The following is a 56169-nucleotide window of genomic DNA, read 5'->3' on the forward strand; positions in this document are numbered from 1 at the left end:
CGACGTCTCGGTACAGGCCCGCCTGCTCGACCTGCTGCGCGGCCTCGTCCAGGATCTCGGCTTGTCGGCGATCATCGTCACGCATGACCTTGCCGTGGCGCGTCTGCTCTCGCACCGCATGATGGTGATGAAGGATGGCCTCGTCATCGAACAGGGCCTGACCGATCGTGTGCTCGACGATCCGCGCGAAGCCTATACCCAGCTCCTCGTCTCCTCGATCCTGCAGGTCTGAAAGCATGGTCCCGAAAAGTGGAATCCGGTTTTCGCACGAGACCATGCGTCAAAAGGAAAAGTGACATGCCCACACCCCTCGTTGTTTCCGAAGTGGCGAAGAGCTTTACCATGCATCTTCGCGACGGCCTGCGCCTGCCGGTCATGTCGAATGTCACCTTCTCGGTGAAGGCAGGCGAATGCGTCGTGCTCGGCGGTCCGTCCGGCATCGGCAAGAGCTCGCTGCTCAAGATGGTCTATGGCAATTATGCGGTCGATAGCGGCCAGATCCTGATCGAACATGGCGGCCGGTTGCTCGACCTTGCGACCGCTGATCCGCGCACGATCTTGTCGGTGCGCCGGGCGACGCTCGGTTATGTCAGCCAGTTCCTGCGCACCGTGCCGCGCGTCGCAGCCGTCGATGTCGTCGCCGAACCGTTGCTCGGCCGTGGTGTCGATCCGGCGGAGGCGCGGGCGAGCGCGGAGGCCATGCTGGCCCGTCTCAACCTGCCGCGCGAACTGTGGCAACTGCCGCCTGCCACCTTCTCCGGCGGCGAACAGCAGCGCGTCAACATCGCCCGCGGCTTCATCACCGATCACCGCATCCTGCTACTCGATGAGCCGACCGCCTCGCTGGACGCAAAGAACCGCGCCGTCGTCGTCGGCATGATCGAGGAGAAGAAGGCGGCGGGCGTCGCCCTTCTCGGCATCTTCCACGACGAGGACGTGCGCGAGAAGGTCGCCGACCGTATTGTCGACGTCTCCGCCTTTTCGCCGCGAAAGGCTGCCGCATGACCAAATTGTCCGAAACGCCGCTGGTCCACCCGACGGCCATCGTCTCCGATACGGTGCTCGGCCGCTACACCGAGATCGCCGAGAACTGCCGCATCAGCGAAGCCGAGATCGGCGATTATTCCTACATCATGGACGGCGGCTCGGTCTGGTGCGCGACGATCGGCAAGTTCGCCAACATCGCCTCGTCGGTGCGTCTCAACGCCACCAACCACCCGATGTGGCGCGCGACGCTGCACCACTTCACCTATCGCGCCAACGACTACTGGCCCGACGCCGAGCCCGAGAGTGAATTCTTCTCCTGGCGGCGCGAGCATCGCGTCACCGTCGGCCACGATGTGTGGATCGGCCACGGTTCGACGATTTTGCCGGGTGTCACAATCGGCAACGGTGCTGTCATAGGCTCCGGCGCGGTGGTCACAAAAGACGTCGAACCGTACATGATCGTCGGCGGCGTGGCGGCGAAACCGATCCGCGAACGCTTTCCGCGAAACATCGCCGAACGCATGGAAAAACTCGCCTGGTGGGATTGGGATCACGCCCGGTTGCGCGCCGCTTTGGACGACTTTCGCAAACTTGACGCAGAAGCCTTCCTCAGCCGTCACGACGGCTGAGCGGGCATGTGCAATGCCGGAAAATCAGGCCTGTGGACTGTAATTTTTCCGACATGAAACTGACATTGCCCCTTCATCAACAGCGTTTACAGCCAGTCCCGAAAACGACATTGCCCGCACGGGCTCACGACTGGAAATTAGAGGGATCCGCCATGTTCCGACTGAAGAATGTCACCCGCCGTTTTGGCGAGCGTACTGCGGTCGACGATGTGACTTTCGACATCCCGCAGGGCCAGATGGTCGGCGTCATCGGCCGTTCGGGTGCCGGCAAGTCGACCATGCTGCGCATGATCAACCGCCTTGCCGATCCGAGCGAAGGTTCGATCCATTTCAACGATGTCGAAGTCTCGTCGCTGCGCGGTTCGGCACTGCGCAACTGGCAGCGCGACTGTGCGATGATCTTCCAGCAGTTCAACCTCGTGCCGCGCCTCGATGTCCTGACCAATGTGCTGCTCGGCCGCCTCAATCACCGTTCGACCACGCTCAGCATCCTCAACCTCTTTACCCGTGACGAGCGCATCATGGCGATTGCCGCGCTCGAACGCCTCGGCATCGAGCAGACGGCGCTTCAGCCAGCGGGTACGCTGTCCGGCGGCCAGCAACAGCGTGTAGCGATTGCCCGTGCCCTGATGCAGAACCCGAAGATGCTGCTCGCCGACGAGCCGATCGCCTCGCTCGACCCGCTCAACGCCAAGATCGTCATGGACGCGCTGCGCGACATCAACGAGCGCGAAGGCATCACGGTCATCACCAACCTGCACACGCTCGACACGGCCCGCGCCTATTGCGAACGCATCATCGGCATGGCGCATGGCCGCGTCGTGTTTGACGGCTCGGCGCGCGAACTCGATGCCGAGGCGGTGCGCACGATTTACGGCACGGGCGCCGATGGCGCGGAGATCGACGAGAGCCTCACCTCGACGGCGATCCGCAACCCAGCCCGTCAGGACAACATCAAGGAATCCGCCAGCCCGACACCGCTGGCATTGGCCGGGCTCTAGAGCATTTCCAGCAAAAGTGCGTAGCGGTTTTGCGTCCGGAAATGCGTACCAAACTCTAGAACCCCGCCAGGATCGAACGACCCGCGTAAAGGGTCAGAAAACTTCCAGTCCGGCAAAGCCGGTCAAACAGGAGAGAGACCATGCTGAAGAAACTTCTTCTCGGCGCCGTTGCGCTCGTCGCGCTCGCCGGCCACGTCCAGGCTGAAGACCTCAAGGAATTCCGCGTCGGCATCATCGGCGGCGAAAACGAAGCCGACCGCCTGCGCAACTACCAGTGCCTCGGCGACCACCTGAAGGCCGAACTCGGCTTCGAGAAGGTCTCGTTCTTCCCGGCTGCCGACTATGACGGCGTCATCCAGGGCCTGCTCGGCGGCACGCTCGACTACGCCGAACTCGGCGCATCTGGCTTTGCCAAGATCTACCTCGCCAAGGCTGACGCCGTCGAGCCGATCCTGACGACCGTCCAGACCGACGGCTCGACCGGCTACCACTCGATCATGGTCGCCCGCAAGGACAGCGGCATCACCAAGCTCGAAGACCTCAAGGGCAAGAAGCTCGGCTTCGCCGACCCGGACTCGACCTCGGGCTACCTCGTCCCGCTCGTCACCCTGCCGGAAGCCATCGGCGGCCCGGTCAAGGAATTCTTCGCTGAAACCGGCTTCGGCGGCGGTCACGAAAACCTCGTCCTCGAAGTGCTGAAGGGCACCTTCGACGCCGGCACGACCTTCGGTTCGGGCGTTGGCGAGTGGAAGGACGGCTACACGTCCGGCAACCTGCACAAGATGGTCGAGAAGGGCATTCTCGACATGAACGACATCGTCGAACTCTGGAAGTCGCCGCTGATCCCGAACGGCCCGATCGTCGTTCGCACCTCGATGGCTGACGAGACCAAGGCGAAGTTCAAGCAGTTCATGCTCGACCTGCCGAAGAAGGACGCAGCCTGCTTCTCCGCCGTCATGGGCGGCGATTTCACCGCGTTCACGGAAGTCAACGTCGACTTCTACAAGCCGATCATCGACGCCCGCAAGGCAACGATCGGCGGCTGATAGCCACGCAGACACTGGCGCCGGCCGCAACCCGGCCGGCGCTTCGTCATTTTTGAGCCCAGGCGGAACAGACGATGGCCATGAACACGCTTCACGACGGCTTCAGCGAGAAGGGCGCTCTGATCGAGCGACACTGGCAAGAGCTGAACGCACGGCGCCGCCTCTATACCTGGCTTGGTCTTGCCATCCTGGCGGTGGCGCTCTCCGGTTCGCTCTGGTTCGCCAATGAGACGAATGCCGGCAAATTCTTCGACCGGTTGCCCTATCTCTTCGACTTTGTCGGCGACATGGTGCCGCGCGACGGCCTCGAAGTTTTTCGCGCGCTGTTCGACCTGCCTTCGCCCTATGACGACGGCAGCTTCAAGTACAATTACCCCGAAGGCCGGCTCTATCTCACCGAGAGCTTCTACATCCCGGAATATTTCCACAAGATGCTGGAGACGCTGAACATCGCGTTGTTCTCCACTATCATCGGCATGTTCTTCGGCTTCCTGCTCTGTTTCCTCGCCGCCAAGAACCTCGTCGCTAACCGCCTGCTGCGCGGCTTTGTGCGCCGCTTCATGGAAATCCTGCGCGCCTTCCCGGAAGTGGTGCTTGCCGGTTTCTTCCTCGCCATCCTGTCGCTCGGGCCCCTGCCTGCCGTCATCGCTGTGTCGATCCACACGATCGGCGCGCTCGGAAAACTGTTCTTCGAGGTGGTCGAAAATGCGGACATGAAGGCGGAGGAGGGGCTTCGCGCCGTCGGCGCAAGCTGGATCGAGCGCGTCTGGTTCGGCATCGTGCCGCAGGTCCTGCCGAACTTCATGAGCTACTTCCTGCTGCGTCTCGAAATCAACGTGCGCGCCTCGACCATCATCGGCGCTGTCGGTGGCGGCGGTATCGGCGAGTTGCTGCGTTTGTCGATCGGCCAGAACCACCAGGCCAAGACGCTTGCCATCGTACTCCTGCTGCTCATCACCATCATCGCCGTCGACCAGTTTTCCGCCTGGCTGCGCCGCAAGCTCGTCGGCGACCACGCCTTCCGGCTGGCCCAATAGGAGTGTGCCATGACGACCCTCAATCCCGCACAAATGGATGAGATCGCGGCACGCCATCCGGCCGTCTTCCACCGCTCGTTCTGGCAGCGTTTTCGCGTGGCATTCATTGCCGGCGGCTTCGTGCTCTACGCGCTCTATTGCTGGTGGTTCTTCGCCATCGGCCATGTGCTCGGCACGGCCAACTGGAACATCGCCGGCACCTATCTCGCCGACTGGGTGTCCTACGAGGTGCGCCCGGAAGTGACGATCGCGTCCGATGGCGCGATGAAGCTCACCTATCCACGCTTTTCGCCGCTCGGGCCAAACGCCGAGCCCGATTGGGTGGAAATCGAGCGCGGCATGATGACCCGCACGACGCCGGCAGCAGATGCTGCAGGCACGACAGCCAAGAAACCGGCATCCATGGGCTTCATGGGCGCGGGGGCGACGCTCGGTGGTTCAGCCGCCGCGGCAGAAGGTCTTGCGACGGCGACGACGCGTGAGGAAGAGGTGGTCAAGCGCGCCAAGATCACGCTCAATGCCTCGACGAGCGTGGAGGTCGTACCGGAGCGCGTGACTGTCCAGCACGCCGGTGAGACGCTGGTCGTCAACATGGGCGGGACGGATATGACAGTCGAGGGCGCGCTTCCGGACTGGGCAACGCAGAAGACACCAGGCCAGAAGATCACCCTTGCGTTTGGTTTTGCCGGTTGGGGCCAGATCGAGCCGGACGATATCTCAATCCGCAGGCGCTTCCTCGGTTGGGCGAACTTCCTGTTCGACACGAACTCGCCGTTCCATGGCAAATCGACCTCAGAGGTTATCTCGCTGATCACCTCGGGCGAGCGGATCGACCCAAAACAATCGAACCTCTCGCTCGCCTGGGACAACATTCTCTACAATGCGGAATGGCAGCATCTCGATGTCTGGACGAAGCTGCTCCAGACGATCGTCATGGCCTTTGTCGGCACGCTGTTCGCCATGCTGCTGGCCTTCCCGCTCGCTTTCCTTGCGGCACGCAACATCACGCGCAACTGGATTTCCAATCAGCTCACCAAACGCCTGTTCGACTTCCTGCGTTCGGTCGACATGCTGATCTGGGCGCTGTTCTTCACGCGCGCCTTTGGCCCCGGACCGCTGGCGGGCATGTCGGCGATCTTCTTCACGGATACGGGTACGCTGGGAAAACTCTATTCCGAGGCGCTGGAGAACATTGACGACAAGCAGCGTGAGGGTGTGAAGTCGGTGGGTGCTGCCCCCGTCGCGGTGCAGCGCTATGGCGTGCTGCCGCAGGTCATGCCGCTCTTTGCTTCTCAGGCACTCTATTTCTGGGAATCGAACACTCGCTCCGCGACCATCATCGGCGCGGTCGGCGCCGGTGGTATCGGCCTCAAGCTCTGGGAAGCGATGCGCACGAATTCGGACTGGGAGAACGTCGCCTACATGGTGCTGCTGATCCTTATCGTGGTCTTCGTCTTCGACGGCATATCGAATGCGCTTCGCTCGCGGCTCATGGGCAAGCCTGCGCACTGAGCAGGTCCAGCAAAAGATCCGTGGGGCGGCATGATGCTGCCACACGAATCCCTACAAGGTCCGATGCCGCCGGTCCGGCGGCATTCTCTGAATTGCATAGGAATAAGCCATTGCGTTACGCCCTCTATTTCACCCCGTCCGCAAGCGACCCGCTGACCCTTTCCGCCCAGCGCTGGCTGGGGCGCAATGCGTTTACCGGGGCCGCTCTCGAGCAGCCGAGCGTGAACGGACTCGATGGGGCAGCGCTGGCAGGATTGACGGCGGATCCGCGCCGCTACGGATTCCATGCCACGATAAAGGCGCCGTTTTCGCTTGCCGAAGGCCGCTCGGAGGCGGAGCTTGTGGCTGAGATCGGCCGGTTCGTCAGCGAGACCGAGCCGTTCGAAATCCCGGAAATCATCGTCGGCCGCCTCGGGTCTTTCTTCGCTCTGGTGCCGGCAGACGAGTGCGCGCCACTGCAAGGCTTTGCCGGCGAAGTTGTGCGCCGTTTCGAGCGTTTCCGCGCGCCGCTGACGTCTGCTGATATCGCACGGCGCAAGCCCGATGAACTGACCGCCACTGAGCGGCAGAACCTCGTGCAATGGGGGTACCCTTACGTGTTCGATGAGTTTCGTTTCCACATGACTCTGACGGGACGCGTGCCGGCCGAACGCCGCGATGCCGTCGAAGGCGTGCTTCTCGATCAATTCGCCGACTTCCACGGCCGCCCGCTGGCCGTCCATGGCCTCGCGCTCTTCCGCGAACAGTCGCGCGGCGCCGATTTCACCGTCCATTCGCTCTTCCCGCTGGGTGGGGCAGCCAACAGAAAGACCGCCTGACATGACCCGCGAAACCGTTCTTTCCAATGCCCGCATCGTGCTTGAGGACCGTATCCTCGACGGCACGCTGGTGTTGCGCGATGGCCTGATCGCCGACATCTCCGAAGGCTCCTCCGCGACCGGCGAAGACATGGAGGGCGACTTCCTGATCCCCGGCCTCGTGGAACTGCACACCGATCACCTCGAAGCCCACTATTCGCCGCGCCCCGGCGTGCGCTGGGGCCTGACGGCGGCGATCCAGGCCCATGACGCCCAGGTCGTCACGTCCGGCATCACCACAGTATTCGACTGCCTGCGCATGGGATCGGACGAGGACGGTGGCTTCGAGAAGGGCGAGATGCGCGCCATGGCCAGTGCCATCGCCGAAGCGCAGGCCGAAGATCGCCTGCGTGCCGAGCACCTCATTCACTTGCGTTGCGAAGTCTCGACCGACAACGTGCTGGAGCATTACGAAGAATTCGAGAACGACCCGATGGTCCGCCTCGTCTCGCTGATGGATCACGCGCCCGGCCAGCGCCAGTTCCAGACGCTGGAGCAATATATCCTCTACTACAAGAAGAAGCGCGGCCTGACCGACGATGAGTTCGACGCCTTCTGCAAGCGCCAGCAGGATCTTTCCGCCCGCTACGCCAAGCCGCACCGTGATGCGATTGCCGCCTCCTGTGCGGCGCGCAACATCTCGGTCGCAAGCCACGACGATGCGACCTTGGAGCATGTCGAGGAAGCCATCGGCTACGGCATTCGCCTCGCCGAATTCCCGACCAGCTTCGAGGCTGCAAAGGCCTCGCATGGTGCCGGCATGAGCGTGCTGATGGGCGCGCCGAACATCGTGCGCGGCAAGTCGCATTCCGGCAACATCGCCGCCCGCGATCTCGCGAACATGGGCGTGCTCGACGTGTTGTCGTCGGATTACGTGCCGTTCAGCCTGATGCATGCGCCGTTCATCCTTGCCGATGAGGGCATGGACCTGACCAAGGCGATCGCCATGGTGTCGACGACGCCGGCTCGCACGGTCGGTCTCGATGATCGAGGCGCCATTGCCAAGGGCCTGCGCGCCGACCTCGTGCGCGTCCGCCGCCCCTCCGGCGTGCCGGTCGTGCGCTCCGTCTGGCGGCAGGGCAAGCGGGTGGCATGAGCATGGATGCCGAACAGGTGATCGCGCGGCCGTCGCCTGTGGCGGCGGGCACCATGGTCGTCGTCGTCGGCCCGAGCGGGGCCGGCAAGGACAGCGTGATGTCCTATGCTCAGCGCCACTTCGCAGACGAGGCGCGCGTGCAGTTCGTGCGCCGCGTCATCACCCGCCCGGCCGATGCCGGTGGAGAGGCGCATGAGGCAATCGATGCGGATGGCTTTCGCCAACGCGCGGCCGATGGCGCGTTTGCCGTTTCCTGGGATGCACACGGCTTGTCCTACGGCATTCCGCGCAAGACTCTCGATCAATTGGCACAGGGCGTGACGCTGGTCGCCAATGGCAGTCGCTCGGCGCTGCCGGCCTTTGCGGAGGCCTATCCGCGGCTGAAGGTCGTGCTCGTCACCGCCCGCCCCGACATTCTCGCTGCCCGTCTCGCCGCGAGAGGCCGGGAAAGCACGGAGGCGATCGCCAAGCGGCTTGAGCGCGCCGTGCCGGAAATCGTCGTCTCGGCCGATACCGTCGTCATCGACAACAGCGGCGCGCTTGAAGCGGCGGGCGGCGCGTTCATCTCGTTGCTCGCCTCGGCGCTGGCGCGCAACGATTAGGTCAATCGTTCTTCAGGGACTTGTAGGCCGAAAGGGCGCATTCGCGCGCCTTGCGATGATCGACGATCGGCTTGGGATAGGTTTTGCCAAGATCGAGGCCTGCTTCCTTCAACACGGGTTCCGGCGCGTCGAAGGGCTTGTGAATCCAGGCGGAATCGAGCATCTCCAGTTCCGGCACGAAACTGCGCACATAGGTCCCGTCGGGATCGAATTTTTCGCCCTGCAGGATCGGGTTGAAGATGCGGAAAAACGGCGAGGCATCCGCACCGGACCCTGCCACCCATTGCCAGTTCGCCGCATTCGACGCCGCATCGGCATCCACCAGCGTATCGCGAAACCATTTTTCGCCGCGCCGCCAGTCGATCATCAGGTGCTTGATCAGGAAGGACGCGGTGATCATGCGCACACGATTGTGCATCCAGCCATGTTTCCAGAGCTGCCGCATCCCCGCATCGACGATGGGATAGCCCGTCATGCCGCGCGTCCAGAGTTCGAAATTTTTGCCCGCCGCCTCCCATGGAAAGGCATCGAACCGGCTGTTCCAGTTTTTCTCCGCCAGTTTCGGGAAATGAAAATGCAGATGGTAGCAGAATTCCCGCCAGGCCAGTTCTTTGCGGAAATGCACGACATCGTCCTTCGATGACGTCAGGCCACGGGTTGCGTGCCAGACGCGGGCGGGAGAGATTTCCCCGAACGCCAGGTGGGGCGACAGCATGGATGTGGCATCGATTGCCGGAAAATCACGATCCGTCTTGTAGCCGTCGATTGCCCCATCGGCGAAGTCGTCAAGGCGTTCGCGTGCCGCGCCTTCTCCCGGCGTCCAGATGTCGGTGAAGGAGCATGCCCAATTCGGCTTCGTCGGCAGAAGGTGCCAATCGTCCAGCACGTCGGATGCCGGTGCTTTTTCGGGAGGCCGCAGTTTTTCCGGCGCATCGGTCGGTTCGTGTGGTTCTCCATCCCGCTCCAGCGCCTTCCAGAACGGTGTGTAGACGCGGTACGGCTTCTTTTCTCCCGTCAACAGGCGCGTCGGATCGTGCAGCAATTCCGCCGCGAAGCTTCTCGTGTCGACACCGCGTGCCTTGAGCGAGGCCTTGATAACCTTGTCGATTTCGACACCGGCCGGATTATGCCTGCGGTTCCAGTAGAGGCCGCCGGCACCGGTTTCCTCGATCATATCATCGAGAACCTTGCCCGCCGGGCCGCTGCGAAGGACGAGGGGCGTTCCAAGCCTGTCGAGCGTGCTGCCGAGAGACGCCAGCGAGTGATGCAGCCACCAGTCCTGCGCCGCTCCGAGCGGACCCGTTCCGGCCTCCGCAGGTTCGCGTATGTAGAGCGCGATGACGGGGTGCTCGGTCTCCGACGCGGCGATCAGGGCGGGATTGTCGTCCGTGCGCAGATCCTTGCGGAACCAGACGATGATCGGAGCCCCATTCTCTACCGTCATGTCTGGTTTCCTTTCTGCTCTGCTGCGTGGGTGATCATTTCGGCAGCGGGCGGGTCAGAATGAAGAGAACGCTTCCCGACAGGATGAGCCCGACAACGACGGCAAGAAGCGGCGACGGCTGCGTACGATACCAGAAGAAGCCATAGCTCACGGCAATGAGAGAAACCGCGACGACTTTCGCACGCGCGGCGATTGCGCCCTCGCGCTGCCAGTTTCGCAACGGCGGTCCGAGCGTGCGGTGGTTGAGCAGCCATTGCTCCAGACGGGGCGAGGAGCGGGAAAAGCACCAGACGGCAACCAGCAGGAACGGCGTTGTGGGCAGCAAAGGCAGGAAGGCCCCGACGATGCCGAGCGCCGTCATCAGCAGGCCAGCCAGCATATAGATCGAGCGCACGGGGTTCCTCGTCGTAAAGGGTGTCGACCGTTCAGATAGAGTGCTTTGCCCGCCCCTCCAAGGGGGTATCGCGCCGCGGTGATTGGAACGAACATCTTCGTCAGGCATTCCTTGCGGACGGAAACAGGGCAGGGCGAAGCGAATGTTGGATGATGCGGCAAGCGGAAACACGAATGCCTGGTGGACGACGCACCGGGGTGCATCGCCCGTGGTCGCGACGGCTATTCACGATGGCCATGCGGTTTGCGAAAACCTGCTGCTGAAAATGGCACTCGACGAGGATGAACGCCTGCGCGAAGAGGACCCTTTCACCGCGCAAACCATCCGCGACCTGCAAAACCGTATCGTCTTTCATCGCTCGCGTTTCGAGGTCGATCTCAATCGTGCCCGGGACGGGGCTTTCTACCTCTTGCCCGAGCAGGCCTGGGGGCTGAAGGTCTGGCGCGAAAAGCCCACCGATGCGGAGATCGCGGAGGCGCTCGCCGTTCACGACGCCTATTATGCCATGCTGGAAAACTATCTGCGTGGCATCGCGGCACAATACGGTCGCTTCATCGTGCTGGACATCCACAGCTACAACCATCGCCGCGGCGGAGCGGCAGTCGCTTCGACCGAGGCGAGCGAAGCCCCGGAAATCAATATCGGCACCGCCTCGATGGACCGAGAGCGCTGGGCGCCGGTCATCGAGGCATTCATGGCCTTCGCCGCGGATTTCGATTTTCTTGGCCGCAGGCTCGACGTGCGCGAGAACGTCGCCTTCCAGGGGCGGGGCGAGCAGACGCGGTTCATCCATGAGCGGTTTGCCGACAGCGGCTGTGCCATCGCGATTGAATTCAAGAAGATTTTCATGGACGAGTGGACGGGCGCGCCGGACTGGCAGGCCATCGCGGCGTTTCGCGCGCTGATCACCGGATCCCTGCCTGTGCTCGAAGGGGCACTGCGGGAGGTCGCATGAGCCCGACCAGGAAGGTCCGAAAACCACGACGAAAGAAGGAGAAGTCGCTGGCCGAAGAGGTCGTCGAGGCGCTCGAGGCCGGGAAATCGGTGCGCAGGGATCTCGAAGGAGGGCGCCTTCATATCGACCGGCCGTTGCCGTTCCTCTGTCTGCATGTCGGGGAGCCGGACGGGCACATTGTCGCCCGCGAGGTTGCGGCGGCAAATGCCTCTTATCTGCTTGTCAGCCGGATCGAGGATGCCGTTGAACTCATCGTGCCGATCGCAGACGCGCTCCGCCGGAAATTCGGCACCTTCGTGCTGTTCGACATAGACGAATTCGATCGCGACCGGCTGCTTTCCGACGACGCACCGTTTTTGCAGCCTTTCGAAGTCATGCTGTCGGCAACGCCCGGTATTGCGGCGAACCGGGCACTGGAGGCGTTTGAAACGGCGGTCAAGGCGTTCGAGGCGCGTTTTCGCACGCCGCATGTCGAGCTTTGTGCCGCAGACGACGATCCCTGCGTGCGCTCCGAGCTTTTGGCTTTGCAACTGCCGCTCCTGACGCTGCGTTTCGCGCCGATCTACCGCGTGACGGGATCGGACGCCACTTATCCGGATTTGCGCGAACGGCTCATCGACAACTTCCTCGATGCGGGCCTGCGCGCCTTCGCGGCGTTTCTCGATGCCGATGGCTTCCCGAAGCCGGCCACCTACCGCGCCTTTGGCCGCAAGGCCTTCATCGACGCGGTCGAACGGGCGGACCGCGGGATGGACGACGTCGCTTCGAGTTTCGATTTCCTGCTTGCCGTCACCCCGATCAATGCGGATGCGGCCTGGAAGGAATTCAAGGCGAACAAATTCGAAAAGCCGCCGCGGTTCCTGTATCGACCACTGAGCCTGCTGGTGGAACAGGAAAAGCGCCGGCTCTATTCGATCGCGCTCGACCGGCTCGAAGATCCGGTGCTGCACCAGATCTACCGGGAAAAGCAGCAGGAACTCGATCTTCAACTGACGCTGATCGCTGAACGGGAAAAAGCGCGGTTCGTCGAGTTTGGCCGTACGCTTTACGGCCCGGTGGAACCGTCGCTGTTGAAGGCTGCCCGCGAGGTTCTGGATGGGACCTCCGATGCCAGGCGCTTGCCGTCCCTTTCGGACGATGATGACGAGGTTGTGGACTGCTTCTACGTCGAGCATCGCGCACGCTCCATGATGCTGGACTACCATCTTCGCTACGACGGTTTCGACGCCGCCATCGAGCTGCGTGACGACGTGCCTGCCGGTCTCTTGGTATCGGGGCGCCGCCTGCTCATTTCCCGCCGCACACGCATGATGCGCCACCGCGTGGAAGCGCTGCTCAGCCACGAGGTGGGGGTCCATCTTCTCACCTATTTCAACGGTTCGGCACAGGGGCTGCGCGTGTTCCGGACGGGCCTTTCGGGTTACGAGGGCATGCAGGAGGGACTGGCGGTTTTCGCCGAATTCCTGGCCGGCGGCTTCACGCCGGAACGCCTGCGTCTGCTGGCCGCCCGCGTCATCGGTTGCGATCTCATGCTGGCGGGAGCGTCCTTCGCTGAAAGCTTTCGCGTACTGGTACAAGACTATGATTTCGACACGGAAATGGCATTCGGTCTTCTGCTGCGGGTCTTTCGCGGAGGAGGACTCGCCAAGGATGCGATCTATCTGCGCGGCCTGCTGTCGCTGCTTAGCCACCTGAAGGCCGGCGGTGCGCTCGATCCGTTCTGGATGGGCAAGATTTCCGCGTCCCATTTCAGCGTGATGGAGGAGCTTGGAGCCCGCGGCCTGCTGAAGGCACCGATCCTTCGCCCCCTCTGTCTCGAAACCGACCGGGGGCGCGCAAGGCTGGAACGCGCCCGCGCCGGTCTCACCCCCCTTTCCATGCTCGAAGCTTGAGGAGAGCAGCCATGCGCATCGCCTTTTTCGTCAACTCCATCGAGGGGGAAACCCCGACCTATACGACCACGGCGCTCGCCATGGCGGCGGTCGCGCGCGGACACGACATTTGGTACATAACGCCGGGTGATTTCGTGCTGCGCGCCGACGACACGCTCTCGATCCGGGGCCGTGTTCCGCCCGGCAAACGCTACAAGAAGCCGGAGAGTTTTCACGCTGCCCTCCAGGGTGACGACGCAGCGATCGAGACGATGGATGTAAGCGACGTCGACGTCGTTTTCCTTCGCAACGACCCCTCGCTTGATGCCGACGACCGGCCCTGGGCGGCCCATGTCGGTGCGATGTTCGGCCGACTTGCCGCCGCGCGCGGAAGCATCGTCGTCAACGATCCGGACGGTCTGTCGCTGGCGCAGAACAAGCTTTATTTCCAGGGATTTCCACGGGCGGTTCGTCCCGAAACGCTGATCTCCAAGAGTATCGACGAAATCAAGGCCTTCATCGACAGCCACAAGGAAGGCGTCATCATGAAGCCGCTGCAAGGGTCCGGCGGCAAGAACGTCTTCAAGATCGGCTCCGCCGATGAAGCAAATCTCAACCAGATTTTCGAGGCGGTCAGCGGCGAGGGATACCTGATCGTCCAGAACTACTTGCCGGCCGCAACAGAGGGAGACGTCCGTCTGTTCCTGATGAACGGCCGCCCGCTGGAGCACGGCGGTAAATATGCCGCCATCCGCCGCGTGCCGGCCAAGGGCGAGGTCCGCTCGAACATTCACGCGGCCGGGACGGCTGTCGCCGTCGAGATCACGCCGGAAATCCTGGCGATCGCTGAAATGGTCCGCCCCAAGCTCATCGAGGACGGCATGTTCCTGGTCGGCCTCGACATCGTCGGCGACAAGATCCTGGAAATCAATGTCTTCACGCCGGGTGGCCTTAGCGCAATGCTCGATCTCTACGATGTCGACTTTGCCGAGAACATCATCTCAGCGCTGGAAGACAAGGTAACCCAGCGCGACGCCTATGCCGGCGTGATTGCCAACAGGACACTCGCTACCTTGTAAGGGCGATCAGATCAGTTTGCTGTTTGCCGCAGCCTTGGAAGACTTCGCCTTGGCGACGGCTTTGGCTGCGGCCGGCTTCTCAGCCGCGGCATCCGCCTTCTTCTTCGACTTGGCCGCCTCAGACTTCTTGTCCTGGGCTTTCGCGGAGATTTCGATCAGCGGCTTCTTCTTGCTCGCCGGCTTTGTCTCGGGGGCGAGTGCCACGCGCTCGAACTCCTCACGCTCAAGCACAGCCTGGGCCCAATGGTCGGCGTCATGACCATGCGGTCGCCCGGCTTCTTCCCAGATCGTGTAGGCGCGCTTGCTGATCCATTCACTTCTCGCATCCGTCATCGTGTATCCTCGTTTGAGAGTGGACTGACGCCGTGCCGGATATGCCGCAGGTTGCGCGCAGTCACCGGGAGACGGAACTCACTGGACACCGGGAAATATCGGCCGGCAGGTCTGCTACATGCGATTCGCGGGATAAGAATGCGCCCAAAGCGACATGGCATCAAGCCGAGCGGATCGCGACACGATCCCCGTTTTGACGGATAGTAATGAAACCCACTCGCGTGTGGCGTCGCGATCTGGCGTAAATTTGGAAAAGTTTCATGCTTGCGGGTGGACAGCATCAATCCCGCCAACGTATTGTCCGGATGAAAGAATCTTCAAGACAAGCGGCGAACTAGAGAGGCAGGGCGTTTGGCAGCATTCGGGCAACAGCATCGACCGGTTTGTCGGGCTTTTCGCCTTCTTTGCACCTCGCTGACCTGTCTTTTGTTGTTGATATCGACGCTGTCGGCTCCCGCTACCGCCAGCGCCCCGTCGAAAGTGCTTCGATACGGCACACAGAAGGCGGCGAATACCTCATCTGCTCTTGCCGATATGGAATGCCGCAAGCGCCCCGTCGCTGGCAAGGCGACCCCGCTCGATGGCGGCGGTATCGATCTCGGCTGTCTATCGGCGAACACGGGCGTGTATGTGAACGGTACTGCCGTCAACGCGGCCATCGTTCCGCCTTTCGCGGCCGGCAGTGATCGTATCCAGACGCGTGGGGCGCGTGCCCCTCCGTGCAGTTTCGCCTGACGACTGCCCCGATCGTCTCCATCGATCGCCGCAGTCTTCCCGATGTCGCCGGCGTGCCGGCATGTGAGAAGCTCTGACGTTCGAAAGCGATCGACCAATCGATGACAGGTGAAATGATTCTGGTCCTGCTGGTCTGCCTTCCCTTTGCGGGAAGCCTTGCCGCGACCATTCTCTTGCGGACGGATTCCCGCATTCTTGCAGCGCGCATGTCGGGCGTCGTGTCGTTTGCCGCCCTCCTGTTGACGGCGGCGCTCTATCCGGCGGTGCGCGATGGCGGCAAGGTTCGGCTCGATCTCGAATGGCTGCCGCAGCTCGGATTGAACGTCACGCTGCGCATGGACGGCTTTGCCTGGCTTTTCGCCATGCTCATCACCGGCATCGGTTGCCTCGTCGTGCTCTATGCGCGGTACTACATGTCGGAAGAGGATCCGGTCCCGCGCTTCTTCTCCTTCCTGCTCGCCTTCATGGGCTCCATGCTTGGCATCGTGCTGTCGGGCAACATCATCCTGCTCTCGGTGTTTTGGGAGCTGACCAGCATCTTCTCCTTCCTGCTCATCAGCTACTGGCACAACAATGCCGCGGCGCGTGACGGCGCACGCATGGCGCTGACGATCACCGGCATTGGCGGCTTCTGCCTGCTCGCCGGCCTGCTGGTGCTCGGCCATATCGTCGGCAGCTATGACCTCGATGTGGTGCTCGCCTCTGGAGACCAGATCAAGGCGCATCCGCTCTATCTCACCGCGCTCGTGTTGATCCTCATGGGCGCATTGACCAAAAGCGCGCAGGTGCCGTTCCATTTCTGGCTGCCGAATGCCATGGCGGCGCCGACGCCGGTCTCGGCCTATCTGCATTCCGCCACCATGGTGAAGGCGGGCGTCTTCCTGCTGGTGCGTTTCTGGCCGGCCCTGTCGGGCACCTATGAATGGTTCATGCTGGTCGGCATCGCCGGCATCAGCACGCTGATCCTCGGCGCCTATTTCGCCATGTTCCAGCAGGACCTGAAGGGCCTGCTCGCCTACTCGACGATCAGTCATCTGGGCCTCATCACCACGCTGCTCAGCCTCGGCAGCCCCGTCGCTGCGGTCGCGGCGATCTTCCACATGATGAACCATGCCACCTTCAAGGCGTCGCTCTTCATGGCCGCCGGCATCATCGATCATGAGACCGGCACGCGCGACATGCGACGATTAAGCGGGCTCCTGAAATACCTGCCGATCACCGGCACGCTCGCCATGGTGGCGAGCGCGGCCATGGCCGGCGTGCCGCTGCTCAACGGCTTCATCTCGAAAGAGATGTTCTTCGCCGAAGCCGTTGAAACGCACGCGGATTCCGTGCTCGACCGCATCCTGCCCTATATCGCGGTGCTCGCCGGCGCCTTCTCCGTCGCCTATTCGCTCCGCTTCATCCACATGGTGTTCTTCGGCCCTGAACCGACCGACCTGCCGAAGCCGAAACCGCACGAGCCGCCGCACTGGATGCGCTTCCCGATCGAATTCCTGGTGCTCGCCTGCCTGGTGGTCGGCATCATTCCCAGCCTGTCGATCGGCCCGTTCCTGCATTCGGCCGTCGTCTCCGTGCTTGGCGACCGCACGCCGGAATACAGCCTCGCTGTCTGGCACGGCATCAATACCCCACTCATCATGAGCGTGATTGCGCTGGTCGGCGGCGTGGCGCTCTACGCGGTGATGAAGGACTACCTCGCCAAGTGCGACGATGGCCCACCGCTCTTCCGCCATCTCGGCGGCCAGCGCATCTTCGAGCGTGTGCTCGTGACTGTCTCGTGGAAATGGGCGCGCTGGATGGAAAGCCGCCTGGGCACACGCAATCTGCAGCCGCAGTTGCGCCTCATCGCCGCTGCCGGTCTGCTGGCCGGTGTCTTGCCGCTCTATATCGCCGGCTTTGCGCCGACACCGCTCGCTTTTGACGGTATCGATCCGATCTTCGCCGCCGTCTGGTGTGTTGGGGCGTTCTGTGCGCTGGGTGCGGCCTATCAGGCGAAATATCACCGTCTTGCGGCGCTCGTCCTGCTTGGCGGCGCGGGCATCACCACCTGCATCACCTTCGTCTGGCTGTCGGCCCCGGACCTTGCCATCACGCAGCTCGTCGTCGAGATCGTCACGACGGTCCTGTTGCTGCTCGGCCTGCGCTGGCTGCCGAAACGGTCCGAAAAGGTCGACAATTCGGTCACGTTTTCTGCCCGTAGCCGCCGCTTTCGCGACTTTCTGCTCGCGATTTCCTGCGGCTTCGGCATGTTCGTTTTCTCCTACGCGATCATGAAGCAGCCGGTGCCTGATGCGATCGCCAGCTATTTCCTGGAGAAGGCCTATACCGAAGGCGGCGGGCGCAACGTGGTCAACGTCATCCTCGTCGACTTCCGCGGCTTCGACACGCTGGGCGAGATCGCCGTTCTCGCCATCGTGGCCCTGACCGTCTTCGCACTGCTGCGTCGCTTCCGCCCGGCGCCGGACAGCGTGGACAAGCCGGAACAGCAGCGCATCCAGAATGCCTATGACGCGGAACGCCCCGAGCGTTCGGCGGGCGATACCGTGCGCGACTACCTGCTCGTGCCGTCCGTGATCATGCAATGGATGTTCCCGGTCATCATCACCTTCTCGATCTACCTGCTCCTGCGTGGGCATGACCTGCCGGGCGGTGGCTTCGCCGCTGGCATCACCATGGCGATCGCCTTCCTGCTGCAATATCTTGCCGGCGGCGTGCGCTGGGCAGAAGACCGCCTGCGCATCCTGCCGCTGCGCTGGATGGGCATCGGCCTTCTTATGGCGGCCCTTACGGGCATGGGCGCCTGGCTGTTCGGCTATCCGTTCCTGACGACCTATTCGCAATATATCGAGCTACCCTTCATCGGCAAAATTCCGGCAGCGACCGCCCTCCTGTTCGATCTCGGCGTCTTCTCGCTCGTCGTTGGCGCCACGGTGCTCATCCTGATTGCGCTTGCACACCAGTCCATACGTACGCATCGGGTCCGCGGCCTCGAAGCCACCAAGGCGGAGGAAACCTGATGGAACTCGTCCTTTCGATCGGTATCGGCATCATGACGGGGTCCGGTGTCTGGCTCATCCTGCGCCCGCGCACCTATCAGGTCATCATCGGCCTTTCGCTGCTGTCCTATGCGGTCAACCTCTTCATCTTCGGCGTCGGCGGCGTGAAGTCCAATGCCGCGCCGTTGCTCGGCGAGGGCGTCGATATCTCGACGGTGACCGATCCGGTACCGCACGCGCTGGTGCTGACCGCCATCGTCATCGGCTTTGCCACGACGGCACTCTTCCTCGTGGTTCTACTCGCCGCGCGCGGCCTGACCGGCACAGACCATGTCGACGGCAGGGAGCAGCCGAAATGAGCGGCTGGCAGCAACACCTCATCATCGCGCCGATCCTCATCCCGCTTGTCGCCGGCGCAACGCTGCTCTTCTTCGATGAGCGCGAGCGCGTCATCAAGGCCATGATCAGCGTCGTTTCGGGCCTGGCGCTTGCCGCCGTCGCCATCAGCCTGTTCCGGCTTGCCAATAGCGGCGAGGGCACCTTCGAGGGTGTCTATATGCTCGGCAACTGGCCGGCGCCCTTCGGTATCGTGCTGGTGGTCGACCGGCTGTCGGCATTGATGCTCGTCCTCGCCTCGATCCTGGCGATCCCCACGCTCGTCTATGCGCTCGCCCGCTGGCACACCGCGGGGGCGCATTTCCATTCGTTGTTCCAGTTCCTGCTGATGGGGCTCAACGGTGCGTTCCTGACGGGGGACCTTTTCAACCTCTTCGTCTTCTTCGAGGTGATGCTGGCCGCATCCTATGGCCTGCTGATGCACGGCTCCGGTTCCATGCGCGTCAAGGCGGGTCTGCACTACATCGCCGTCAACCTTGCGGCGGCGCTCTGCTTCCTGATCGGCGTCAGCGCCATCTACGGTTCGGCGGGCACGCTCAACATGGCGGATCTCGCCGTGCGCATCGGCGAAATCGAAGGCGAGCGACGCATGCTGCTGGAGGCCGGCGCCGGCATTCTTGGCATCGTCTTCCTCATCAAGGCCGGTATGTGGCCGCTGAATTTCTGGCTGCCGGGTGCTTACAGTGCCGCGACCGCTCCGGTTGCCGGTATTTTCGCGATCATGAGCAAGGTCGGCATCTACGTCATCCTGCGCCTCTCGTTGCTGGTCTTCGGGCAGGGCGCTTCCGCCGGCCTCGGGCTCAACGTCCTGCTCTACGGCGGCATGGCGACCATCGCCTTCGGCACGATCGGCGTGCTGGCCTCGCAGGCGCTGGGGCGGCTGGCAAGTTACTCCGTGCTCGTCTCCTCGGGGACCCTGCTCGCCGTGCTCGGCCTCAACAATGGCATGGTGACGGCCGGCGCGCTCTTCTACATGGTGAGCTCCACGCTCACGATCGCCGCCTTCTTCCTGCTCATCGAACTCGTCGAGCGCGGGCAGGACGCCGGCGCGTCGGTTCTCGCCGTGACGATGGAAGCCTATGGCGATGCGGACGAGGAGGATGAAGAGGTCGAGGTCGGCGTCACCATGCCGGGGACGATCGCGGTGCTCGGCATCTGCTTTGCCGCCTGCGGCATCCTGCTCTCGGGCCTGCCGCCGCTCTCCGGCTTCGTTGCGAAGTTTGCCATGCTGTCGGGCATGATCGGCACGAGTGCGCAGGGTGACACACCCATTGCTGCCTCCGCCTGGTGGATCGTCGGTCTGCTCATCCTGTCTGGGCTCGCCGCACTCATCTCCATGACGCGCGCCGGCATCCGCACCTTCTGGGCCTCGATGGAGGGCACGGTGCCGCGCGTGCTCGTCATGGAAATGGCGCCTGTCATGCTGCTGATCGCCCTGACGCTCGCATTGACCATCAAGGCGGGGCCGGCGATGAGCTATATGGAGGAGACCGTCCGGAACCTGCAGCAGCCAACGACCTATATCGATGCCGTGATCAATGCGCGCCGCGCAGGCGTGAGCGAACCGAGCGGGCCGGATGGCGGGGGAGGGCTCTGACATGCTGCCCTATCCGCTTCTGAGCGCCTCGCTCGTCATCATGTGGCTTGCCCTCAACGGGTTTACGCTCGGTCATCTTATTCTTGGCTGCATCGTTTCGGTCTTCGCCTCCTGGGGCATGGCGGCGCTCCGCCCTGTCAAGCCACGCCTGCCCAAATGGTACCTGCTGCCCAAGCTGGTCAGCATCGTACTCTATGACATCGTGCGCTCGAACATCGCCGTCGCCTCCATCCTGCTGACGGGACGCAGCAAGCGCATCAAATCCGGCTTCATAACCGTTCCGCTGGAACTGGAGAACCCGACGGCGCTCGCCGTACTCGCCGTCGTGGTGACGAGCACGCCGGGAACCGCCTGGCTGGAATACAACTCGCTGAACAAGTCGGTGCTGATCCATGTGCTCGACCTCGTCGACGAGGAAGCGTGGCGTGTGTTGATCAAGACCCGCTACGAGGCGCTGCTGCTGGAGATCTTCGAATGAGCCACACGATCCTCCTCTGGTCCGTCACCTTTGCGCAGATCTGCCTGGCCACCGCGATGGCGCTTGCCGCCCTGCGCATGTCGCGCGGCCCGCGCGCGCAGGACCGCGTGCTGGCACTCGACACGCTGTACGTGAACTCCATGCTTCTCCTCATGGTGTTCGGCATGCGCACCGGCAAGGTCATCTATTTCGAAGCTTCCCTGGTGATGGGCATGCTTGGCTTCGTCGCGACGGTTGCCCTCGCCAAATTCCTGATGCGGGGGGAGGTGATCGAATGAGCACGATCGAACATGCAAGCGAACTGCCGGCCTGGGCAGCACTCCTTGTCTCCTTCTTCTTGGTTGTCGGCGCCGGGCTCACGCTGATCGGCACGATCGGTTTCGTCCGCTTGCCGACCTTCTACGAGCGCATCCATGCGCCAACGCTGGGCACGAGCTGGGGCACGGGCGGCATCGTCATGGCCTCGATGATTTTCTTCACCGTGCTTGCCACGCGGCCCGTCGTTCACGAAATTTTGATTGGCATCTTTGTGACAGTCACCACGCCGGTCACGCTCATGCTGCTCGCCCGTGCGGCGCTGCATCGCGACCGAACCGAAGGAAATCCGGGCGTTCCAGCCGAAGGGCCCGTCCAGTCGCCGGGCGAGAGCGTGGACGCCAAGTGATCTCCCGGTTGTAAGGACTTTGGAACATGTTCCGGCAATATTAAGGCTGCCCCCTCTAATTTGCCCGCTCATGGGGCAAAGCCATTCAAAACCCGCCGCCCGTGATGCGTCGATCATGGAAGAGACGATCATGCATGCCAGGAAAATTGTCGTCTTGACGTCGCACGTCTTCCTCGACGGCTTCAGGAAGGCGAGCATCCATTTTGTCACGCGCAACTGGGCGACGGCCGGGCATGACGTGTTTTTCACGACAGTCGGCCACAGCGGGCTGAGCCGCTTCAAACAGAAGGCGCGGCTGGAGGCGTTGCGCCGCACGCAAGGCAATCGCTACGCAGAGATCGAGCCGCACCTTCACGCGGGTGCCTATCTGCCGCCAATCCATGCCTTCAGCACGTCCAACCCGCTCGTCAATGCTGCGGTGAAACCGCTTTTCGCGCTCTATGGGCGATATCTTCCCGGATTCGTGGCGCAGAAGATCAAGGAGGCGGATCTCGTGGTCGTCGAAAGCGGCACGCCGGTCGCCTTCGTTCCGCTCCTCCGGCAGTTGAACCCGAAGGCGAAACTGCTCTATTTCTGCCGTGATCTCCTGAACAGCGTGGGAGCGGCACCCTATCTTTGCGAAACCGAGCGTCGGGTCATCGGGTCGTTCGACAGCATCTGCGTTCCGTCGCGCCACCTTGGCGAGATGCTTCCGCCGGGGGGCAAAGTGAACTTCGTCCCGCAGGGCATCGAAGGGGCTGCCTTCGACAAAGCCGACGTCTCACCCTATCCGCAAGGGAGCCGCAATGCGGTCGCCGTCGGCGATATGCTGTTCGACCAGGCCGCCGTGGAGCAGATGGCAGCCGTCGCGCCCGAAGTGACGTTTCATCTCTTTGGCATCCGGTGGCGCGGGGATGTGCCCAGCAATATCGAGGTTCATGGCGAGCAGTCGTTCGAAACTCTGGCCGCCTATATCCGCCATGCCAATATCGGACTGGCGCCTTACAAGGTGAACACCAGCGAAGTCTATCTGGCGGAATCGAGCCTCAAGCTGCTGCAATACGGCTACTGCCTGCTTCCAGTCGTGCTTCCGGATATCATTCCCGTGTCGCGGGGCAACGAAATCACCTATTCGCTCGATGCGGCCAACGATTGGCGGGCCATCATCGACACCGCACTCGGCTGGCCACACGATCCGACCTACCGTGACGGCATTCTCAGCTGGGAGGACGTGGCGGCGCAGACGCTCGACACGGTGTTTCCGCAGCAGGCTTAACCGGTTCTCGCCGGAGATGCGGCAATCAGCTCGACAAGGCGTTGAGCAAGGGGGCGCAGCGCCCCCGGCAGGCGCGTTTCGACCAACTGGAACAGGCGTGTTGCCTCGTCCGTCGCGATGAGACCAAGCAGCCGGATTGCCACCAGATAGACGAGGGCACCCGTACCAATAGCCAGAACGATCCCGATTATACCCGGCACCACCACCGTGGCGGCAAAGGCCGCGACGCCGCAGAGGCTCGCGGCGACCAGCGTGCGTAAAAGCGCATTCCAGGGGGCCGAGGGACCACCATCGCTGCTTGCGGCCCGCAGCAAAAACGCCAGTGTCAGTGTTTCGGACAGGACCCGGACCACCGCCGCGCCCCAAATTCCCGCGACCGGCACGACGATGATCAGCAGGGTAAAAATCAGCGCTGCGGAAAGAAGCGTCACATGCATCAAGGTGCGCGCCCGCGCGCCGGCGGCTAGAGAGGCCCAGGGCACCACGGCGATCCCGGCCGGCACGGAAGCCAGCATGAACAGCACGGCGGCATTTGCAGCCGGCGCAAAGTCATTGCCGAAGACGAGAGGAACGAGCGGGCCGACGACCGCCGCCCCACCAATGCCGAGCGGCATCATGAAGAGGGCGGTCAACCGCAGGCTGTTCCTGTAGAGTTCGCTGGGCGGACCGGAGGCGCCTTCGCTGGGCGCGCGCGCCGTAAGGCCAACGAGGAAAGCGGGCGACAGTTGGAGGGTCATCTGGCCCACCAGACCAGCAAACACCACGGCGGCAGCGAAATAGCCGACATCCGCATCGGCGAGGAAATAGCCGATGACGAGGTATTCGATGCGTGTGAGCAGGATGATGTCGATCGCGTCGCTTGCCCACATGCTGCGGCGGTAGCTCTGCATTTCGGGCGACAGGACGGTTGCCTCCGGCGCGGAGCGGCGGCCGAGATGTTTGGGCAGGCTGAGAGCCTGCGGCAGATACCGGGTCAGCATGCCGAGAAAGGCGCCGCCCGGCCCCACCAGAAAGGCGCCCATGAAGACGAGCGGTATTTGCAAGAGGCTCCCGACGGCAGTGATGGCGGCAACCTCGCCGAAGCGCCCACGCCCACGCGCGGCCGCGGCCGAGAAGGCGGAAAAGACATAGGCGAGGAAAAGCACGCTTGCAGCGATCCAGATCCAGGGTGCCGGGCGGCCCAGGGTTCTGTGATAAAGGCCATAGGCAAGAAGCAGCAGGAAAACCACGAGCACGACGGGCAGGAACGACTTGAAGGCCTGCCGCACGACCGGACGCCATGCCGGCTCGCCCTGATCGCGTAGTGCTGCCACGTAGCGCAGAACCATCTGCGGAAATCCCCGGTCCGCAAGCGCGGCGGCGCAGACGACCACCCACATGGCATAGGCGACCGTGCCCGAGCCGGCCGGGCCGAGCACGCGCGCGTTTATGACGCTGACGAGAAAGCCTGCCATCAGCGATACGAGTGTTGCCGCCAAATTGAGCAGGGAAGAGCCGAGGATGCTGGTCATTCGCCCTTTTCTCACGAAAAGATAACTTTGCATTAAATAAAGCCGGGCATTGGTGGACAGTGGCAAAATAAAGGCGGTGAGAGCGATGATGGACAAACCGGAGCGCAAGGAGACGTTCCTTGTCCCCGGCTATCAGCAGCGGACACTCAAGGAGATGTTCCATCACCTGATCTGGCGCGTGATCAAACCGCTGCCCGACAAGCCGTACCTGAAGCTGAAATACTGGGTCATCAAGGGTAAATGGCCCGATATCGATCGGCCGAAGACGTTTTGCGAGAAAGTGCAGGCGCGTAAACTCTACGACCGCAAGCCGATCTACGCGACGCTGGTCGACAAGGCCGCTGTGAAGCCCTTCGTCACGGAAAAGCTGGGATCGGCCTATGTGACGCCGACCTATTGGGTCGGTAAGGATCTTTCGACGGTCGATTGGACAACGGTTCCCCTGCCGGCTGTGGTCAAGCCCACCCATGCCAGTGCGCAGGGGCGGTTCCTCTACACGCAGGACGATATCCAGCGCCTGCTTGCGGAAAACCCCGCGCCGGCGTGGCTACAGCTCGACCATGCCCAGTACAATCGCGAATGGGCCTATAGCGGCGTGAAACCGCAAGTCCTCATAGAAGCGATGCTGGTCGTGGATGGCGGCGTGCCATGGGACTACCGCTTCTTCACCTTTGACGGCGTCGTGTCGCATATCGAAATCAATCTGCGGATCGACGGCGAGGGCTATGCCTGCCACTACACGCCCGATTGGGTGAAGCTGCCGTTCCATGATCCCGATTACCTGACGTTCTATCCGGGCGAGGTGCCGAAGCCGGCGCGTTTCGACGAAATGATGCGCATTGCCCAGACCATCGGCCGCGGCTTCGATTTCCTGCGCATCGACCTCTATGCCAGCGACGACTGGATCAAGCTCGGGGAACTGACGCTCTATCCCGGCGGCGGCTTCGAGCGCTTCGATCCCCCACACTATGACCGGTTGATCGGCGACAAATGGACACTCGGTTTCGACCTGCCGAACGCTGCTTAGCCGCCAGCCGTTGACCACGACCGTTCGTCATTCGATAAGAGCGGACCACGCGAACCGGGGGCGATGCGTTGAAGACACCGAAAGCCGCTCCAGCGCCCAATGACGATGCGGATGCCGCAACGCCGATGACCAAGACCGGCAGGCAGGATCGCCGTCATCTGCGCGGGCAGGCGAGCGCTCAGCGCATCATCGACACCACCATCCGCCTTATCGCCGAAGAGGGTATCGCGGGCGTCACCATGCAGCGCATCGCCCGTGAAATCGGCTCCTCCAATGCGCTGGTGGTTTTTCACTTCGGTTCGAAGGAAAAACTCTTTCGCGCGGTTCTCGAATATCTCAACGAGCAGTTCGCCCGTCTCTGGGAAGAGACGGTGAACGCGCCCGACCTTTCGGCCGCGGAGCGCGTCGTCGCTTCCATCGACTGTGCCCGGCATTTCCGCTACCGTCATCCGGACTGGGTGTCCGTCTGGGTGCTGTTCGGCAGCGACCGGCAGACCATGCAACTCGACCGCCTGATCAGCCTGCCGAGCGACAAGGCCTATCTCGCCCAGTCGCGTGCGCTGCTTGCCGAGGTGGCGCGAGATGGCGGTTACGAGAACGTGGATACGGATACGCTTGCCGAGGGGCTGAACTACCTCGTCCAGGGCGCCTGGTACTGGGATACGTTCAATCCCGACATGGCCCGCTCGGACGCCTTGCACAAGACGGCCCTGGCCCTGCTGCGTCAGGCTTTTCCGAAAAGTTTTGCGGCTTCATAGAAAAAAGGGCCCCGCACGAAGCGGGGCAGCAAGCGCCACGGTTTGGCTCCCAATGACGCGGGGAAGCTCGCGGGTTGCGCGAGTGATATCCAAGTAGAATGTTGCCGAAACGCAGGGAAGGTCTGATTCGGCGAATCCGGTACGCTCGTGCAAATAAACTGTGCTGACGCCTAGCGGATAAGCAGCCGCCCCGTCCATGCGGCCGCTTAAGGGGCCTCCTTCAAGATCGCCGAGAAGAGCGGATCGAAGGCGCGGCGGATCGGCTCGGCAGCCGCACCGAGTGCCACGGCCCAGGGACCGACCATGCCGATCTGCAGACGGGGCAGGCTTCGGTCCGGCCGGTCGGCGTTCGACGGGATCAGGGGGAACATCGCCTCGAAGAGCCGCTTCGCCAAGGGCTCCGGCGCACTGCCGGAAAGGATCACCGTCTGCGGGTCGAAGATGGTTTCGACCATATGCACGGCCTGCCGCATGTCGGCAGCGGCACCCTCTAACCAGTCAAGGATGCGCGGATCGTCTGCAAGCGTCAGCCGCTCGACGTCGGCATAGGCTTCGGTGGTCGCCGAATCGAGGCCGAGATGCTGGAACAGTGAGGCAAGCGAGGAGCGGTGCTCCAGTGGTGACTGGGTTCCGCCCCGCGAAAACAGAACCATGCCGATCTCACCCGCATTACGGTTGCTGCCGGTATAGAGTTCTCCGCCGAGGATGAGGCCGGCGCCGATACCATAGCCGAAATAGATGCAGACGGCGTGATCGAGACCGTCAGCCGAGCCATTCATCCGTTCCGCCGTCGCGCACGCTGTCGCGTCGTTTTGCAGGCTGGTGGCAAGCCCCGTGCCGGCCGCCAGCGTTTCCACGAGCGGAAAGGATTGCCACTGCGCCATCATCCACGTGTCATCGTCCGAAGGCGGCAGTCCGAACGGGCCGGGCATGGCGACACCCAGACCGGCAAGCCGGTGCACGGAGTCCGGAAAACGGGCGGCAAGATCGCGGCGAACGGTTTCGATCAGGCCGAGGATGAGCTTGCTGCCCTCCGCCGGCCCTCCGGCCGGAAGGTTGGCCACAACACGTGCCACCTCACGGCCCATCAGGTCGACAGCGACGACGCGCGTCAGATGACGATCGATCTGCACGCCGAGCGAAAAGGCCCCTTCGGGAACAAGGCGGTAGGGGGTCGAGGGTTGTCCGCGGGCGCCACGAACCACGTCTTCCGAGGCGACGAGCCCGTCGGCCTCTAAGCTTTCGATAAGGTTCGAAATTGTCTGCTTGGTCAGCCGCGTGGCGCGGGCGAGATCGGCGCGCGACAGCGGCCCGTTCAGGCGGATGGCCTCGATGACGACGCGCCGGTTATGCGCGCTCGTGCCCTCCTGGTTGGTCCCGCTCTTGGCGCGGATCGTCCGCAAATCATGCATCGGCAATTCCCTCTTGACACCATTTGAATAATACAGAACATTTAAGTCAAGCCATTTGACTTAATAGGAGCCAAAGAGTTCCAGGGAACACGAACCAAGGACGGGCTTGCGTAACCACACGCGCCTTTCCGTCACTGTCGAGATCAAGAAGCAAAACGGAGGAAGTCATGTTGAAATCAATCAAGAAATCCCTGCTTGGCGCGGCGCTGATAGCGGCCGTTTCGGCGCCGCACGCCTTTGCCGAAACCACGCTGAATGCGCTCTTCATGGCGCAGGCCGCCTATAGCGAAGCCGATGTGCGCGCCATGACCGACGCCTTCAGCAAGGCGAACCCGGACGTCAAGGTGAACCTCGAATTCGTGCCCTACGAGGGCCTGCACGATAAGGCCGTGCTCGCTCAGGGCTCCGGCAGCGGCTACGACGTCGTGCTGTTCGACGTGATCTGGCCGGCCGAATATGCGACGAACAACGTGCTCGTCGACGTGTCCTCGCGCATCACCGACGACATGAAGAAGGGCGTGCTGCCGGGCGCCTGGACGACCGTCAACTATGACGGCAAGTCCTATGGCATGCCGTGGATTCTCGACACGAAATACCTGTTCTACAACAAGGAAATCCTCGAAAAGGCCGGCATCAAGGCACCGCCGAAGACCTGGGCTGAGCTCAACGATCAGGCCAAGATCATCAAGGACAAGGGCCTGCTGGCAACGCCGATCGCCTGGAGCTGGTCGCAGGCCGAAGCCGCGATCTGCGACTACACCACGCTGGTCAGCGCCTATGGCGGCGAATTCCTGAAGGACGGCAAGCCGGCCTTTACCGAAGGCGGCGGTCTCGACGCGCTGAAGTATATGGTCGACAGCTACAAGTCGGGCCTCACCAACCCCAACTCCAAGGAGTTCCTGGAAGAGGACGTGCGCAACGTCTTCCAGAACGGCGAGGCGGCCTTCGCGCTGAACTGGACCTACATGTACAACATGGCCAATGGCGGCAAGGACAGCAAGGTTGCCGGCAAGGTCGGCGTCGTGCCGGCACCGGGCGTCGAAGGCAAGAGCACGGTTTCGGCCGTCAACGGCTCGATGGGTCTCGGCGTCACCACGACGAGCAAACATCCCGACGAGGCCTGGAAATACATCGTGCACATGACTTCGCAGGAGACGCAGAACGCCTATGCGAAGCTCAGCCTGCCGATCTGGGCTTCTTCCTATGAGGATGCGGCCGTCACCGCCGGCCAGGAAGAGCTTATCGCAGCCGCCAAGCTCGGCCTTGCCGCGATGTATCCGCGTCCGACGACAGCGAAGTACCAGGAACTATCGACGGCGCTCCAGCAGGCCATTCAGGAAGCGCTGCTCGATCAGGCATCGCCCGAGGATGCGCTGAAGTCCGCCGCGGAAAACAGCGGCCTCTGATATCACGCCTTGCGGGCGGCCCCGGTCGCCCGCACACTTTCCTTCCCGACAATCGATGACGAGGACGCTATGTCCGGCACCTGGATGACGACCCGGGCATGGCTTCTCATGCTGCCACTTCTGATAATCATGCTCGCCGTGATCGGCTGGCCGATGATCGATACGGTCCGGCTGTCCTTCACCGATGCCAAGCTGGTGGGTGCTGCCGGCAATTTCGTCGGTTTCGACAATTACCTGAAAATGCTGGGAAGCAGTAACTTCCAGCGTGCGCTCTGGGCGACCACCTGGTTTGCCGTGGTGTCAGTGACGGCGGAAATGGTGATCGGCGTTCTCGCCGCCTTGCTTCTGAACCAGCAGTTTTACGGCCGCACGGTGCTGCGCGCCCTGTTGATCCTGCCCTGGGCCTTGCCGACCGTCGTCAACGCGACCCTGTGGCGGCTCATCTACAACCCGGAGTATGGCGCTCTGAATGCGGTGCTGACGCAGATCGGCCTTCTCGACAGCTACCGCTCCTGGCTCGGCGAACCGGGAACCGCGATGACGGCACTGATCATCGCCGATTGCTGGAAGAATTTCCCGCTCGTCGCCCTCATCACACTCGCTGCCCTTCAGGCCGTACCGCGCGACATCACCTCCGCCTCGCTGGTCGATGGCGCCGGTTCCTTCGCCCGCTTCCGTTTCGTCATCCTGCCCTATCTCGCCGGGCCGCTGATGGTGGCGCTGGTGCTACGCACGATCGAGGCTTTCAAGGTGTTCGATATCATCTGGGTCATGACACGCGGCGGCCCGGCCAATTCGACACGCACCCTGTCGATCCTCGTCTATCAGGAGGCCTTTTCCTTCCAGCGTGCGGGCTCAGGGGCGTCGCTCGCCCTCGTGGTCACGCTCATCGTCACGGTTCTGGCGATCGGCTACGGCATGCTGGTGCGCCGCGCCGCTGGGAGTGCCGCCTGATGGAACGCCGCAGTCTTCTCGCCTCCGTGCTGATCCATGCCGCAGCGCTTCTGCTGGCCGCCGTCATCCTCGCGCCGATCTTCTGGCTCTTCGTCATGAGCATCTCGCCGGCTGCCGATCTCGTGGCAAAACCGTTGCGCTGGTGGCCAAGTGAAGTCGATTTCTCGCGCTACGCAACGCTGCTGTCGACCATCCCGAACAGCGCCGGCGCGGCCTTCACTGCCTCGCTCGTCAACAGCATCCTGGTCGCCAGTATGGCGACCATCGCCGCCATAGCGCTCGCCATTCCCGCCGGCTGGGCCGTTTCGCGCACGCCTTCGATCGGCTGGTCACTATCGCTGGTCATCGCCACCTATATGCTGCCACCGGTCGCGCTGGCCGTGCCGCTTTATATGGGGCTCGCGGCCCTGGGGCTGCTCAACTCCGTCTTCGGCCTGGCGCTCGTCTATCTCAGCATCCTCGCACCCTTCACGACCTGGCTCATGAAATCGGGCTTCGACGGCATTCCGCGCGAGATCGAGCAGGCGGCGATGATGGATGGTGCAAGCCTCTTTGCCACGCTGCGCATCGTCACCCTGCCGCTCGCCCTGCCGATCGTCGCCACCTCGGCGCTGTTTGCCTTCCTGCTCGGCTGGGACGAGTTTTTCTATGCGCTGCTCTTCACCTCGGATCAGCGCGCACGAACCTTGACGGTAGCCATCGCCGACCTCGCCGGCGGCCGTGTTTCCGATTACGGGCTGATTGCCACAGCCGGCGTGCTTGCCGCGCTGCCGCCGGTCGCGGTTGGCCTTCTCATGCAGCGGGCCTTGATCTCGGGCCTCACCAGCGGCGGTGTGAAAGGATGACCATGACGATGACACGACCAGAGGGTGTTCGAGCAATCGAGCGGGAAATGGCCCGGCAGCATGCCGACGCGCTTGCCTCCTTCCGCGCCAATGACGAGATGGCCGAGAAGGCGGCCGCAAGCCTGAGACGTACCGGAAAACTGCTGCTGCTCGGCATGGGCGGTTCGCACGCCGTCGGCCGGGCCGTCGAGCCGCTCTACCGCCTCCTCGGTATCGACGCGATTGCCCTGCCGCTGTCCGAACAGCTCGGTGCACCGCTGGCGCTTGATGGCCGTACAGTCTTCATCACCTCGCAATCGGGCGAAAGCGCGGAAGTGCTGCGCTGGTACGACGAGGCCGGCGGTAACGCCGAAACCTTCGGCTTCACGCTCGAAAACGGCTCTTTCCTCGCCCGCACCGCGCCCAGCCTGGTCGGTCACGGCGGTACGGAACAGGCCTTTGCGGCGACGCGGAGCCTGACGGTGAGTTTCGCCCTGCATCTCGCTATCCTCGCAGCACTCGGCGAGGACGCTTCGGCAGCCGTCGATGCGCTGGAGAACCCGCAGGAGCCCGCCATCGGCGAGGCGCTGTCCGTCCTTTCCGACGTCCGTTCGGTGGTGACATCCGGACGGCGGCTGCAGGGCCTCGCGGAGGCGATCGCACTCGGCTTTACAGAACTCTCCCGTGTGCCGTGTTTCTCGCTGGAAGGCGGCCAGTTGCGGCATGGGCCCATGGAAATGCTGTCGCCGGAGGTGGGCATCGTCCTGTTCCGCAGCGATGACGCGACAGCCGATCTCGTGACCGCCATGGCGATGTCTGTGATCGAGGCCGGCGCCAGGCTCGTGATCTTCGATACCTCCGGCCGCCCGCCGGTCCCAGGAGCGGCAACGATCGTATTCCCGCCGCTGACGGGGCTTGCCGCCGTCTTCGCCATGCTACCGACGGTGCAGCGTCTGATGATCGCCTTTGCGGAAGCGCGTGTCGCCGATGCCGGAACGCCGGTGCGCTCCAGCAAGATTACCCGGAGTGAATGAGTGAAACCGCTTGCCGTTATCGGAAACGTCAATGTCGATCTGATCATGGGCCCGGCCGCGCCCTGGCCGCAGCCCGGCACGGAAATCATCGTCGACCACGACGAGTTGCGCGCCGGCGGTTCGGCCGGCAACACGGCCCTTGCCTGGCTGGCCCTCGGCACGCCTTTCGAGATCGCCGCAAGCATCGGCAGCGACCGTTTCGGGGCTTGGCTTGCGGAGAATTTCGGTGAGCATGCCAGCAATTGGCCGGTACATGGCGAAAGCACCACGCTCTCGGTCGGCATCACCCATCCGGACGGCGAGCGCACCTTCTTCACGACACGGGGCCATCTGCCGCTCTTCAGTCTGGAGGATGTTTTCGCCGTGCTCGACGGGCCGCGTCTTGCCGGCGGCATCGCGCTGCTGTGCGGCTCCTTCCTCACCGACAAGCTGGTGGAGGATTACGATCGCTTTTTCGACTGGGCGGATCGCCACGACATCGCCGTTGCCCTTGATACCGGCTGGCCGCTGGCGGGCTGGACGAAAACCAACAAGAGGGCAGCCAGAGGCTGGCTGTCGCGCTGCCGCATCGCCCTGTTCAACGAGGTGGAGACGACCAATCTCGCCGAGGTGTCCGACCCGAGCGAGGCGGCGTCCATCCTCCGCCGGGGCATGCCGGCGGGTGCCATCGTCGTGGTGAAAAGCGGACCGAACGGCGCGATCGCTCTCGATGCCGACGGCAAGGTTTTTCGCGCCGAGGCGCCCGCCGTGACGGTCATCGACACGATTGGCGCCGGAGACGTCTTCAACGCGGCTTTCCTGGCCGCCTTCGCCGCCGGCAACGGGCTCGAAGAGAGCCTTGCCGTAGGAACCCGCGTCGCGTCGCGCGCCATTTCCACCAATCCTCGACGCTACGCACCGACCTTGCAGGAAGCCCGCGCATGAGCACGCTGACCATCAACGCCATCCGCAAGAGCTACGGCGCCGTCGAGACGCTGAAGGGCATCGACATCGCGCTGGAAAGCGGCGAATTCCTCGTGCTGCTCGGGGCGTCCGGTTGCGGCAAGTCCACGCTGCTTAACATCATTGCCGGCCTTGCCGAGCCGACCAGCGGCGACATCCGCATCGGCGAGCGCTCCATCGTCGGCGTGCACCCGAAAGACCGGGACATCGCGATGGTGTTCCAGTCCTACGCGCTCTATCCCAATCTCACCGTGCACCGGAACATCGGCTTCGGGCTTGAAATGCGCAAGGTCGACAAGGCCGAGCGTGACCGCGCGGTGCACGAAACGGCGAAGCTGCTGCAGATCGAAAACCTTCTGGACCGCAAACCCGGCCAGCTTTCCGGTGGCCAGCGCCAGCGCGTGGCGATCGGCCGGGCGCTGGTGCGCAATCCAAAGATCTTTCTCTTCGACGAACCGCTTTCCAATCTTGATGCGAAGCTGCGCATGGAGATGCGCACCGAGCTGAAGCGCCTGCACCAGATGACCCGGACGACGGTGGTCTATGTCACGCATGACCAGATCGAGGCGATGACGCTTGCAACCCGCATCGCGGTGATGCGCAACGGCCGTATCGAACAGCTCGACACGCCGGAGAAGATCTACAACCGGCCGGCGACGCTCTACGTCGCGACCTTTGTCGGCGCTCCGCCGATGAACCTGCTGGCCGCGACTGCGGGTGAGGGGGGGCTCCAGATCGACGGCTCGGATATCGTCGTGTCGGTGCCAGGGCTGGAATCCGCCGCGCCGGGGCGCCGGCTGGTTCTCGGCATCCGCCCGGAGGCGATTGGAAAAGCCGATGGTGTCCTGTCGCTGTCGGCGCGCTGCGAGGTCGCGGAACTGACCGGCCCGGAACTGGTCGTCACCGCGATGGTCGGAAACCAGCGTATCGTTGCAGCCCTTCCGGCCTCGACCAAACTTCAGGCGGGCGACGCGATCGTGCTCAGCGCCGATCCCGCTGCCTTTCACGTCTTCGACGCGCAAACGGAACAGCGACTGAACTGACGGCACCGATCCGATTCCAGCCATTCCCGCCGGACAAAACCAGAGACGGTCGTGAGCGGTGGCCGTAGCGCTAGATACTTGGCGTTATGTCCCGACTTTTCTTGTTCAAAAAACATGAGTATTAAAGTTGTGTTTTAATTGCGCGACAGCGTTTCGCGCAGCCTAGGAATAAGAGGAAAAGCTATGATCGAATCCACCGCCTATCTGAGCACCGAACACGGTGCGAAATATCTGGTGCAATTGTGCAAGCACTTCGCCCACAAAGTCGACGTCACCTATTCAGACAATCATGGCGAATGCCGCTTCGACCGCGGTGTCGCCACACTGGACGCCGATGCGGAGGGTTTGCGCATGACGGTGAAGGCGGCCGATGAGGAGGGTCTTGGATGGGGCCAGTCGGTCATCGAATCGCACCTCGTCCGTTTTGCTTTCCGCGAGGAACTCGGCGCTTTCGACTGGCAGCGTCAGATTTAACGCGGTGGACGCGGCCCCTTTCACCAGTATCACAGGCTAAGCAACTGCCGCAGCTCGATCGAAGGCTCTGCCGCCGCGGCGCTTTCCACAATCCCGGGCAAAGATGTACGACAACTGCACGGATCGCGCCGCGGACCGTGTTGTTGTCGATTGACCGAGTCATCACGGAATTCTATCGGCTCATCTCATCGTTTCATGAATTGACGCCTTCAGCGCCCTTGACACCGAAACCTCCAAGCTGACACATTTAGTTGTCAGACATCTTACATAAATGGGGATTCCGGTTAACGGATCAAATGGAGGACCACATGAAAAATCTCTTCATGCGACTGGCCGTCGGCGCCGCTTTCGTCGCAGCCGCCGTCTCGGCCCAGGCCGGCGAGACGCTTGATCGCGTTATGGAAAAGAAGGCGATGGTCGTCGCCACCAACAGCGGCTGGCCGCCCCAGAGCTATCTGGATGACAGCAACGAAATGGTTGGCTTCGACATCGACGTGTCACGCGAGATCGCCAAACGTCTCGGTGTCGAGGTGAGCTTCGAGACCCCGGACTGGGCGACGCTGACCGGCGGCCGCTGGCAAGGCCGCTACGATCTCGGCGTCGGCTCCGTGACGCCCACCAAGGCGCGCGCCCAGGTCATCGATTTCGTCGGCATCTACTATTACAGCCCCTATGTCTACGTCGTGCACAAGGACAGCGACGCGAAGTCCGTCACCGACCTCAACGGCAAGGTCATCGGTGTCGAGACGGCGACGACATCGGAAGACTTCATCAACCGCAAGCTGGAAATCGACGCGCCCGGCCTGCCGCCGATCGAATACAAGCTGGAGCCGGGCGAGGTTCGCACCTTCGCCGATTCCATGCTGCCCTTCGACGACCTGCGCCTCGGCGCCGGTGTGCGTCTCGATGCGGTGATCGCGCCGGAACAGACCGCGCTCAACGCCATCAAGAACGGCTACCCGCTGCGCGTTCTCGATGGCGACTACGCCTTCCGCGAGCCGCTCGTCGTCATCGCCGAAAAGGTCGACCCGGAATGGACCGCCAAGGTCGGCGGCATCATCGACGAGATGAAGAAGGACGGCACCCTCGGCACGCTCACCACCAAGTGGTACGGCAAGGACTACAGCGCCGATTGATGAACTGCCGGCGCGGGCGGTTTCTGCCCGCGCCTTTCATATTCGAGGGGGAGCATGCGCATGGCCTATCCGGACACCTATTACAAACGAACCATGGCGGACCAGACGGCGCGCGCTACCCTTTCGGGTACGATCGAATGCGACGCCGTTGTCATCGGCGGCGGCCTTGCTGGGCTTTCGACCGCATTGCAGCTTGCCCGCACCGGCAGGGGTGTCACGGTGCTGGAGGCCGAAAGTGTCGGTTTCGGCGCCTCCGGGCGCAATGGCGGTTTCGTTGGGCCTGGCTATGCGACGGGCGGTGACGATATCGCGCGTGTTGTCGGCAAAAACGCCGCGCGCCGTCTCCACCAGCTTTCCGTCGAAGGCATGGAGTTCATTCGCGACAACATCCAGTCGCTCGGCATCATCGATGCCAAGCCTGAGCCGGGCATCATGAGCGTGCTGCGCTACGATGACGGCGCGAGCCTCAGGGCCTATGCGGAAGAAACCCGCAAGGAATACGGATTCGAGCTCGAATACATGGACCGCGATGCCGTGCGTTCGGTTCTGAAATCCGAGCGTTATTTCCAGGCACTGCGCAACCCGAGCGCCTTCCACATGCACCCGCTCAACTATCTGCGCGCCATAGCCCAGGAAATCGAACGCCTTGGCGGACGCATCTGCGAACAATCGCCGGCGACGTCCGTGGAGCTTTCGGGTGCGGAGAAGCGGGTGAAGACGGCCGGCGGAGAGGTAAAAGCCCGCGACGTGGTGTTCACCACGGGCGGCTATACCGGCGCGCTGAACGGCAGGCTGAAGCGCTCGTTCCTGCCGATCGCCACCTATGTCATGGTCAGCGAGGAGGCACCGGACCTGATCGCCTCGGCGATCACCACCCGCAATGCAATCGGCGACAACCGCCGGGCGGGTGACTACTACCGTGTGGTCGACGACGGCCGCCGCCTGCTCTGGGGTGGGCGCATCACCACCCATGCCGCCTCGACCGCGGGCCTCGTCAAGGAACTGCGCGACGAAATGGTCGGCACCTATCCGCAGCTTGCCGGGCTCAAGACGGAACTCGCCTGGTCCGGCCTGATGTCCTATGCCCGCCACCTGATGCCCCAGATCGGGCGCATGAGCCCCGGCGTCTGGTATTGCACCGCATTTGGCGGGCACGGCCTCAACACGACGGCGATCGGCGGCAAGGTGATTGCCGAAGGCATTCTCGGCGAGAGCGAGCGCTACAAGCTGTACGAGCCGTTCGGCCTCGTCTGGGCCGGTGGTCTTGCAGGGCTTGCCGTGGCGCAGCTCACCTATTGGAAGCTCCAGGCACAGGACTGGTGGCGCGAACGCGCGGCCTGAGGCGTTTGCGGCAACGGCATTCGGACAGAGAACAACAAGCAAGGGCGGAACATGATCGGTCGACTGATACTCACCTACCCCGAAGCATCACGCAGGGCCGGCGTCCTCCTGGTTCTCACCCTGGTGACGGCAGCGCTTTATTCTATCGGCGTGAGTTCCGCCTGGATCGGCCATCTCCTGCCGGCCTCGGCCAATTGGCTTGGGGAGAACCCGGCCGTCGGCCGGCTCGTTTCCGCGGTGTTGATCGCCCTCATCCTGGCTGCGAACTGGAAGGCGTTGCTGCAGCTGTCACGCCGCCAGCAGATCGTCGCCGTCTGGATCGAGCTGTTCTCGCTCCTGATGCTGTTCTTCTATTCCTTCGATCTCTCCTTCGCCTTCATTGCCAAGAAGATCGGCTTTCTCATCACACAGGGCGTGACGACGACGCTCTATATTTCCGCGATCTCCATCATCATCGCCACGATCATCGCGCTTGCCGGCGCCATTGCGAAACTCTCGAACAACGGCGTCATCTACGGCCTTGCGACCTTCTACACCTCGCTGTTCCGCGGCCTGCCGCTGCTCATGCAGATCTACATCATCTATCTCGGCCTGCCGCAGGTGGGCTACGTGATCGGCGCAGTCCCCGCCGGCATTCTCGCGCTGTCGCTCTGCTACGGCGCCTACATGACCGAAATCTTTCGCGCCGGCATCCAGAGCATCAACCGCGGGCAGACGGAGGGTGCCACCGCGCTCGGCCTCAGCCCGGCACAGACGATGACGCTCGTCATCCTGCCGCAGGCCATGCGCGTCATCATCCCGCCGACCGGCAACCAGTTCATCGCCATGCTGAAGGATTCGTCGCTCGTCTCCGTCGTCGGCGTCTGGGAGATCATGTATCTCGCCCGCACCCAGGGCCAGACCGAGTTCCGTCATATCGAGATGCTGATCACGGCCTCGATGATCTACTGGATCCTGTCGATCGGCCTGGAATATGCCCAGGCGCGCATCGAGGAACGGTTTGGCCGCTTCAATGTCCGCTGAGGTGCCGACTATGCGGGGCGGCGGCGCACCTATCGCGCCGTCGAATGGTCGGGGTGCCCTGATCGTGCTCGTGGCCTTTTCGATCTTCTCCGGCACCGACGCCATCGTGAAGATCATGGCGGCCGATATGCCGGCACCACAGGTGACGTTCCTCGTCACTGTCGCGGCGCTGACCTTGCTGCTCATCCATGCCCTCGTGACCGGCCGTGTCCACCGGCTGGTCCCACGCCAGCCGAGCCTTGCCTTCTGGCGCGCACTGCTGCTTGCCGTGGATACCCTGTTGATCCACTACGCCTTTGCAAAGCTGCCGCTGGCGGAAGCCTATCTCATTGCCTTCCTGACGCCGATTCTCGTCGCCATGCTCGGCTTCTTCCTGCTTGGAGAACGGCTCTCAGCTGTGGGGTGGGCGGGTGTGCTCATCGGCTTTGCCGGCGTCGCCGTCGCGCTGAAACCGGGTGTCGCGCCCCTCAATCTCGGCCATGCCGCTGCGCTTGGTTCCGCAGTGTTCTTTGCGCTCTCCCTCATCCTGCTGCGCCGCGCGAAGCTCGCGGAGACGGACGAGGCGCTGGTTGCAAGCCTGCTGGTCGTCATGACGCCGGTCGCCCTGGCCGTTGCTGCAGGCTCCGGCGGATTGATCGCGATCGGCCTTGCTGATCTGGGTTTTGCACTTGTCGGCGGTGCAATGATGCTCGGTGGCCATGCGCTGCTGGTACGCGCCTTCCGGGTCGGCGAAGCGTCCGTGGTGGCGCCGTTCCAGTACAGCCAGATCATCTGGGGCTGTCTCTACGGTGTGCTTCTCTTCGCAACACCGGTCGAGATGCATACACTCGCCGGGGCGGCGATCATCATCTTTTCCGGCTGGCTGGTTTTGAGGTAGCAGCGCCCGCGTCTGAGAGCCCGTGCAGGGCTTAGAGGGGCTGCGGCTGTTGCGGAAAACCGCCGACATGCGTGCAGGTCAGCGCCGCCTGGTCGCGCCCGGCCTCAAGGCATTGCAATAGCGGCTGGCCGGCGACGCGGGCCGAGAGAAACCCGGCAATGAAACTGTCGCCTGCGCCGGTCGTATCGACCACATCAACCGGCCGGATACCGATCTCGACGCGGTCCACGCCATCGCTGGCGAGCGAGCCCTTGTTGCCACGCGTGACGACGGCAAGCGGCACGCCTTTGGCAAGAAGGTGCTGCAGCAGTGTTTCAGCCAGCTCGTCGTCGCTGCCGGCCGAGGCGAAGGCGATGGAGAGGCCATCGATGCCGAGATTGGCCGGATCCGCATTGACGGAAATATCCTGCGAGACGCTGACGCCGGCGGCAGCAAGGGCCCGGCGCAGGGCGCCGCCATCGTCCATCCAGCCGATATGCACGTGATCCATGGTTTTGAGGCGTGCGACGTCCGCTTCGCTCGGCCTGTAGCCGCCGCAGACGCCGAAATCCTCGTGAACGAAGACGCGGTCGCCGGAGGGCAGGACATCGATCTCGGTATAGGCCGTGATGCCGGGGCGGTCGCCAAGATAGGTGATGTCGACGCCATTTGCCGCGAGCAAGGCGCGTGTCCGCCCGCCGGCCGCATCGGGGCCAACGGCGCCGAAATAGAGCGATGTCCGGCCGAGGCGGGCGAGTTGCACGGCAACATTCACCGCATTGCCGCCGACAAGCGACAGCGACAGGGGAGGGCGGAAACGGTCGATGCAATTGTCGCCGACGGCGGCGAAGCGGAGGGGTCTCATACGGATCTCGTGCTGGACTTCAAGGCTGCGAATGCGGCATCACCTGCATTCGCAGCTTTGCAAGCGACGTCAATAGGTGACACGCTTGTAGTAGCGCCGGGTCGTCAGCGGGTGGTTGCGCATGACTTCGAGATGCGCGCTGATGCGCTCCAGAACGGTCGCCAGCAACACCGGCGAGACCAGCGCGCGGACCTCCGGGGAAATGCCCGGCAGGTCGAATTCGGCGGTATCCAGCACGGCCAGCTTGTCCGTGTAATTCGGCGCGAAAGCCTGGACGCGGTCGGCGAGCGGGCGCAAGGCGTCTTCGCCCTTGAAAAGGATGACGCTCACGCCCTTTTCCACCAGTTCCAGCGTTCCGTGGAAGAAGTCGGAGGCATGAACCGGGCGGGTGCGGATCCACTGCATTTCTTCGAGGATGCACATGCCGTAGTAGAAGGCTTCCGGCCAGACGTTTCCGGCCGCGGTGACGATATGGTAGTCGGAGCCCGCCAGCACCGCGGCGAAGGCTTCCGCCTTCGGCTCATAGGCGCGTTTCACCGCGAGCAGGAGTTCCGGCATGCGGGCAAGTTCGGCGACGATCGTATCGTGGTTCTCGATCTCTCCGCGATGCTTCAGGATCGCGAGCGCGATGAAGAGTGACTGGAGGTAGAAGGACTCGCAGGATGTGTCGTCCTCGGCGAAGTTGACGAAGACGTGATCCCCACCCTTGCCGAGCGGCGTTTCCGCATGGCCGACCAGCGTGATGACCGTCGCGCCGATCGTCTTCAGCTTTTCGAGCAGTGCCACGCTTTCCTTCGTCGTGCCGGAGAGCGAGGGCATGACGACGATCGACTTCTCGGTCAGGTTGGCCGAACCGGTGAGCACGAGCTCCGCCGGCAGGTCGATGAAGGCCGGAAAGCGCGAGCGGCGTTGCAGCAATTGCGCGGCAGGCTGCATCAGGATCGCCGCACCGCCCGTACCGAGGAAGAAGATGTTGTCCGCGCCCGCCGACAGGCACGAGCCGATCACACGTTCCAGCCCTGCCTGCAAGCCAACCGCGCCCGACTGGATGCGGAGAAATCTCTGTTCGTCAAAATTCAGCATGGTTCTGCCCTCGGAAGGTGATTTCAATGTTGTCAGACAACTGACATCGCCGGCTTTGACTGTCAAGACGGGCACGCCGAAATTTCGAGAACCGCCGAAGCGTAACATATTGCGCAGGGCCATGCCGCTTCCTCTCGCACTTGACCGGCTAAAATTTGTCAGACAAGAAAGGAGGCGAGATCAATGAACACGAGGCACTTCGGTGGACGAGCCCCTTCGCGATTCGCGCACCCTTGCCGTCCAGCTCCGGGACCGGATTGCCGACCTGATCCGGGACGAAGGGCTGCGCCCGGGTGACAAGCTGCCGACTGAAGCCCAACTCACCCAGCGCTTCAAGATTTCCCGGCCGGCCCTGCGCGAGGCGCTGAAACTGCTCGAGCAGGACGACGTGATCTATGTGGAGCATGGCCGCGGGCGTTTCGTCTCGGCGCTCTCCGCCGTCCAGGTCGACCGGCCGATCACCGTCTTCGAGAGCGTCACCGACATGACGCGGCAATATGGCTATCGCCCGATCAACAAGGTTCTCTCGATCGCCGAGGAGACGCCGGACAAGCAGGTGGCCGAAGGCCTGCGTTTGGGGCCGACCGATCGGGTCATCCGCATCGAGCGCATCCGCCTGCATGAGGATGAGCCAATCCTCTACTGCGTTGACTATCTGCCACGCGGCATCATCCCGGGCCGGCTCTACGATATCGACTGGAGCGGTTCGCTCCTGAACCTTCTCGAGGAATACGGCAACCGCCCCCGCATGTCCGCGGCGAGCGTGTCCTCCGTCATGCTGCCGAAAGAGGTGGTCGAGCGCCACGGCCTGCAGGATTTCGGCCCGGCGCTGCTGATCACCGAAGTCTGTTTCAACGCGGCCGGCGAACCGGTCAATTACGCGATCGATTATCATCGCGGCAGCCATTTTTCCTTCAGCCTGACCCGCAAATAGCGGCCGGCGCCCCAATCCAGCAGAGGCACATATGACCGATCAGGCCACCCGTAGAGTAGCGCTCATTGCCGGCGGGGCCGGTGGCATGGGGGCAGCAATCGCCGCGCGGCTCGCCGCCGGCGGCTATGCCGTCGCCATCGCGGACCTGGAATCGGAACGTCTGTCCGCAACCGCGGAAAGGCTCGCGGCGGAGGGCGGCGATGCGCTCGCCGTGCCGCTCGACATGCGCAAGGTCGCCTCCTGTGCTTCTGCCGTCGAGGCGGTGATCGGTTGGCGCGGCCGTCTCGACGTGGTCGTCAATTCCGCCGGCGTCTGGCGCGAGGGCTATTCCGTGGCGATGACCGAGGCGGATTGGGACATCGTCATGGACGTCAACCTCAAGGGGGCGTTCTTTCTGATCCAGGCCGCCATTCCGCATCTCGGCGCTGGCGCCTCCATCGTCAACATCGCCTCGGACGCCGGCCTCGTCGGTAACAATGGCGCGGCCATCTACTGTGCCTCGAAAGGCGGGCTCGTGCTGCTTACCAAGGCTTTGGCGCTGGAACTGGCCCCGCGCCAGATCCGCGTCAATGCCGTCTGCCCCGGCGATGTCGCCACACCCATGATCGAATTCCAGGCCGATCGCTACGGCGAGGGCGATCCGAATGGCTACAAGGCGAAGCTATTGTCCAATTACCCGCAGAAAGCGGCGGCGCGCTTCATCAAGCCGGAGGAAATCGCCCGCATGGTGGCCTTCCTCTGCGAACCGGACGCAGCGCCGATCACGGGGGCCGCGCTGTCGGTCGATTTCGGCGTGACGGCAGGCTACTGAGGAGACGTTCATGCAGCGCAAGACGGCGATCATCACAGGGGCGGGCGCGCAGGACGGCATCGGCTTTGCCTGCGCAAAAAGTCTCGCGGAGGCGGGCTACGCGGTTCATCTCGTCGCCACCAGCGACCGCATCCTCGCCCGCGCCGAGGAATTGCGCGCCGCGGGTTTCCCGGCCACGGGCCATCTCTGTGATCTCACGTCCAAAGTCGCCGTCGAAAAGCTTAGGCAGGTGACCGGGCCGGCGGCCGTGCTCGTCAACAATGCCGGCATGGGCAGCCTTGCCCAGCCGGCGCTCCAGCGGCATTTCGTGGACCTGGAAGAAGAGGACTGGGACCGCGGTATTTCCGTCACCCTCAAGACGGCCTTCCTCGCCACCCGCATCTACCTGCCGGACATGCTGGCGGACGGCTATGGCCGGATCGTCAATGTCGCATCCGTGACCGGGCCCTATGTCGCCAATCCCGGCGAGACCGCCTACTCCGCCGCCAAGGCCGGCATGGTCGGCATGACGCATGCGCTGGCGCTCGAAGCCGGCCCGCACGGTGTCACCATCAACGCGGTTGCGCCGGGTTGGATCGAGACGGGCGCCTCCACGGAAGAGGAGCGCCGCGCCGCGCAAGCCACACCCTGCGGCCGCGCCGGTCGACCGGACGAAGTGGCAGCGGCCGTCGCCTTCCTCGCCTCGCCAAATGCGAGCTATATCAACGGTGCGGTGCTTGTGGTGGATGGCGGCAACATATTGCAGGAGGCGAAGCGGTGATTGCCTGCCGCAGCTAGTCGCCGAGCACCTGCCGGTCATCGCCGTCACGGTGACGGACCAGCTCCTCCTTGATGCTGCGCAGGCTTCTCGCCGCCCTGTCGCGGTCAGCATAGGCGACGAGGTTGGCGAGCATGTCGATCACCGCGAGATAGGCGTAGCGGGTCGACGTCGGCCGGAAGATGTTCTTGCCTTCCGGCAGGTCGACAGGGATCACGATATCGGCGAGCGCGGCGACCGGTGACTTGCTTTGCGTCACGACGATGCTCGGGATGGCGCGCTGGCGCAGCAATTCGAGACAGCGCACCAAGGCCGGGTCGCGACCACTGAAAGAGGATGAAAAGACGACCGTGCCCGGTTCGGCGGCGGCAGCGAGCATCATGTTCATGTTGTGGTCGTTCGACGCATGGATGCGGCAGCCGAGGCGGAAGAGCCGGTTGTGCAATTCGTTGGCGATCATCGCGGAGTTTCCGCTCGCGCCGAAGGCATGGACGAAGTCTGCGCCGCGCAGCAGGTCAGCCGCCTTGCCGATCGCCTCGAGATCGAGCTGGCGGTGAAGCTGGGACAGGGCGTTCTGCGCAGTCGAGACGATGTCCTCCGCCACCTCCGCCGGAGTTTGCGTGGGTACGTCCGGTTTCAGGTAACGCAGGCCGACATAGGGCATCTTGGCGAGTTGCACCTTGAAATCCGGATAGCCCTGGCAGCCGAGCCTGCGGCAGAAACGCGTCACCGTCGGCGGTGAGACCCCGGCGCGCGCCGCAAGTTCGTTGATCGACGCGTTGACAGCGAAATCGATATCCTCCAGCACGAGGCGCGCAAGCGTCTTCTCCCGCGCCGAAAGCGTGCCCTCTTCATCCGAAAGGGCGTGGAACAGATCCATTCAAACTCCTGCGCGTCGCATGCCGTAAGGGACGCGCTCCGTGAAAACCGATTTCTTCTCTTACCCTTTCGTACCATAGTGACGGGCAGCTTCAACGGGCGCCCTCGACCGATCGGCGCCGAAATATGCAGGTTCTCATGACGTCTCCCTGGCCGGCCGCCGGCACGCCGCTCGATCAGATCGCAACCCCCATGCCCGTCGTGGACGAAGAGCGGCTCGCCGCCAATATCCACCGGGCACAGGCTTATTTCGACGCGCACGGCAAGGCATTCAGGCCGCATATCAAGACACACAAGACCGTCGGCGTCGCCGAGGCGCAACGGGCGGCGGGGGCCATTGGAATCAATTGCCAGAAGGTGAGCGAGGCGGAGATTTTCGCCGACGCCGGCTTCGAGGATATCCTCATCACCTACAACATTCTCGGCGCGGCAAAAATGCGGGGCCTGCGTGAATTGCACGACCGCGTGCCGCGTTTGAGCGTGGTGGCGGACAGCGAGATGACGGTCGCGGGGCTGGCCTCGGCCTTCGAAGCGGCGCGGCCGCTGACGGTGCTCGTCGAATGCGATACAGGCGGCAAGCGTTGCGGCGTGCAAACGCCGGAGGCGGCGGCGCGGCTGGCCGAACGTATCACCGCATCACCAACCCTGCGGTTCGGCGGTATCCTTACCTATCCCGCCCCGGGCAGCGCCGCTGCCGTTGAGGCTTTCCTGGTCGCAACGATGGCGTTGCTGGCCGGCAAGGGCATCGATTGCCCGGTCCGCTCCAGCGGTGGCTCGCCCGATCTGTACCAGGCCCATCTCGTGCCCTCGGCAACCGAGCATCGCGCCGGCACCTATGTCTATAACGACCGCAGCATGGTGCGCGCCGGCCATTGCACGCGCGCCGACCTCGCCATGCACATCCTTGCCACGGTCGTCTCCCGGCCGACCGAGGACCGCGCGGTGCTCGACGCCGGCTCGAAGGCGCTTACCTCTGATCTGCTCGGCTTCAGCGACTATGGTGAAATCGCAGGTTTTGAGGCCGCGCGCATCGTCTCCCTGTCGGAGGAGCACGCGGTCGTCGATATCAGCGAATGTCGGGATCGTTTTCCGGCGATCGGCAGCGTGGTGCGGATCGTGCCCAATCATACCTGCGTCGTCAGCAACCTGTTCGACCGCATGGTCTTCCATCGAGACGGGATCGTGACCCGGGTCGAGGATGTGGCGGCGCGCGGCACGGTTTGGTGAAGAAATTTCATATTTTTCGAATATCTTCCCTATTTATTGACATTCACGATGAAAATGCGCTTTCTGTGAAAATTATTTACACGCCTTCATGAGGGCGCATATACCCACGGACGGACGGCATGCGCATTTTCACGGCCTCGCTTGCAACGGAAACCAACACCTTTTCGCCCGTGCCGACCGATATGAACGCGTTCAAGGCGGCGTTCTATGCGGGGCCGGGCGAGCATCCGGATACGCCAACGCTGTGCTCTTCCGTGGTGCCGATCCTGCGCCGGCGCGGTCGGGCAGAGGGTTTTACCGTTCTCGAGGGTACGTCCTGCTGGGCGGAACCCGCCGGGCTCATTCAGCGCAAGACCTATGAGACGCTGCGCGACCAGATTCTCGACGAACTTGATGGCGCACTTCCGGTCGATGCCGTCGTGCTGGGCCTGCATGGCGCGATGGTGGCGCAGGGCTATGACGACCCGGAAGGGGATTTTCTGGAGCGGGTTCGCGGCCTGGTCGGCCCGGATGTGTTGATCGCCGTCGAGTTCGATCCACACAGCCACCTCACCGCCAAGCGCGTCGCCAATCTGGATATCCTGGCAGCCTTCCTCGAATTCCCACACACCGACTTCGAGGAGCGCGGCGAGCATGTCGTCGATCTGGCGCTGCGCACGCTGAAGGGGGATATCAGGCCGGCCATCTCCACCTTCGACTGCCGCATGATCACCATCTACCCGACGAGCCGTGAACCTATGCGCTCCTTCGTCGATCGCCTGAAGGCAATGGAGGGCAAGGATGGCGTCCTTTCCATTTCCATCATCCACGGCTTCATGGCCGGCGACGTGCCGGAGATGGGCACGCGCATCATCGTCGTTACGGATGATGACAAGGCGAGGGGGGATGCGCTCGCGCAGGCGCTTGGCCATGAGCTTTACGGTCTTCGCAAGCAGACAGCCATGCCGATGCTGGATACCGAGGCCGGCCTCGATCGGGCATTGGCCATCCGCGCCGAACGGCCGGAAAGGCCTGTCGTCATCGCCGATGTCTGGGACAATCCCGGCGGGGGCGTGGCGGGCGATGCGACGCATATCCTGCGCCGCATGATCGAACGCGGCTTCGAAAACGTCGCAGTGGCGACGATCTGGGATCCGATCGCCGTGTCCTTCTGCCATGCGGCGGGGGAGGGGGCGGAGCTTGCCTTGCGCTTCGGCGGGAAATGCGGCCCGGAAGGCGGCGCACCGCTCGATCTCAGGGTGACGGTGCAGCACCTCTTCGATGCCGGCTGGCAGAGCTTTCGCAACAGCCGGGTGACGCTTGGCAGCACCGCGGTCATCCGACCGGTCGGCACGACGATCGACATCGTGCTGATCACCAGCCGCACCCAGACCTACGAGCCGGACATCTTTTCCAACCAGGGCATCGATTTCACGGAAAAAGCCTTCCTGCTGGTGAAATCGACCAACCACTTCCACGCCGGCTTCCAGCCGGTCTCCTCCGACATCGTCTATATCGCGGCCCCGACGTCCTATCCGACCGACCCGGCGACGACGCCCTACCGCAAGGCGCGCCTCGATATCTGGCCCCGTGTCGCCGACCCGCTCGGGCTTGATCCTGTCATTTCCGGTTGACGGCGGCGGGCAAAGCCGGTGGTGCTTGGATGAACCGTTCAACAGGAGAATCGGCCATGGCTGACTACGACGCACCCTTCTTCATCGAGGATACCGATGAGGGCGAAATTTCCTCCGATGTCGCTGGCCTCGGCAACCTGCTCGTCACCACGCATATTCCGCTTGCAGCCGACGGCTCGCTGCAAACCGGGGACATCAGGATCCAGAGCATCGCGACGCTGGAAAGCCTCAAGAGCTCGCTGGAAAAGGCCGGCAGTAGCCTTGCCGACGTGATGCACCTGACGATCTATCTCACCGACATGGCCGAGCGCCCTACCTTCAACGAAGTCTACTGCGCCTATTTCAAGAAGCCTTACCCGGTTCGCTGCGCGGTCGGTGTCGCGGCGCTCGCCGACCCCGGCATGAAGGTCGAGGTAACCGCGATGGCGGCACGGCGCAGGCGCGTCTGAGGTTCGTCGCGTTCTCTTGAGAAAGGCCCGTCGACAGGGACGTCGGCGGGCTTTTTGCTGATATGCATATTTTCTATAAAAATAGTCAATTTCAGAAATCCGTGCCTGCTACCGCGCGTTTTCGTTTGTTATCCCTAAAGCATCGGAAGTCTCAGGCGGAGCGGGAACGATGAATGCGCATGTCGAAAACACTCTCTTCAACGTCCGCGGCACTGCGGTGCTCGATCACCCGGCGGATGCCGATCACCTGAAGGCGGCGCTGCGCATGCTGGGCGGCGGCGTCAGCATCATTACCGCAGGGGAAGGCGAAACTCGTACGGGCGCCACCGTCACCTCGGCGACAGCCCTATCGATGGAGCCGGCGCGCATGCTGGTCTCCCTCAACCGAACCTCATCCACCTGGCCCGTCGTCGAGCGCTACGGCCATCTGGGCATCAACATCGTCGGCGGCGCCCATGAAGCGCTCGCCAACCAGTTCGCCGGCCGTGGCGGCCTTCGCGGGGCGGATCGCTATCGCGGCGCGGAATGGACCACGGCCGTCAGCGGCGCGCCACTGCTCGTCGATGCCGTCGCGGCGATCGATTGTACGGTCGAGGAAGCCATCGAGCGGCACAGCCACGTCATCGTCATCGGCAGGGTCCTGGCCATCCGCATCGGCGCCGGCCACTCGCTGCTCTATCAGGACGGCCGCTATCACGCCGTGCCCCGGTAACGGCTAAGCGGCCACCCGCTCTGAATCTTAAGCAATGCCCAACTCGCCGTAAGCGGGATCGAGAACCTGCGGCCAAGCGGCCGCCTTCGAAAGGAAACAAGATGACACGCAAGATCAGACTTGGCGCCTTCCTGCCCGGCGGAGGCCAGCATGTCGCCTCATGGCGCCATCCGGACCAGCCGGTCGACGGCGCAACGAACTTCGCATTCCACAGGCAGCTTGCCGAAACGGCCGAACGCGGCTTGTTCGACGCCTACTTTCTCGCGGACAACCTCGCCATCGGCTTTGGCGGCGCGCGCGAAGGCGGCAATGCGCGTATCGCGGGTTTCGAGCCGGTGACGCTGTTCTCCGCACTCGCTCCCTTGACCACCAACATCGGCTTTATCGCCACGGCCTCCACGACCTATGAGGAGCCCTACAACACGGCGCGCAAATTCGCGTCGCTCGATCTCCTCTCCGGCGGCAGGGCGGGTTGGAACGTCGTCACCACGACGGGCGACCCGACCGCGCAGAACTTCAACCGCGAAACACAGCTTCCCCATGCTGCGCGGTATCGGCGGGCTGCCGAACATGTCGAGGTGGTCAAGAAACTCTGGGACAGTTTCGAGGACGACGCCTTCATTCGCGACAAGGACAGCGGTGTCTTCTACGACCAGGAAAAGCTGCATGAGAGCGAACACCGCGGTGAGCATTTCCAGGTGCGCGGGCCGCTCAACGTTCCCCGCTCGCCGCAGGGTCACCCGGTGATCGTGCAGGCCGGACAGTCGGATGACGGGCGCGGACTTGCCGCCGCCACCGCCGAGGTGATCTTCACCGCACATCAGCACATCGAGACTGCGCAGGAATTCTATCGCGATATCAAGGCCCGCGCCCGCGGCCTGGGCCGCAGCCCGGACCATATCCTCGTCATGCCGGGCGTGGCGCCCTTCGTTGGCCGCACCGAAGCGGAGGCGCAGGGCAAATACGACCGCCTGACGGCGCTGATCGTCGAAGAGGACGGCATCGGCCTGCTGAACGGCCTTACTGGCGGCACGCTCGATCTACGTGGTTATGACGTCGACGGCCCGTTGCCGCCCGCCCCACCGACCGAAGGCATGAAGAGCCGGCAGGCGCTGATCCGCCAGATCGCCGACGAAAACAATTTCTCCATTCGTCAGCTCTACCAGTGGATCGCCACCGCACGCGGGCATTTCACCATCGTCGGCACACCGGAAACGATCGTCGATACGCTGCAGGAATGGTTCGAGAACGAGGCCGCCGACGGCTTCAACATCCTGCCGCCATGGCTGCCGACAGGGCTTGAGGATTTCGTCGAGCTGATTGTCCCGGAACTCCAGCGGCGCGGCCTGTTCCGCACGGTCTATGAGGGACGCACGTTGCGCGAAAACCTCGGCCTGCCATTCCCCGTCAACCGCTGGACCGGCGCGCGCGCCGCAGTCCAGGCAGCCGAGTGAGGAGAGCGCCATGTCCTATGAAAACGTCAATTCCACGCTTGGCGCGGACTTCAGCCTGGCCAATGGCCCACGCGCAACGCCGGCCGTCTTGGCCCGGTTGAACGCGCTGTTGCCGGCCTTCCTCGCCCGCTATGGACTGGTGCTGACCTTCCTGGCGCTCTGGCAGGTTTCGAGCACGCAGGGCTGGGTCAACCCGTCCGTCTTCCCGCCGCTCGACCTCATCCTGTCCGCCCTGTGGGGCAGCCTTACGAGCGGGGCGCTTCTGGATGACATTGCCATCAGCCTCCAGCGCTCCGGCATCGCCTTTGTCGCCGCGGTGGTGATCGGCATCCCGCTCGGCCTCGTCATGGGGCAGGCGCGGGTCATCGAGCAGGCGCTCGACCCTTTGCTGCAATTCTTCCGCCAGACATCCGCGCTGGCGCTCTATCCGGTCTTCATCCTGCTGCTCGGCCTTGGCGAAACCTCGAAGGTCTTCGTGATCTTCTGGGCGACGCTCTTTCCGATCCTGCTATCGACGATCGGCGGCGTGAAGGAGGTCGATACCAAGCTTATCGAAATGGCGCGGACCTATGGGGCGGGGCGTCTGGCGATCTTTCGCCGTGTCGTGCTTCCGGCCTCGGTTCCGGCAATCTTCGTCGGCCTCAGGCTTTCGGCGACCACCGCTCTCCTGCTGCTCATCGCCGCCGAGATGATCGGCGCCAACAAGGGCATCGGCTTCCAGGTGATGAACGCCCAGTACAATTTCCAGATTCCGCTGATGTTTGCAGCCATCCTGCTGCTGGCGCTGCTCGGCCTGCTTGCCAATGCAGTGCTCGTCCTTCTCCAGCGCAAGCTGTGCCGCTGGGCGCAGCCCAACGCCTGATCCCCTTTTTCTCTTTCCGAAAGGACACATCCATGACCTTCCATTCCCGCAAACTCCTCCTCTCCGCAGCCCTCTTTATCGGCCTCGTTGGCACCGCCTCGGCGGAAGACGTCAAGTTCCGCTATCTCGCCAGCCAGGGCGGTCTCTCCGCCCATGAACTGGCCGCTGAACTCGGCTATTTCGACGGAACCGGCATCACGATCGAAAATGTCGGTTACGCCACAGGTGGCCCCGCCTCGCTGATCGCGCTTGCCTCCGGCGATGTGGAACTCGGCAGCGCTGCAACGGCGGCCGTTTTGAATTCCATTGTCGGCGGCAACGACTTCGTTGCCGCCTATCCCTCGAACGGCATCAACAAGGAAGTAGAGTCGATTTTCTACGTCCTGGAAGACAGCCCGATCAAGGACATCAAGGATATTGCCGGCAAGAGTATCGCGGTGAACACGCTCGGCGCCCATCTCGATTATACGATCCGCGAGGCCCTGCATTCGGTCGGCCTGCCCACCGACGCCGCCAATCAGATCGTCGTGCCGGGGCCGCAGCTCGAGCAGGTCCTGCGGTCCGGCCAGGTCGATATTTCCGCCTTCGGTTATTGGCAGACAACATTCGAGGGGGCGGCGAGGAAGGCCGGCGGCCTGCGCGCGATCTTCGGCGATACGCAGGTGCTCGGTGAGATCGCCGGTGGCTTCGTCGTGCTGCGGCGCGACTTCATCAAGGCGCATCCCGAGGCGGCCAAGGTCTTCGTGGAGCAGTCCGCCCGCGCGCTCGACTATGCCCGCGAACATCCCGAAGAAACCCGCAAGATCTTCGCAAAAGCCTTGGAAGAACGCGGAGAAAACCCTGAAATCGCCCAATATTTCCGCGGTTACGGCGTGCGTGCCGGCGGTCTTCCCGTCGAGCGGGACCTGCAGTTCTGGATCGACGTGCTGGTCCGCGAGGGCAAGCTGAAGGAAGGCCAGCTTGTGGCCAAGGATGTGCTTTACACGCCTGACACAGCAACGAACTGAGACACGATCATGAGCCTTGCCCCACAAACTCTACGCGGGGAGGTGACGATCCGTCACCTCTCAAAATCCTTCACCCTGAACGGTCGGCCGCTGCCGGTTCTCAGCGACGTCAATCTGCAGATCCGCTCCGGCGAAAGCCTCGCCATCGTTGGGGCCAGCGGATCCGGCAAGACGACGTTGCTGCGCATTCTTGCCGGGCTCGACACGGCCGACAATGGCGAGGTGCTGATCGACGGCAAGGCTGTCAAAGGCATGGGAGCCGAGCGTGCCGTTATCTTCCAGGAACCACGGTTGCTGCCCTGGCTGACCGTGCTCGACAATGTCGCCTTCGGTCTTGATACCCGCGGTGGCGTCAGCCGGGAGGAGGCGCGCAATCGGGCCCGACGCTATGTGCATCTTGTCGGGCTCCAGGCCTTCGAGAGCGCCTATCCGCGCCAACTCTCCGGCGGCATGGCGCAGCGCGTCGGCATTGCCCGCGCCCTTGCCGTCCAGCCGGAAATCCTGCTGCTCGACGAACCGCTGGGCGCGCTCGACGCGATGACCAAGATCAGCATGCAGCAGGAACTGACGCGCATCTGGCGCGACGAGGACGTGACGACCATCCTCGTTACGCACGACCTGGAGGAAGCGATCTATCTCGCCGACCGCATTCTCATCCTGCCGCGGGAGAAAAATGCCGCGCCACGGCTGATCGAGATCGATCTGCCGCGTCCGCGCGACCGGAGTTCACCGCAATTCGTTCGCCACCGCGAGGAACTGCTGAACCTCTTCGGGCTGCACTGACCGCAATTCCCTGACGATTGCCTTTGACCCTGCCTGCTTCGGCCGATAGACGAACGTCATTCGACCGGAGCAGGCGTTTTTGTTGACGCTTGGCCTCGTCGGACGGACAGACCTTTCGACGAGGATCCCATGACCGATCTTTTCGATGCCGCACCGCGCACAGGCTCGATGCCGCTTGCCGCCGAACTGCGGCCGGCTACGCTGGACGATGTGATCGGGCAGGAGAAGATCATCGGCGAGGGGACGATGCTGCGCCGGCGTATCGTAGCCGGCCGGCTCGGCAGCATCATTCTCTACGGTCCACCGGGCCTCGGGAAGACGTCGATTGCCCGCGCCATCGGGAACATGCTCGGAAAGAACTTCCGGCCGCTGCATGCCGCGCACAACAATGTTGCCGATATCCGCAAGATCGCCGACGAGGCGCGCATGCGGCCGACGCTGCTCTTCGCAGACGAGGTGCATCGCTTCAGCGCAACGCAGCAGGATCACCTTCTGGCACTTTGCGAAGAGGGCGTGGCGGATTTCATCGGTGCGACGACCGGCAATCCCTATCACACGCTGACGCCCGCTCTGATCTCCCGCTCGACCATTCTGAAGCTCGAGCCGCTTACCCTCGAGGAGATGGAGGAGGTGGTGCAGCGCGGCCTTGCCCACCTGGCGGCGCGCGGTCTGGAAGTTCGGCTGGAGCCTGCTCAATTGCGCCGTATCGCAGGCCGTTCCGGCGGCGATGCGCGGCGCGCGCTGACGGTGCTGGAGAGCCTTGCGGTCGGTCATGCGCCGGGCAAGCCCGTCCTGATAACGGAGGCGATGGTCGAGGAAGCCTATGCCGCAGCCCCGGTCAATCACGACCGATCGGGCGACGCGCATTATGATGTTGTCTCGGCCTTCGTGAAATCGATGCGCGGCTCTGATCCCGATGCCACGCTCTACTGGCTCGCCCGGCTGATCCATGGCGGCGAGGACCCGCGCTATATTGCGCGCCGCATCATGATCCACGCCTCGGAAGATGTCGGCCTTGCCGACAACACCGCGTTGCAGACCGCCGTCGCCGCTCTGCATGCCGTCGAAAAGATCGGGTATCCGGAGGCGCAGATCATTCTGGCGCACGCCGCGCTGCATGTGGCGCGGGCGCCGAAGTCAAACTCCGCCTGCCGCGGCATTTCGCTGGCGATGGCGCATGTGGCGAGCGAGGCGCCGTCGGCCGTGCCGATGCATCTGCGCGATGCGCATTACAAGGGTGCGGCCGCACTCGGCCATGTCGGCTATGCCTTTCCGCATGATGACGGACGCGGCTGGAGCGAACAGGTGTATGCACCGGATGTCTCACGCGGCAGCTTCTACCAGAGCGACGCCCGCGACGCGGCGACCTTCGAGCGGCGTGCGGACGAGCATTGGGATCAGGTGACGGGTCGTGCGACGCCGCGCCGATTCGACGGCGGGCGCTGAGGGTCAGGCCTCGACCAGTCCCGCCCTGATGCGGTTGACGACCGTCCAGACCAGCAGCACGCAGGTCATCGGCTGGATATGCCATGTCCATGCCGGCAGGACGCCGAAGACGGCGACCAGTGCACCGAGCGCGCCGAACAGCAGCGCCCGGTCGCTCTTGCCCATGGGCCCCTCATAGTTCCGCCCCTTCCCATGCGCGACGCCCAGCACGCCGGCAAATTCCGTCAGCGTGGCGAGGAAGATGATCGCGAAGAGCCATGGCAGCGAGAAGGGGGCGATCAGCGCGAAGGGCACATAGAGCGCGGCATCGGAGACGACATCGGTGATCTCGTTGAGATAACCGCCAAGCGCGCTCTTCTGGCCATGCTCGCGGGCCAGCATGCCATCGACGGCATTGAACGCCATGCGCAACGCCATCCAGATCGGCACGAGCGCGAAGAGTGCAGGCTCGGGATTCAGAACGAGAAGTGCCCCGATCGCGACCGAGACGGTTGCCGCGATGAGTGTCACCTGATTGGCCGTGACGCCCATGCCTGCGAGCCGGCCGACAAGCGGGCGAAGAAGGGTCTGGAAGGACGATTTCAGTTTATAGATCGACATGAAAGTTTAAATCCGCTCGATTGTCTTCAACAAATGCAGACGCAACGCTATGAAATCAACTGCAAACCGCAGGGCTCATCCGTATAGGGTGGACAAGGTTTGAAAGGGAGTGAGGACCGCATGATCGAATCGGCGTTTGCGAGCCACGATGGCGTGGAGCTTTTCTATCGCACCTGGCCCGCACGCTCCGGCACGGCGAAGGGTGCAATCGTGCTCCTGCACCGCGGCCACGAGCACAGCGGCCGGGTGGCCCATATCGCCGAAGAGCTCGGCCTCGACGACTTTGCCATCTACGCCTGGGATGCGCGCGGCCATGGCCGATCGCCCGGCGAGCGCGGCCACTCGCCGTCCTTTGCCCATTCGGTGCGCGACCTCGACTGCTTCGTGCGCCACATTCGCGAGACCGGCGGCTTTGCCATGGATCAGATCGCCGTCATCGCCCAGAGTGTCGGCGCGGTGCTGGCCGCAACCTGGGTGCATGACTATGCGCCGGATATCCGGGCATTGGTGCTTGCCTCGCCCGCGTTCGACGTCAAGCTGTACGTGCCCTTCGCCAAGGAGGGCATTGCACTATGGCAGAAGCTGAAAGGCACGTTCTTCATCAATTCCTATGTCAAGGCGCGTTTCCTGACGCATGATCCGGCACGCATCGCCTCCTTCGAGGCTGATCCGCTGATCACCCGCCCGATCGCCTCCAACATCCTGCTCGAACTCTATGAGACGGCGGACCGCGTGGTTGCCGATGCGCGCGCCATCACCGTGCCGACGCAATTGCTGATCTCGGGCGCCGATTTCGTCGTGCGGCACGGGCCGCAGCACCGCTTCTTCGAAAATCTCGGCAGTACGATCAAGGAACGGCATGTGCTGCCCGGCTTCTACCACGACACGCTGGGCGAACGGGATCGGGCAAAAGCCCTGGAGAAGGTGCGCGCCTTCATCACGGCGCGGTTTGCCGAGCCTCCGGTGGTGGCGGATGTCCGTCGCTCGCACCTTTCCGGCTATACCCGCGACGAGGCCGACCGGCTGGCGACGCCGCTGCCGCTTCTGTCGCCGCGCGGGCTCTACTGGGCAATGACGCGCGCCTCGATCCGTCTTGGCGGGCTGTTTTCCAAAGGCATTGCCACCGGCGTGCGTACCGGCTTCGATTCCGGTTCGACGCTGGATTACGTCTATGAGAACGAACCGCGCGGCCTCGGCCCGGGTGGCCGTCTGATCGACCGGCAGTTTATCGACGCCATCGGCTGGCGCGGCATCCGCCAGCGCAAGGTCCATCTGGAGGAACTGATCGGCAAAGCGCTTTCGCGTCTCAAGGCCGAGGATAAGCCGCTCCGCGTACTGGATATCGCGGCCGGTCACGGGCGCTACGTGCTGGATGCGGTGGCGGCGTCGGAAGCGAAACCCCACAGCATCCGCCTGCAGGACTATTCGCCGATCAACGTGGAAAAGGGCACGGCCTTGATTGCCGAACGTGGTCTCCAAGGCATCGCTGCCTTCCACCGCGCCGATGCCTTCGACACGGAAGGGCTGGCGACGATCGAACCGCGGCCGACGCTTGCCATCGTCTCCGGTCTCTACGAATTGTTCCCGGACAATGCCATGATCGAGGCTTCGCTTGCCGGCCTCGCGCGCGCCGTGGAGCCCGGGTCGCTCTTGATCTACACCGGCCAGTCCTGGCATCCGCAACTGGAAATGATCGCCCGCGCACTCACCTCCCATCGCGGCGGCGAGGCCTGGATCATGCGCCGGCGCACCCAGCAGGAAATGGATCAGCTCGTGGCAGCCGCCGGCTTCCGCAAAATCGAGCAGCGCATCGACAAGTGGGGGATTTTCACCGTGTCGCTGGCCGAGCGTATCTGAGGCCGGCATGGGGGAGGGCATCGCACCGGTTCTCGTCACTAACCGCCGCGCGGTTTTTCGCACGGCGGCGCTTTGGCTCGCCTTCCTGGCGCCGTTCTTCTACCTGACCTACGGTACGGCGA

56 protein-coding genes (2 of these 56 cut by a window edge) are annotated in these 56169 nt (G+C 63.3%); 47 read left to right on the forward strand and 9 right to left on the reverse strand.

Annotation, left to right across the window (positions count from 1 at the left end; all coding sequences use genetic code 11):
* The 10 genes from phnK to phnN all read left to right on the forward strand — a co-directional run.
* Positions 1 to 232 carry the 3' portion of a phosphonate C-P lyase system protein PhnK gene (phnK, locus tag GR138_RS15785; protein WP_160860195.1) on the forward strand. 545 nt of this gene lie to the left of the window's left edge, so 232 of the gene's 777 nt are visible here — the last part of the coding sequence; its start codon lies off the left edge, out of view; it ends in the stop codon at positions 230 to 232.
* A gap of 65 nt (positions 233 to 297) precedes the next feature.
* On the forward strand, positions 298 to 1005 hold the full coding sequence (gene phnL / locus GR138_RS15790) for a phosphonate C-P lyase system protein PhnL (RefSeq protein WP_160860196.1): 708 nt from the start codon (positions 298 to 300) through the stop codon (positions 1003 to 1005).
* A complete protein-coding gene (locus GR138_RS15795; protein ID WP_160860197.1) occupies positions 1002 to 1616 on the forward strand; it encodes a DapH/DapD/GlmU-related protein in 615 nt (204 codons plus the stop codon). The genes phnL and GR138_RS15795 overlap by 4 nt, the downstream gene beginning before the upstream one ends.
* A 152-nt stretch (positions 1617 to 1768) precedes the next feature.
* Positions 1769 to 2617: a phosphonate ABC transporter ATP-binding protein gene (gene phnC / locus GR138_RS15800; protein WP_160860198.1), complete on the forward strand. Its 849-nt coding sequence runs from the start codon at positions 1769 to 1771 to the stop codon at positions 2615 to 2617.
* 140 nt (positions 2618 to 2757) lie between these two features.
* A complete protein-coding gene (gene phnD, locus GR138_RS15805) occupies positions 2758 to 3663 on the forward strand; it encodes a phosphonate ABC transporter substrate-binding protein (protein WP_160860199.1) in 906 nt (301 codons plus the stop codon).
* Between the two features lie 80 nt (positions 3664 to 3743).
* Positions 3744 to 4700, forward strand: a complete 957-nt coding sequence (gene phnE / locus GR138_RS15810; protein WP_246200486.1) for a phosphonate ABC transporter, permease protein PhnE — start codon at positions 3744 to 3746, stop codon at positions 4698 to 4700.
* 9 nt (positions 4701 to 4709) lie between these two features.
* Positions 4710 to 6212 (forward strand): phosphonate ABC transporter, permease protein PhnE, encoded by a 1503-nt coding sequence (phnE, locus tag GR138_RS15815; protein WP_160860201.1) that lies wholly within the window; start codon positions 4710 to 4712, stop codon positions 6210 to 6212.
* Between the two features lie 110 nt (positions 6213 to 6322).
* The gene (locus GR138_RS15820; RefSeq protein WP_160860202.1) at positions 6323 to 7030 is read left to right on the forward strand and encodes a DUF1045 domain-containing protein; all 708 of its coding nucleotides are present in this window, start codon (positions 6323 to 6325) and stop codon (positions 7028 to 7030) included.
* Between the two features lies 1 nt (position 7031).
* Complete coding sequence (locus tag GR138_RS15825; RefSeq protein ID WP_160860203.1) at positions 7032 to 8165, forward strand: alpha-D-ribose 1-methylphosphonate 5-triphosphate diphosphatase; 1134 nt, start codon at positions 7032 to 7034, stop codon at positions 8163 to 8165.
* Positions 8162 to 8767 carry a phosphonate metabolism protein/1,5-bisphosphokinase (PRPP-forming) PhnN gene (gene phnN / locus GR138_RS15830; protein WP_246200488.1) on the forward strand — a complete coding sequence of 202 codons (606 nt, stop codon included), beginning with the start codon at positions 8162 to 8164 and terminating at the stop codon, positions 8765 to 8767. The genes GR138_RS15825 and phnN overlap by 4 nt, the downstream gene beginning before the upstream one ends.
* Before the next feature lies 1 nt (position 8768).
* Here phnN and GR138_RS15835 read toward each other — a convergent pair whose 3' ends face one another.
* Together GR138_RS15835 and GR138_RS15840 are read right to left on the reverse strand one after the other, a co-directional pair.
* Positions 8769 to 10211, reverse strand: a complete 1443-nt coding sequence (locus tag GR138_RS15835; protein WP_160860204.1) for a cryptochrome/photolyase family protein — start codon at positions 10209 to 10211, stop codon at positions 8769 to 8771.
* Positions 10212 to 10245: 34 nt separating this feature from the next.
* Positions 10246 to 10605 (reverse strand): DUF454 family protein, encoded by a 360-nt coding sequence (locus GR138_RS15840; protein ID WP_160860205.1) that lies wholly within the window; start codon positions 10603 to 10605, stop codon positions 10246 to 10248.
* Positions 10606 to 10747: 142 nt separating this feature from the next.
* Here GR138_RS15840 and GR138_RS15845 point away from each other — a divergent pair, with 142 nt between their 5' ends.
* Genes GR138_RS15845 through GR138_RS15855 form a run of 3 tightly spaced genes read left to right on the forward strand, consistent with a single transcriptional unit; the run spans position 10748 to position 14510 of the window.
* Positions 10748 to 11560 (forward strand): N-formylglutamate amidohydrolase, encoded by an 813-nt coding sequence (locus GR138_RS15845; RefSeq protein ID WP_160860206.1) that lies wholly within the window; start codon positions 10748 to 10750, stop codon positions 11558 to 11560.
* Positions 11557 to 13452: a flavohemoglobin expression-modulating QEGLA motif protein gene (locus GR138_RS15850; protein ID WP_160860207.1), complete on the forward strand. Its 1896-nt coding sequence runs from the start codon at positions 11557 to 11559 to the stop codon at positions 13450 to 13452. Before GR138_RS15845 ends, GR138_RS15850 begins: the two co-directional genes overlap by 4 nt.
* Positions 13453 to 13463: 11 nt before the next feature.
* Entirely contained in the window at positions 13464 to 14510 is a 1047-nt protein-coding gene (locus tag GR138_RS15855) for a glutathione synthase (protein WP_160860208.1), read from the forward strand.
* 6 nt (positions 14511 to 14516) lie between these two features.
* On the opposite strand, the gene GR138_RS15860 is transcribed toward GR138_RS15855, so the two are convergent.
* On the reverse strand, positions 14517 to 14843 hold the full coding sequence (locus tag GR138_RS15860) for a DUF2934 domain-containing protein (protein WP_160860209.1): 327 nt from the start codon (positions 14841 to 14843) through the stop codon (positions 14517 to 14519).
* An 836-nt stretch (positions 14844 to 15679) separates the two neighbouring features.
* Here GR138_RS15860 and GR138_RS15865 point away from each other — a divergent pair.
* From GR138_RS15865 to GR138_RS15895, 7 genes are all read left to right on the forward strand, one after another.
* Positions 15680 to 18598, forward strand: coding sequence for a monovalent cation/H+ antiporter subunit A (locus GR138_RS15865; protein WP_160860210.1), 2919 nt, complete (start codon positions 15680 to 15682; stop codon positions 18596 to 18598).
* Positions 18598 to 18936 (forward strand): Na+/H+ antiporter subunit C, encoded by a 339-nt coding sequence (locus tag GR138_RS15870; protein ID WP_160860211.1) that lies wholly within the window; start codon positions 18598 to 18600, stop codon positions 18934 to 18936. The genes GR138_RS15865 and GR138_RS15870 overlap by 1 nt, the downstream gene beginning before the upstream one ends.
* Positions 18933 to 20570 carry a monovalent cation/H+ antiporter subunit D gene (locus GR138_RS15875; RefSeq protein ID WP_160860212.1) on the forward strand — a complete coding sequence of 546 codons (1638 nt, stop codon included), beginning with the start codon at positions 18933 to 18935 and terminating at the stop codon, positions 20568 to 20570. The genes GR138_RS15870 and GR138_RS15875 overlap by 4 nt, the downstream gene beginning before the upstream one ends.
* A 1-nt stretch (position 20571) precedes the next feature.
* Entirely contained in the window at positions 20572 to 21048 is a 477-nt protein-coding gene (locus tag GR138_RS15880; protein WP_160860213.1) for a Na+/H+ antiporter subunit E, read from the forward strand.
* Complete coding sequence (locus tag GR138_RS15885; protein ID WP_160860214.1) at positions 21045 to 21326, forward strand: K+/H+ antiporter subunit F; 282 nt, start codon at positions 21045 to 21047, stop codon at positions 21324 to 21326. The genes GR138_RS15880 and GR138_RS15885 overlap by 4 nt, the downstream gene beginning before the upstream one ends.
* Complete coding sequence (mnhG, locus tag GR138_RS15890; protein WP_202402665.1) at positions 21323 to 21712, forward strand: monovalent cation/H(+) antiporter subunit G; 390 nt, start codon at positions 21323 to 21325, stop codon at positions 21710 to 21712. Before GR138_RS15885 ends, mnhG begins: the two co-directional genes overlap by 4 nt.
* A 130-nt stretch (positions 21713 to 21842) precedes the next feature.
* Positions 21843 to 22967, forward strand: coding sequence for a GumK N-terminal domain-containing glycosyltransferase (locus GR138_RS15895; RefSeq protein ID WP_160860215.1), 1125 nt, complete (start codon positions 21843 to 21845; stop codon positions 22965 to 22967).
* On the opposite strand, the gene GR138_RS15900 is transcribed toward GR138_RS15895, so the two are convergent.
* Positions 22964 to 24478 (reverse strand): lipopolysaccharide biosynthesis protein, encoded by a 1515-nt coding sequence (locus GR138_RS15900; RefSeq protein WP_160860216.1) that lies wholly within the window; start codon positions 24476 to 24478, stop codon positions 22964 to 22966. The two genes, GR138_RS15895 and GR138_RS15900, sit on opposite strands and share 4 nt — an antisense overlap.
* Positions 24479 to 24563: 85 nt before the next feature.
* On the opposite strand from GR138_RS15900, the gene GR138_RS15905 reads away from it, so the two are divergent.
* Both GR138_RS15905 and GR138_RS15910 read left to right on the forward strand, forming a co-directional pair.
* The gene (locus tag GR138_RS15905; RefSeq protein ID WP_160860217.1) at positions 24564 to 25505 is read left to right on the forward strand and encodes an ATP-grasp fold amidoligase family protein; all 942 of its coding nucleotides are present in this window, start codon (positions 24564 to 24566) and stop codon (positions 25503 to 25505) included.
* 68 nt (positions 25506 to 25573) lie between these two features.
* Positions 25574 to 26263: a TetR/AcrR family transcriptional regulator gene (locus tag GR138_RS15910; RefSeq protein ID WP_246200490.1), complete on the forward strand. Its 690-nt coding sequence runs from the start codon at positions 25574 to 25576 to the stop codon at positions 26261 to 26263.
* Between the two features lie 206 nt (positions 26264 to 26469).
* Here the strand turns inward: GR138_RS15910 and GR138_RS15915 are convergent, their stop codons facing one another.
* Entirely contained in the window at positions 26470 to 27675 is a 1206-nt protein-coding gene (locus GR138_RS15915) for an ROK family transcriptional regulator (protein ID WP_160860218.1), read from the reverse strand.
* A gap of 167 nt (positions 27676 to 27842) precedes the next feature.
* Between GR138_RS15915 and GR138_RS15920 the strand changes: the two genes are divergently transcribed.
* From GR138_RS15920 to GR138_RS15970, 11 genes are all read left to right on the forward strand, one after another.
* Positions 27843 to 29081, forward strand: a complete 1239-nt coding sequence (locus GR138_RS15920; protein WP_160860219.1) for an extracellular solute-binding protein — start codon at positions 27843 to 27845, stop codon at positions 29079 to 29081.
* A gap of 69 nt (positions 29082 to 29150) precedes the next feature.
* Entirely contained in the window at positions 29151 to 30035 is an 885-nt protein-coding gene (locus GR138_RS15925) for a carbohydrate ABC transporter permease (protein WP_160860220.1), read from the forward strand.
* Entirely contained in the window at positions 30035 to 30880 is an 846-nt protein-coding gene (locus GR138_RS15930; RefSeq protein WP_160860221.1) for a carbohydrate ABC transporter permease, read from the forward strand. The genes GR138_RS15925 and GR138_RS15930 overlap by 1 nt, the downstream gene beginning before the upstream one ends.
* Complete coding sequence (locus GR138_RS15935; protein ID WP_160860222.1) at positions 30877 to 31893, forward strand: SIS domain-containing protein; 1017 nt, start codon at positions 30877 to 30879, stop codon at positions 31891 to 31893. Before GR138_RS15930 ends, GR138_RS15935 begins: the two co-directional genes overlap by 4 nt.
* Positions 31894 to 32817, forward strand: coding sequence for a PfkB family carbohydrate kinase (locus tag GR138_RS15940; RefSeq protein ID WP_160860223.1), 924 nt, complete (start codon positions 31894 to 31896; stop codon positions 32815 to 32817).
* The gene (locus GR138_RS15945) at positions 32814 to 33878 is read left to right on the forward strand and encodes an ABC transporter ATP-binding protein (protein WP_160860224.1); all 1065 of its coding nucleotides are present in this window, start codon (positions 32814 to 32816) and stop codon (positions 33876 to 33878) included. Before GR138_RS15940 ends, GR138_RS15945 begins: the two co-directional genes overlap by 4 nt.
* Positions 33879 to 34061: 183 nt before the next feature.
* On the forward strand, positions 34062 to 34352 hold the full coding sequence (locus GR138_RS15950; RefSeq protein ID WP_202402666.1) for a DUF2218 domain-containing protein: 291 nt from the start codon (positions 34062 to 34064) through the stop codon (positions 34350 to 34352).
* A 308-nt stretch (positions 34353 to 34660) separates the two neighbouring features.
* Positions 34661 to 35488, forward strand: a complete 828-nt coding sequence (locus GR138_RS15955; RefSeq protein ID WP_160860225.1) for a transporter substrate-binding domain-containing protein — start codon at positions 34661 to 34663, stop codon at positions 35486 to 35488.
* Positions 35489 to 35548: 60 nt separating this feature from the next.
* Positions 35549 to 36829 carry an NAD(P)/FAD-dependent oxidoreductase gene (locus tag GR138_RS15960; RefSeq protein WP_160860226.1) on the forward strand — a complete coding sequence of 427 codons (1281 nt, stop codon included), beginning with the start codon at positions 35549 to 35551 and terminating at the stop codon, positions 36827 to 36829.
* 51 nt (positions 36830 to 36880) lie between these two features.
* A complete protein-coding gene (locus GR138_RS15965; protein ID WP_160860227.1) occupies positions 36881 to 37852 on the forward strand; it encodes an amino acid ABC transporter permease in 972 nt (323 codons plus the stop codon).
* Positions 37842 to 38729, forward strand: a complete 888-nt coding sequence (locus tag GR138_RS15970; protein ID WP_246200492.1) for a DMT family transporter — start codon at positions 37842 to 37844, stop codon at positions 38727 to 38729. Before GR138_RS15965 ends, GR138_RS15970 begins: the two co-directional genes overlap by 11 nt.
* 31 nt (positions 38730 to 38760) lie before the next feature.
* On the opposite strand, the gene GR138_RS15975 is transcribed toward GR138_RS15970, so the two are convergent.
* Together GR138_RS15975 and GR138_RS15980 are read right to left on the reverse strand one after the other, a co-directional pair.
* A complete protein-coding gene (locus tag GR138_RS15975; protein ID WP_160860228.1) occupies positions 38761 to 39573 on the reverse strand; it encodes a PfkB family carbohydrate kinase in 813 nt (270 codons plus the stop codon).
* Positions 39574 to 39642: 69 nt separating this feature from the next.
* The gene (locus GR138_RS15980; RefSeq protein WP_160860229.1) at positions 39643 to 40656 is read right to left on the reverse strand and encodes an SIS domain-containing protein; all 1014 of its coding nucleotides are present in this window, start codon (positions 40654 to 40656) and stop codon (positions 39643 to 39645) included.
* A 202-nt stretch (positions 40657 to 40858) separates the two neighbouring features.
* Between GR138_RS15980 and GR138_RS30885 the strand changes: the two genes are divergently transcribed.
* Genes GR138_RS30885 through GR138_RS15995 form a run of 3 tightly spaced genes read left to right on the forward strand, consistent with a single transcriptional unit; the run spans position 40859 to position 43161 of the window.
* Complete coding sequence (locus tag GR138_RS30885; RefSeq protein ID WP_160860230.1) at positions 40859 to 41590, forward strand: UTRA domain-containing protein; 732 nt, start codon at positions 40859 to 40861, stop codon at positions 41588 to 41590.
* Between the two features lie 31 nt (positions 41591 to 41621).
* Entirely contained in the window at positions 41622 to 42401 is a 780-nt protein-coding gene (locus tag GR138_RS15990) for an SDR family NAD(P)-dependent oxidoreductase (RefSeq protein WP_160860231.1), read from the forward strand.
* A 10-nt stretch (positions 42402 to 42411) separates the two neighbouring features.
* Complete coding sequence (locus GR138_RS15995; RefSeq protein WP_160860232.1) at positions 42412 to 43161, forward strand: SDR family NAD(P)-dependent oxidoreductase; 750 nt, start codon at positions 42412 to 42414, stop codon at positions 43159 to 43161.
* A 13-nt stretch (positions 43162 to 43174) separates the two neighbouring features.
* On the opposite strand, the gene GR138_RS16000 is transcribed toward GR138_RS15995, so the two are convergent.
* Positions 43175 to 44038: a MurR/RpiR family transcriptional regulator gene (locus GR138_RS16000; RefSeq protein ID WP_160860233.1), complete on the reverse strand. Its 864-nt coding sequence runs from the start codon at positions 44036 to 44038 to the stop codon at positions 43175 to 43177.
* Positions 44039 to 44175: 137 nt separating this feature from the next.
* Here GR138_RS16000 and GR138_RS16005 point away from each other — a divergent pair, with 137 nt between their 5' ends.
* The 9 genes from GR138_RS16005 (at position 44176) to GR138_RS16045 (ending at position 53590) form a co-directional block, all read left to right on the forward strand.
* Entirely contained in the window at positions 44176 to 45264 is a 1089-nt protein-coding gene (locus GR138_RS16005) for a D-TA family PLP-dependent enzyme (protein WP_160860234.1), read from the forward strand.
* 119 nt (positions 45265 to 45383) lie between these two features.
* Complete coding sequence (locus GR138_RS16010; RefSeq protein ID WP_160860235.1) at positions 45384 to 46877, forward strand: M81 family metallopeptidase; 1494 nt, start codon at positions 45384 to 45386, stop codon at positions 46875 to 46877.
* Positions 46878 to 46933: 56 nt separating this feature from the next.
* Positions 46934 to 47326 (forward strand): RidA family protein, encoded by a 393-nt coding sequence (locus GR138_RS16015; RefSeq protein ID WP_160860236.1) that lies wholly within the window; start codon positions 46934 to 46936, stop codon positions 47324 to 47326.
* 169 nt (positions 47327 to 47495) lie between these two features.
* Positions 47496 to 48038: a flavin reductase family protein gene (locus GR138_RS16020; protein WP_160860237.1), complete on the forward strand. Its 543-nt coding sequence runs from the start codon at positions 47496 to 47498 to the stop codon at positions 48036 to 48038.
* A gap of 101 nt (positions 48039 to 48139) precedes the next feature.
* Positions 48140 to 49492, forward strand: a complete 1353-nt coding sequence (locus GR138_RS16025; protein WP_160860238.1) for an LLM class flavin-dependent oxidoreductase — start codon at positions 48140 to 48142, stop codon at positions 49490 to 49492.
* Between the two features lie 10 nt (positions 49493 to 49502).
* The gene (locus GR138_RS16030; RefSeq protein WP_160860239.1) at positions 49503 to 50354 is read left to right on the forward strand and encodes an ABC transporter permease; all 852 of its coding nucleotides are present in this window, start codon (positions 49503 to 49505) and stop codon (positions 50352 to 50354) included.
* 32 nt (positions 50355 to 50386) lie between these two features.
* Positions 50387 to 51361: an ABC transporter substrate-binding protein gene (locus tag GR138_RS16035; protein ID WP_160860240.1), complete on the forward strand. Its 975-nt coding sequence runs from the start codon at positions 50387 to 50389 to the stop codon at positions 51359 to 51361.
* Between the two features lie 9 nt (positions 51362 to 51370).
* Positions 51371 to 52144 (forward strand): ABC transporter ATP-binding protein, encoded by a 774-nt coding sequence (locus GR138_RS16040; protein ID WP_160860241.1) that lies wholly within the window; start codon positions 51371 to 51373, stop codon positions 52142 to 52144.
* A 129-nt stretch (positions 52145 to 52273) separates the two neighbouring features.
* On the forward strand, positions 52274 to 53590 hold the full coding sequence (locus GR138_RS16045) for a replication-associated recombination protein A (protein WP_160860242.1): 1317 nt from the start codon (positions 52274 to 52276) through the stop codon (positions 53588 to 53590).
* 3 nt (positions 53591 to 53593) lie between these two features.
* On the opposite strand, the gene GR138_RS16050 is transcribed toward GR138_RS16045, so the two are convergent.
* A complete protein-coding gene (locus GR138_RS16050; RefSeq protein WP_160860243.1) occupies positions 53594 to 54190 on the reverse strand; it encodes a CDP-alcohol phosphatidyltransferase family protein in 597 nt (198 codons plus the stop codon).
* 120 nt (positions 54191 to 54310) lie between these two features.
* On the opposite strand from GR138_RS16050, the gene GR138_RS16055 reads away from it, so the two are divergent.
* On the forward strand, positions 54311 to 56047 hold the full coding sequence (locus GR138_RS16055) for a bifunctional alpha/beta hydrolase/class I SAM-dependent methyltransferase (protein WP_160860244.1): 1737 nt from the start codon (positions 54311 to 54313) through the stop codon (positions 56045 to 56047).
* A 7-nt stretch (positions 56048 to 56054) separates the two neighbouring features.
* Positions 56055 to 56169 carry the 5' end (the start) of a phosphatase PAP2/dual specificity phosphatase family protein gene (locus GR138_RS16060; protein ID WP_160860245.1) on the forward strand. 1220 nt of this gene lie beyond the right edge of the window, so the window shows 115 of its 1335 coding nt (coding positions 1-115); the start codon lies at positions 56055 to 56057; the stop codon falls past the right edge of the window.

This window comes from Shinella kummerowiae (genome assembly GCF_009827055.1).
GTDB classification, from domain to species: Bacteria; Pseudomonadota; Alphaproteobacteria; order Rhizobiales; family Rhizobiaceae; genus Shinella; species Shinella kummerowiae.

Excerpts from the sequence above, each read along its gene's own strand:
- phnL (WP_160860196.1), top strand. The coding sequence starts at position 298 with ATGCCCACACCCCTCGTTGTTTCCGAAGTGGCGAAGAGCTTTACCATG.
- GR138_RS15795 (WP_160860197.1), top strand. The coding sequence starts at position 1,002 with ATGACCAAATTGTCCGAAACGCCGCTGGTCCACCCGACGGCCATCGTC.
- phnC (WP_160860198.1), top strand. The coding sequence starts at position 1,769 with ATGTTCCGACTGAAGAATGTCACCCGCCGTTTTGGCGAGCGTACTGCG.
- phnD (WP_160860199.1), top strand. The coding sequence starts at position 2,758 with ATGCTGAAGAAACTTCTTCTCGGCGCCGTTGCGCTCGTCGCGCTCGCC.
- phnE (WP_246200486.1), top strand. The coding sequence starts at position 3,744 with ATGAACACGCTTCACGACGGCTTCAGCGAGAAGGGCGCTCTGATCGAG.
- phnE (WP_160860201.1), top strand. The coding sequence starts at position 4,710 with ATGACGACCCTCAATCCCGCACAAATGGATGAGATCGCGGCACGCCAT.
- GR138_RS15825 (WP_160860203.1), top strand. The coding sequence starts at position 7,032 with ATGACCCGCGAAACCGTTCTTTCCAATGCCCGCATCGTGCTTGAGGAC.
- phnN (WP_246200488.1), top strand. The coding sequence starts at position 8,162 with ATGAGCATGGATGCCGAACAGGTGATCGCGCGGCCGTCGCCTGTGGCG.
- GR138_RS15835 (WP_160860204.1), bottom strand. The coding sequence starts at position 10,211 with ATGACGGTAGAGAATGGGGCTCCGATCATCGTCTGGTTCCGCAAGGAT.
- GR138_RS15845 (WP_160860206.1), top strand. The coding sequence starts at position 10,748 with ATGTTGGATGATGCGGCAAGCGGAAACACGAATGCCTGGTGGACGACG.
- GR138_RS15850 (WP_160860207.1), top strand. The coding sequence starts at position 11,557 with ATGAGCCCGACCAGGAAGGTCCGAAAACCACGACGAAAGAAGGAGAAG.
- GR138_RS15855 (WP_160860208.1), top strand. The coding sequence starts at position 13,464 with ATGCGCATCGCCTTTTTCGTCAACTCCATCGAGGGGGAAACCCCGACC.
- GR138_RS15860 (WP_160860209.1), bottom strand. The coding sequence starts at position 14,843 with ATGACGGATGCGAGAAGTGAATGGATCAGCAAGCGCGCCTACACGATC.
- GR138_RS15865 (WP_160860210.1), top strand. The coding sequence starts at position 15,680 with ATGACAGGTGAAATGATTCTGGTCCTGCTGGTCTGCCTTCCCTTTGCG.
- GR138_RS15870 (WP_160860211.1), top strand. The coding sequence starts at position 18,598 with ATGGAACTCGTCCTTTCGATCGGTATCGGCATCATGACGGGGTCCGGT.
- GR138_RS15875 (WP_160860212.1), top strand. The coding sequence starts at position 18,933 with ATGAGCGGCTGGCAGCAACACCTCATCATCGCGCCGATCCTCATCCCG.
- GR138_RS15880 (WP_160860213.1), top strand. The coding sequence starts at position 20,572 with ATGCTGCCCTATCCGCTTCTGAGCGCCTCGCTCGTCATCATGTGGCTT.
- GR138_RS15885 (WP_160860214.1), top strand. The coding sequence starts at position 21,045 with ATGAGCCACACGATCCTCCTCTGGTCCGTCACCTTTGCGCAGATCTGC.
- mnhG (WP_202402665.1), top strand. The coding sequence starts at position 21,323 with ATGAGCACGATCGAACATGCAAGCGAACTGCCGGCCTGGGCAGCACTC.
- GR138_RS15895 (WP_160860215.1), top strand. The coding sequence starts at position 21,843 with ATGCATGCCAGGAAAATTGTCGTCTTGACGTCGCACGTCTTCCTCGAC.
- GR138_RS15900 (WP_160860216.1), bottom strand. The coding sequence starts at position 24,478 with ATGACCAGCATCCTCGGCTCTTCCCTGCTCAATTTGGCGGCAACACTC.
- GR138_RS15905 (WP_160860217.1), top strand. The coding sequence starts at position 24,564 with ATGATGGACAAACCGGAGCGCAAGGAGACGTTCCTTGTCCCCGGCTAT.
- GR138_RS15915 (WP_160860218.1), bottom strand. The coding sequence starts at position 27,675 with ATGCATGATTTGCGGACGATCCGCGCCAAGAGCGGGACCAACCAGGAG.
- GR138_RS15920 (WP_160860219.1), top strand. The coding sequence starts at position 27,843 with ATGTTGAAATCAATCAAGAAATCCCTGCTTGGCGCGGCGCTGATAGCG.
- GR138_RS15925 (WP_160860220.1), top strand. The coding sequence starts at position 29,151 with ATGTCCGGCACCTGGATGACGACCCGGGCATGGCTTCTCATGCTGCCA.
- GR138_RS15930 (WP_160860221.1), top strand. The coding sequence starts at position 30,035 with ATGGAACGCCGCAGTCTTCTCGCCTCCGTGCTGATCCATGCCGCAGCG.
- GR138_RS15935 (WP_160860222.1), top strand. The coding sequence starts at position 30,877 with ATGACCATGACGATGACACGACCAGAGGGTGTTCGAGCAATCGAGCGG.
- GR138_RS15945 (WP_160860224.1), top strand. The coding sequence starts at position 32,814 with ATGAGCACGCTGACCATCAACGCCATCCGCAAGAGCTACGGCGCCGTC.
- GR138_RS15950 (WP_202402666.1), top strand. The coding sequence starts at position 34,062 with ATGATCGAATCCACCGCCTATCTGAGCACCGAACACGGTGCGAAATAT.
- GR138_RS15955 (WP_160860225.1), top strand. The coding sequence starts at position 34,661 with ATGAAAAATCTCTTCATGCGACTGGCCGTCGGCGCCGCTTTCGTCGCA.
- GR138_RS15960 (WP_160860226.1), top strand. The coding sequence starts at position 35,549 with ATGGCCTATCCGGACACCTATTACAAACGAACCATGGCGGACCAGACG.
- GR138_RS15965 (WP_160860227.1), top strand. The coding sequence starts at position 36,881 with ATGATCGGTCGACTGATACTCACCTACCCCGAAGCATCACGCAGGGCC.
- GR138_RS15970 (WP_246200492.1), top strand. The coding sequence starts at position 37,842 with ATGTCCGCTGAGGTGCCGACTATGCGGGGCGGCGGCGCACCTATCGCG.
- GR138_RS15975 (WP_160860228.1), bottom strand. The coding sequence starts at position 39,573 with ATGAGACCCCTCCGCTTCGCCGCCGTCGGCGACAATTGCATCGACCGT.
- GR138_RS15980 (WP_160860229.1), bottom strand. The coding sequence starts at position 40,656 with ATGCTGAATTTTGACGAACAGAGATTTCTCCGCATCCAGTCGGGCGCG.
- GR138_RS15990 (WP_160860231.1), top strand. The coding sequence starts at position 41,622 with ATGACCGATCAGGCCACCCGTAGAGTAGCGCTCATTGCCGGCGGGGCC.
- GR138_RS15995 (WP_160860232.1), top strand. The coding sequence starts at position 42,412 with ATGCAGCGCAAGACGGCGATCATCACAGGGGCGGGCGCGCAGGACGGC.
- GR138_RS16000 (WP_160860233.1), bottom strand. The coding sequence starts at position 44,038 with ATGGATCTGTTCCACGCCCTTTCGGATGAAGAGGGCACGCTTTCGGCG.
- GR138_RS16005 (WP_160860234.1), top strand. The coding sequence starts at position 44,176 with ATGACGTCTCCCTGGCCGGCCGCCGGCACGCCGCTCGATCAGATCGCA.
- GR138_RS16010 (WP_160860235.1), top strand. The coding sequence starts at position 45,384 with ATGCGCATTTTCACGGCCTCGCTTGCAACGGAAACCAACACCTTTTCG.
- GR138_RS16015 (WP_160860236.1), top strand. The coding sequence starts at position 46,934 with ATGGCTGACTACGACGCACCCTTCTTCATCGAGGATACCGATGAGGGC.
- GR138_RS16020 (WP_160860237.1), top strand. The coding sequence starts at position 47,496 with ATGAATGCGCATGTCGAAAACACTCTCTTCAACGTCCGCGGCACTGCG.
- GR138_RS16025 (WP_160860238.1), top strand. The coding sequence starts at position 48,140 with ATGACACGCAAGATCAGACTTGGCGCCTTCCTGCCCGGCGGAGGCCAG.
- GR138_RS16030 (WP_160860239.1), top strand. The coding sequence starts at position 49,503 with ATGTCCTATGAAAACGTCAATTCCACGCTTGGCGCGGACTTCAGCCTG.
- GR138_RS16035 (WP_160860240.1), top strand. The coding sequence starts at position 50,387 with ATGACCTTCCATTCCCGCAAACTCCTCCTCTCCGCAGCCCTCTTTATC.
- GR138_RS16040 (WP_160860241.1), top strand. The coding sequence starts at position 51,371 with ATGAGCCTTGCCCCACAAACTCTACGCGGGGAGGTGACGATCCGTCAC.
- GR138_RS16045 (WP_160860242.1), top strand. The coding sequence starts at position 52,274 with ATGACCGATCTTTTCGATGCCGCACCGCGCACAGGCTCGATGCCGCTT.
- GR138_RS16050 (WP_160860243.1), bottom strand. The coding sequence starts at position 54,190 with ATGTCGATCTATAAACTGAAATCGTCCTTCCAGACCCTTCTTCGCCCG.
- GR138_RS16055 (WP_160860244.1), top strand. The coding sequence starts at position 54,311 with ATGATCGAATCGGCGTTTGCGAGCCACGATGGCGTGGAGCTTTTCTAT.